General features: G+C 69.3%; 49 protein-coding genes, 1 tRNA gene and 2 pseudogenes (2 of these 52 only partly in view). 28 read left to right on the top strand and 24 right to left on the bottom strand.

The genetic code is table 11. The features are described from left to right. On the bottom strand, nucleotides 1-456 hold the start of the coding sequence (locus tag ACWCXX_RS20880) for an STM4015 family protein (protein ID WP_451129272.1). It extends 495 nt beyond the left edge of the window; the window shows 456 of its 951 coding nt (coding positions 1-456); it begins with the start codon at nucleotides 454-456; the stop codon falls past the left edge of the window. 200 nt (nucleotides 457-656) lie between these two features. Here ACWCXX_RS20880 and ACWCXX_RS20875 point away from each other — a divergent pair, with 200 nt between their 5' ends. Then, nucleotides 657-983, top strand: a complete 327-nt coding sequence (locus ACWCXX_RS20875) for a hypothetical protein (protein WP_451129271.1) — start codon at nucleotides 657-659, stop codon at nucleotides 981-983. Nucleotides 984-1228: 245 nt separating this feature from the next. Further along, complete coding sequence (locus tag ACWCXX_RS20870) at nucleotides 1229-2230, top strand: DUF6745 domain-containing protein (RefSeq protein WP_451129270.1); 1002 nt, start codon at nucleotides 1229-1231, stop codon at nucleotides 2228-2230. Between the two features lie 196 nt (nucleotides 2231-2426). On the opposite strand, the gene ACWCXX_RS20865 is transcribed toward ACWCXX_RS20870, so the two are convergent. Together ACWCXX_RS20865 and ACWCXX_RS20860 are read right to left on the bottom strand one after the other, a co-directional pair. Beyond that, nucleotides 2427-3017: a TetR/AcrR family transcriptional regulator gene (locus ACWCXX_RS20865; protein ID WP_451129268.1), complete on the bottom strand. Its 591-nt coding sequence runs from the start codon at nucleotides 3015-3017 to the stop codon at nucleotides 2427-2429. Between the two features lie 94 nt (nucleotides 3018-3111). After that, nucleotides 3112-3675 (bottom strand): carboxymuconolactone decarboxylase family protein, encoded by a 564-nt coding sequence (locus tag ACWCXX_RS20860; RefSeq protein WP_451129267.1) that lies wholly within the window; start codon nucleotides 3673-3675, stop codon nucleotides 3112-3114. A gap of 160 nt (nucleotides 3676-3835) precedes the next feature. Between ACWCXX_RS20860 and ACWCXX_RS20855 the strand changes: the two genes are divergently transcribed. From ACWCXX_RS20855 to ACWCXX_RS20825, 7 genes are all read left to right on the top strand, one after another. Further along, nucleotides 3836-4276 carry a PPOX class F420-dependent oxidoreductase gene (locus ACWCXX_RS20855; protein ID WP_451129266.1) on the top strand — a complete coding sequence of 147 codons (441 nt, stop codon included), beginning with the start codon at nucleotides 3836-3838 and terminating at the stop codon, nucleotides 4274-4276. A 111-nt stretch (nucleotides 4277-4387) separates the two neighbouring features. Then, a complete protein-coding gene (locus tag ACWCXX_RS20850) occupies nucleotides 4388-5635 on the top strand; it encodes an MBL fold metallo-hydrolase (protein WP_451129265.1) in 1248 nt (415 codons plus the stop codon). Between the two features lie 504 nt (nucleotides 5636-6139). Next, complete coding sequence (locus tag ACWCXX_RS20845; RefSeq protein WP_451129264.1) at nucleotides 6140-8074, top strand: ATP-binding protein; 1935 nt, start codon at nucleotides 6140-6142, stop codon at nucleotides 8072-8074. Between the two features lie 7 nt (nucleotides 8075-8081). Further along, a complete protein-coding gene (locus tag ACWCXX_RS20840; protein ID WP_451129262.1) occupies nucleotides 8082-8516 on the top strand; it encodes a roadblock/LC7 domain-containing protein in 435 nt (144 codons plus the stop codon). Between the two features lie 2 nt (nucleotides 8517-8518). Beyond that, on the top strand, nucleotides 8519-8890 hold the full coding sequence (locus ACWCXX_RS20835; protein WP_356932511.1) for a DUF742 domain-containing protein: 372 nt from the start codon (nucleotides 8519-8521) through the stop codon (nucleotides 8888-8890). A 535-nt stretch (nucleotides 8891-9425) separates the two neighbouring features. Further along, on the top strand, nucleotides 9426-9986 hold the full coding sequence (locus tag ACWCXX_RS20830; protein ID WP_451129309.1) for a GTP-binding protein: 561 nt from the start codon (nucleotides 9426-9428) through the stop codon (nucleotides 9984-9986). After that, on the top strand, nucleotides 9983-10570 hold the full coding sequence (locus ACWCXX_RS20825) for a GAF domain-containing protein (protein WP_451129260.1): 588 nt from the start codon (nucleotides 9983-9985) through the stop codon (nucleotides 10568-10570). The genes ACWCXX_RS20830 and ACWCXX_RS20825 overlap by 4 nt, the downstream gene beginning before the upstream one ends. A 72-nt stretch (nucleotides 10571-10642) precedes the next feature. Here ACWCXX_RS20825 and ACWCXX_RS20820 read toward each other — a convergent pair whose 3' ends face one another. The 5 genes from ACWCXX_RS20820 to ACWCXX_RS20800 form a co-directional block, all read right to left on the bottom strand. Then, nucleotides 10643-12553 (bottom strand): DUF2264 domain-containing protein, encoded by a 1911-nt coding sequence (locus ACWCXX_RS20820; RefSeq protein ID WP_451129259.1) that lies wholly within the window; start codon nucleotides 12551-12553, stop codon nucleotides 10643-10645. A gap of 39 nt (nucleotides 12554-12592) precedes the next feature. Beyond that, nucleotides 12593-15010, bottom strand: coding sequence for a polysaccharide lyase 8 family protein (locus ACWCXX_RS20815; protein WP_451129258.1), 2418 nt, complete (start codon nucleotides 15008-15010; stop codon nucleotides 12593-12595). Nucleotides 15011-15032: 22 nt separating this feature from the next. Next, nucleotides 15033-16421: a M60 family metallopeptidase gene (locus ACWCXX_RS20810; RefSeq protein WP_451129257.1), complete on the bottom strand. Its 1389-nt coding sequence runs from the start codon at nucleotides 16419-16421 to the stop codon at nucleotides 15033-15035. A gap of 161 nt (nucleotides 16422-16582) precedes the next feature. After that, entirely contained in the window at nucleotides 16583-17677 is a 1095-nt protein-coding gene (locus ACWCXX_RS20805) for a LacI family DNA-binding transcriptional regulator (protein ID WP_451129307.1), read from the bottom strand. Nucleotides 17678-17739: 62 nt separating this feature from the next. Next, entirely contained in the window at nucleotides 17740-18726 is a 987-nt protein-coding gene (locus tag ACWCXX_RS20800) for a hydroxyacid dehydrogenase (RefSeq protein WP_451129255.1), read from the bottom strand. A 342-nt stretch (nucleotides 18727-19068) separates the two neighbouring features. On the opposite strand from ACWCXX_RS20800, the gene ACWCXX_RS20795 reads away from it, so the two are divergent. The 4 genes from ACWCXX_RS20795 to ACWCXX_RS20780 all read left to right on the top strand — a co-directional run bounded on the left by ACWCXX_RS20795 (nucleotide 19069) and on the right by ACWCXX_RS20780 (nucleotide 24239). Further along, entirely contained in the window at nucleotides 19069-20082 is a 1014-nt protein-coding gene (locus ACWCXX_RS20795) for an ABC transporter permease (RefSeq protein ID WP_451129254.1), read from the top strand. 82 nt (nucleotides 20083-20164) lie between these two features. Then, nucleotides 20165-21025: a carbohydrate ABC transporter permease gene (locus ACWCXX_RS20790; protein WP_451129305.1), complete on the top strand. Its 861-nt coding sequence runs from the start codon at nucleotides 20165-20167 to the stop codon at nucleotides 21023-21025. Nucleotides 21026-21099: 74 nt separating this feature from the next. Continuing rightward, nucleotides 21100-22773: an extracellular solute-binding protein gene (locus tag ACWCXX_RS20785; protein ID WP_451129253.1), complete on the top strand. Its 1674-nt coding sequence runs from the start codon at nucleotides 21100-21102 to the stop codon at nucleotides 22771-22773. Then, the gene (locus tag ACWCXX_RS20780) at nucleotides 22770-24239 is read left to right on the top strand and encodes a M1 family metallopeptidase (protein WP_451129251.1); all 1470 of its coding nucleotides are present in this window, start codon (nucleotides 22770-22772) and stop codon (nucleotides 24237-24239) included. The genes ACWCXX_RS20785 and ACWCXX_RS20780 overlap by 4 nt, the downstream gene beginning before the upstream one ends. 58 nt (nucleotides 24240-24297) lie before the next feature. Here the strand turns inward: ACWCXX_RS20780 and ACWCXX_RS20775 are convergent, their stop codons facing one another. Then, complete coding sequence (locus ACWCXX_RS20775) at nucleotides 24298-25200, bottom strand: transketolase family protein (RefSeq protein WP_451129249.1); 903 nt, start codon at nucleotides 25198-25200, stop codon at nucleotides 24298-24300. Between the two features lie 47 nt (nucleotides 25201-25247). Beyond that, the gene (locus ACWCXX_RS20770; protein ID WP_451129247.1) at nucleotides 25248-25949 is read right to left on the bottom strand and encodes a transketolase; all 702 of its coding nucleotides are present in this window, start codon (nucleotides 25947-25949) and stop codon (nucleotides 25248-25250) included. A 125-nt stretch (nucleotides 25950-26074) separates the two neighbouring features. On the opposite strand from ACWCXX_RS20770, the gene ACWCXX_RS20765 reads away from it, so the two are divergent. The 8 genes from ACWCXX_RS20765 (at nucleotide 26075) to ACWCXX_RS20730 (ending at nucleotide 34776) form a co-directional block, all read left to right on the top strand. After that, nucleotides 26075-26148, top strand: a tRNA-Pro gene (locus tag ACWCXX_RS20765). Between the two features lie 821 nt (nucleotides 26149-26969). Further along, nucleotides 26970-27806, top strand: a complete 837-nt coding sequence (locus ACWCXX_RS20760) for an alpha/beta fold hydrolase (protein WP_451129245.1) — start codon at nucleotides 26970-26972, stop codon at nucleotides 27804-27806. A gap of 222 nt (nucleotides 27807-28028) precedes the next feature. Continuing rightward, nucleotides 28029-29114: an LLM class flavin-dependent oxidoreductase gene (locus ACWCXX_RS20755; protein WP_451129243.1), complete on the top strand. Its 1086-nt coding sequence runs from the start codon at nucleotides 28029-28031 to the stop codon at nucleotides 29112-29114. Then, nucleotides 29111-29725 carry an FMN reductase gene (locus ACWCXX_RS20750; protein WP_451129241.1) on the top strand — a complete coding sequence of 205 codons (615 nt, stop codon included), beginning with the start codon at nucleotides 29111-29113 and terminating at the stop codon, nucleotides 29723-29725. Before ACWCXX_RS20755 ends, ACWCXX_RS20750 begins: the two co-directional genes overlap by 4 nt. Nucleotides 29726-29856: 131 nt before the next feature. Further along, on the top strand, nucleotides 29857-30525 hold the full coding sequence (locus ACWCXX_RS20745; RefSeq protein ID WP_451129304.1) for a DUF4232 domain-containing protein: 669 nt from the start codon (nucleotides 29857-29859) through the stop codon (nucleotides 30523-30525). Nucleotides 30526-31110: 585 nt separating this feature from the next. After that, the gene (locus tag ACWCXX_RS20740) at nucleotides 31111-32292 is read left to right on the top strand and encodes an MFS transporter (RefSeq protein WP_451129302.1); all 1182 of its coding nucleotides are present in this window, start codon (nucleotides 31111-31113) and stop codon (nucleotides 32290-32292) included. Between the two features lie 457 nt (nucleotides 32293-32749). Continuing rightward, nucleotides 32750-33601 (top strand): helix-turn-helix domain-containing protein, encoded by an 852-nt coding sequence (locus tag ACWCXX_RS20735; protein WP_451129239.1) that lies wholly within the window; start codon nucleotides 32750-32752, stop codon nucleotides 33599-33601. Between the two features lie 191 nt (nucleotides 33602-33792). Continuing rightward, nucleotides 33793-34776, top strand: coding sequence for an alpha/beta hydrolase (locus tag ACWCXX_RS20730; RefSeq protein WP_451129237.1), 984 nt, complete (start codon nucleotides 33793-33795; stop codon nucleotides 34774-34776). Between the two features lie 98 nt (nucleotides 34777-34874). Here ACWCXX_RS20730 and ACWCXX_RS20725 read toward each other — a convergent pair whose 3' ends face one another. From ACWCXX_RS20725 to ACWCXX_RS20705, 5 genes are all read right to left on the bottom strand, one after another. After that, complete coding sequence (locus tag ACWCXX_RS20725) at nucleotides 34875-37613, bottom strand: helix-turn-helix transcriptional regulator (protein WP_451129235.1); 2739 nt, start codon at nucleotides 37611-37613, stop codon at nucleotides 34875-34877. A 234-nt stretch (nucleotides 37614-37847) separates the two neighbouring features. Next, the gene (locus ACWCXX_RS20720; RefSeq protein ID WP_451129233.1) at nucleotides 37848-38717 is read right to left on the bottom strand and encodes a LysR family transcriptional regulator; all 870 of its coding nucleotides are present in this window, start codon (nucleotides 38715-38717) and stop codon (nucleotides 37848-37850) included. Nucleotides 38718-38850: 133 nt separating this feature from the next. After that, nucleotides 38851-39660, bottom strand: a complete 810-nt coding sequence (locus ACWCXX_RS20715) for an alpha/beta hydrolase (RefSeq protein WP_451129231.1) — start codon at nucleotides 39658-39660, stop codon at nucleotides 38851-38853. After that, a complete protein-coding gene (locus ACWCXX_RS20710) occupies nucleotides 39563-40669 on the bottom strand; it encodes a helix-turn-helix domain-containing protein (RefSeq protein ID WP_451129300.1) in 1107 nt (368 codons plus the stop codon). Before ACWCXX_RS20710 ends, ACWCXX_RS20715 begins: the two co-directional genes overlap by 98 nt. A gap of 104 nt (nucleotides 40670-40773) precedes the next feature. Then, a complete protein-coding gene (locus ACWCXX_RS20705; RefSeq protein WP_451129229.1) occupies nucleotides 40774-43677 on the bottom strand; it encodes a helix-turn-helix transcriptional regulator in 2904 nt (967 codons plus the stop codon). Between the two features lie 223 nt (nucleotides 43678-43900). Between ACWCXX_RS20705 and ACWCXX_RS20700 the strand changes: the two genes are divergently transcribed. Then, the gene (locus ACWCXX_RS20700) at nucleotides 43901-46159 is read left to right on the top strand and encodes an ATP-binding protein (RefSeq protein ID WP_451129227.1); all 2259 of its coding nucleotides are present in this window, start codon (nucleotides 43901-43903) and stop codon (nucleotides 46157-46159) included. Between the two features lie 70 nt (nucleotides 46160-46229). On the opposite strand, the gene ACWCXX_RS20695 is transcribed toward ACWCXX_RS20700, so the two are convergent. The 5 genes from ACWCXX_RS20695 to ACWCXX_RS20675 all read right to left on the bottom strand — a co-directional run bounded on the left by ACWCXX_RS20695 (nucleotide 46230) and on the right by ACWCXX_RS20675 (nucleotide 49955). Continuing rightward, the gene (locus ACWCXX_RS20695) at nucleotides 46230-46997 is read right to left on the bottom strand and encodes an alpha/beta hydrolase (RefSeq protein ID WP_451129225.1); all 768 of its coding nucleotides are present in this window, start codon (nucleotides 46995-46997) and stop codon (nucleotides 46230-46232) included. A 233-nt stretch (nucleotides 46998-47230) separates the two neighbouring features. Further along, nucleotides 47231-48274: an AraC-like ligand-binding domain-containing protein gene (locus ACWCXX_RS20690; RefSeq protein WP_451129223.1), complete on the bottom strand. Its 1044-nt coding sequence runs from the start codon at nucleotides 48272-48274 to the stop codon at nucleotides 47231-47233. A gap of 403 nt (nucleotides 48275-48677) precedes the next feature. After that, the gene (locus tag ACWCXX_RS20685; RefSeq protein WP_451129221.1) at nucleotides 48678-49085 is read right to left on the bottom strand and encodes an SsgA family sporulation/cell division regulator; all 408 of its coding nucleotides are present in this window, start codon (nucleotides 49083-49085) and stop codon (nucleotides 48678-48680) included. Nucleotides 49086-49132: 47 nt separating this feature from the next. Next, complete coding sequence (locus tag ACWCXX_RS20680; RefSeq protein WP_451129219.1) at nucleotides 49133-49420, bottom strand: WhiB family transcriptional regulator; 288 nt, start codon at nucleotides 49418-49420, stop codon at nucleotides 49133-49135. 103 nt (nucleotides 49421-49523) lie between these two features. Next, nucleotides 49524-49955 carry an SsgA family sporulation/cell division regulator gene (locus ACWCXX_RS20675; RefSeq protein WP_451129217.1) on the bottom strand — a complete coding sequence of 144 codons (432 nt, stop codon included), beginning with the start codon at nucleotides 49953-49955 and terminating at the stop codon, nucleotides 49524-49526. Nucleotides 49956-50434: 479 nt separating this feature from the next. Here ACWCXX_RS20675 and ACWCXX_RS20670 point away from each other — a divergent pair, with 479 nt between their 5' ends. From ACWCXX_RS20670 to ACWCXX_RS20660, 3 genes and pseudogenes are all read left to right on the top strand, one after another. Continuing rightward, nucleotides 50435-51184, top strand: coding sequence for an alpha/beta fold hydrolase (locus ACWCXX_RS20670; RefSeq protein ID WP_451129215.1), 750 nt, complete (start codon nucleotides 50435-50437; stop codon nucleotides 51182-51184). 127 nt (nucleotides 51185-51311) lie between these two features. Continuing rightward, nucleotides 51312-51704 (top strand): annotated as a pseudogene (locus ACWCXX_RS20665) (alpha/beta hydrolase); the annotation flags it as partial. Nucleotides 51705-52463: 759 nt separating this feature from the next. After that, on the top strand, nucleotides 52464-52967 hold the full coding sequence (locus tag ACWCXX_RS20660; protein WP_451129213.1) for an ATP-binding protein: 504 nt from the start codon (nucleotides 52464-52466) through the stop codon (nucleotides 52965-52967). Nucleotides 52968-53267: 300 nt separating this feature from the next. On the opposite strand, the gene ACWCXX_RS20655 is transcribed toward ACWCXX_RS20660, so the two are convergent. Beyond that, nucleotides 53268-54182 carry an IS982 family transposase gene (locus ACWCXX_RS20655; RefSeq protein WP_451129211.1) on the bottom strand — a complete coding sequence of 305 codons (915 nt, stop codon included), beginning with the start codon at nucleotides 54180-54182 and terminating at the stop codon, nucleotides 53268-53270. Nucleotides 54183-54254: 72 nt separating this feature from the next. Between ACWCXX_RS20655 and ACWCXX_RS20650 the strand changes: the two genes are divergently transcribed. From ACWCXX_RS20650 to ACWCXX_RS20640, 3 genes are read left to right on the top strand one after another with little or no spacing between them, the layout of a single operon-like run. After that, complete coding sequence (locus tag ACWCXX_RS20650; protein WP_451129209.1) at nucleotides 54255-54911, top strand: hypothetical protein; 657 nt, start codon at nucleotides 54255-54257, stop codon at nucleotides 54909-54911. Beyond that, nucleotides 54823-55527: an AraC-like ligand-binding domain-containing protein gene (locus ACWCXX_RS20645; protein ID WP_451129207.1), complete on the top strand. Its 705-nt coding sequence runs from the start codon at nucleotides 54823-54825 to the stop codon at nucleotides 55525-55527. Before ACWCXX_RS20650 ends, ACWCXX_RS20645 begins: the two co-directional genes overlap by 89 nt. Further along, complete coding sequence (locus tag ACWCXX_RS20640; RefSeq protein WP_451129298.1) at nucleotides 55528-55743, top strand: helix-turn-helix domain-containing protein; 216 nt, start codon at nucleotides 55528-55530, stop codon at nucleotides 55741-55743. Nucleotides 55744-55954: 211 nt separating this feature from the next. On the opposite strand, the gene ACWCXX_RS20635 is transcribed toward ACWCXX_RS20640, so the two are convergent. The 3 genes and pseudogenes from ACWCXX_RS20635 to ACWCXX_RS20625 form a co-directional block, all read right to left on the bottom strand. Beyond that, entirely contained in the window at nucleotides 55955-56311 is a 357-nt protein-coding gene (locus ACWCXX_RS20635; RefSeq protein WP_451129205.1) for a GNAT family N-acetyltransferase, read from the bottom strand. 34 nt (nucleotides 56312-56345) lie between these two features. Beyond that, nucleotides 56346-57241: pseudogene (locus ACWCXX_RS20630) on the bottom strand (pirin family protein); the annotation flags it as partial. A gap of 117 nt (nucleotides 57242-57358) precedes the next feature. Beyond that, nucleotides 57359-57541, bottom strand: partial view of an MFS transporter gene (locus tag ACWCXX_RS20625; protein WP_451129203.1) — the 3' portion only. The gene runs 1500 nt beyond the window's last position; only the last 183 of its 1683 coding nucleotides appear in the window; the start codon falls outside the window, past its right edge; the stop codon is at nucleotides 57359-57361.

Genomic DNA, 57541 nt, shown 5'->3' with positions numbered 1-57541 from the left:
GCGCAGCCGCTCGTGCTTCGAGGGCGGGAAGACCAGCTCCGAGCCGCCGCGCACCCCCAGTTCGACCAGCTCGGGGAAGGTGTTGAGCAGCGCGGTGACGTCCGACTGCTCGATCCAGGAGATCTCGCTCTCCTCCATGATCAGGTCGCCGACGAAGACGGCCTGCAGCGAGGTGAACCGGTCGGCGGCGGCGATGACCAGATCGATCGGGTAGGACGAGGTCTCCTCGTACGACTCGCCCCACTGGCCGATGATCAGAGCCCGCACCCCGGCCGGGTCGACGGCCCGCAGGAACGCCTGGAACGCCTCTTCCCAGGTGGTGTCGTCCTCGTACGGCTCGATCGAGATGCGCCAGGCTGCCGCGTCGGCGGCCTGCACGGGCGCTTCCTCCGCCGTGTGCTGGAACTGGACGACGGGAAGGCCGAAGAACTCGTGCAGATGGTCCACACCGGACATGACCCTGGGCTCCTGGTACTGGGGGACGACTGATGTCCCAAGGTTTATCAAGCCGCACTGACAACGGCACGACCGGGACCGCCCGCGGAGGGGTGGCGGGGCTGCCCGTGAGGACTGCGCCGCGGTCGATTGTCAGACCCCCGTCGTAGCGTTTTCTGCGTGGCCGGCACAGCGGGTGCGGCCGTCGAGGGGAGACGTCTGTGTACCGGCAGGGCGATGTACTGATCATGTCGTTGGAGGAGTCGGGGGTGCCCGCGCATCTCCTGGAGGCGCCGGGCGAGCCGAGGGACGCCCGGGGCCGCATGGTCCTCGCGCTGGGCGAGGTCACCGGCCACGCCCACGCCATCCAGGGGCCGGGCCGACTGATGCGCGAGGCGGGGGCGTTCGGGCCGATGCTGCTCCACCTCCCCGAGGGCGGACGGGTGGTGCACGAGGAGCACGCGACGATACCGCTGCCGAAGGGCTGGTACCGAGTGGTGCGCCAGCGGGAGTATGCGCCGGGAGCGGTCCGCATCGTCGCGGACTGACGCGCCGGGGCCGCCCGGCGGCACGCCGAGGAGCGGTTCGGTGCACGGCGGCGCGCCGGATTGTTGAAGCGCGCCGGAGGACGCGGCGCACGAGAGCACCGGAACACGCGCACACGCACGCACCTCCCCGCGGAAGACGGGGACGGGGCGCGCCGCGCACCACGCACAGGACACTCCGTGCGCAGAGGCTGCGCACGGACGCACGGACATACGAAACACACGGAATCAGGGGACGGGGAAGACCGATGCAGTACGTGGACTCATGGCGGACCGTGGCGGCGGCGACGGGCCCGGCGGACCGGACAGCGGCCGAGGACGGGCTGCGGCTCGCCTACCGCAGCGCGGGACTCGCCGAGCCGGAGCGGATCGTCTGGGTCGAATCGCCCCGGGCCGCGGTGGAGGCCGTCAAGAAGCTGGTGGACGCCGGCCGCTCGGTGCGAGACGAGGTACGGACCCGGCCCTGGGCCCAGGAGCGCCGCCGGATGTACGACGAACTGGGCCCGGCGGGCTGGTCGGCCCTGTGGTCCGCGACGGGGGCACAGCTGTGGGAGACCACGGCGGCGCTCGCCGACCGGATCAGGGCCGGGGTCGTCGCGGACCTCGCGAAGCGCCCGGAGGACGAGTCCGATGTCCGGCTGGTGCTGCTCGACGCCGTCCTCGGTCAGCACGACGCGGCCTGGCTCGCGGCCTTCGACGGCCGGGGCGACCGGCTGAACGGTCTGGCCGAGGTCGCCAGGAACGCGGGCTGGTGGTGGCCCTACGAGCGCGTCGTGGTGATCAGCGAGCGACCGCAGGCGCTGTACCGGGACGAGGCGGGGCGGCTCGACCGGGGGGACGGCCCCGCGCTCGCCTACTCCGACGGCTTCGCCCTCCACGCCTGGCGCGGCATGCCGGTGCCCGCCGAGTTCCTCGACGAGCTCAACGCGCTGACCCCGAAGCGGATACGCGAGGAGGAGAACGCCGAACTGCGCCGCGTGATGCTGGAGTTCTACGGTTACGACCGCTATCTGAGCGAGTCGGGCGCCGAGCCGGTGCACCGGGACGAGACCGGTGTCCTCTGGCGGATCGCGCTGGACGGCGACGAGGACGTGGTGATGGTCGAGGTGGTCAACTCCACTCCGGAGCCGGACGGAACGCACCGGGTCTACTGGCTCCGGGTGCCGCCGGGCACGCGGACCGCGAAGGCGGGGGTGGCCTGGACCTTCGGGGTCGGGAGCGAGGAGTACGCCCCCCTGCAGCAGACCTGACCCCCGTCGGCCGGACGGCGTGCCGCCCCGTACACGACGGGGCGGACGAATCCCAACCCTCGGCCTCCGGCGGAGGGGCCCGACCGGTGTCCCGCCGACCCGGCCCGGTCCGCCGATCCGACCCGACCTGGTCAGGTCCGTCGCCCCGGCCCGTTGTTCCGGTCCGTCGGCCGGGTATGCGGGTCAGCTCGTCGGGTCAGGCCGTCAGCGTCGTGTGGTCGATGCCGAGTTCGCGGGCGAGCGCCTCGTCGGTCCAGGCCAGCAACGTGGTGCGGGAGAGCGGGCCCGCGTACGACATCATCTGCACGGCCAGGCCGTCCAGCAGGGCGGTCAGCCGCCAGGCCGCCGACATCGGGTCGTCGCAGTGGAACTCACCGGCGGCGGCGCCCTCCTCGATGACCTCGGCCAGTTCCGCCTTCCACTGCTGGTCGAGGTCGGCGGCCACGTTGCGCAGCGCCGGATCGCGCAGCGAGCCGGCCCAGCCCTCGATCCACAGCCGCCAGCCCTTGGCCTGCCCCGTCGGCGCGTACCAGCGGACGGCGGCACGCAGTCGGCGCACCGCGCTCGTGCGACGGCCCAACAATTTGCGCAGATGGGCGAGATCGGCCTCGGCGGCATGGGCGAAGGCCGCCGCTACCAGCTTCTCCTTGGTCGAGAAGTGGTAGAGCACGAGTGCGTTGCTCACGCCGAGCACGGAGGCCACATCGGCGATCCGCACCGCCGCGACCCCTCGTACCTCGATCTGCTCGACGGCAGCGCACAGGAGCTCTTCGCGTCTTTCCGCCACGCTCAACCGCACTCTTGCCACGGCGTCACCCTAACGAATATGCCTCTGGCGGAAAGACCGGGGGCGGGACAGTGCCCGGCCCCGCCCCCGTCCGTCAGCGCTGCGCGGGGCGTTCGAGCTCGCACCGGTCCTTGAAGCCCTGGCTGGTCAGGCCGAGTGCGGAGTTGGTCCGAGAACGCATGTTCTCCAACGCCACCATGGCCGTGAGCTCGACGAACGCCTTCTCGCCCAGTGCGGTCCGCAACCGCTCCACCAACGCGTCCCCGGTCTCGGGCGGGGTGACGCTCATGCCCTCCGCGTACTCCATGACGTCGCGCTCCAGCGGGGTGTACGCCTCGCTCTCCCGCCACACCGGCACATCGCGCAGCTTGCGCGGGTCCATGCCGTGACGGTGGTTCTCCCAGTAGCCGAAGTCCATGCACCAGTTGCAGCCGACCGTGGCCGCGGACGCCATCACGGCCAGCGCCTTGAGCTGCGGGTCGAGCTTCTTCCAGCGGCCCGCCGCCAGTTCGAGACGGAGCAGGGACCGCAACACCCCGGGGTGGTGGGCGTAGGCCCGTACGGGATCGATGACCTTGCCGTACGTGCGGTTCGAGTACCACGACACGGCGCGGAACAGCAGGGTGCGGGGCGGGTCGAGCGAGATGCGGGCAGTCATGTCCATTCTCCTTCGGTACGACGTGGATGCCGTCCGCCGACGCCGTGGGACGCCGTCGGCGGGCCGTTCACACCGATGCGACGGACGGCGGCCCCACGGATGTGACACGGGACGTCGGCGGAAACGGAATCCTGCGACGGGCACGGACGTTGATTCCTGCATGACGGGATTCGACGTACGACAGGAAACACTGCTCGGGCTGCTCGCCGGGGAGAACGGCGGAGTGCTCGTGACACTCGGGCGGGACGGCAGGCCCCAGCTGTCCAATGTCAATCACTTCTACTATCCGCAGGAGCGCATCGTCCGCGTCTCGATCACCGACGGCCGGGTGAAGGCCAGGAACCTCCGTCGCGACCCGCGGGCGAGTTACCACGTCACCAGCGCGGACCGCTGGGCGTGGACGGTGGTGGACGCCGCCGCCGAACTGTCCCCGGTCGCCGCCGAGCCGCACGACGCGACGGTGGAGGAGCTGATCACGCTCTACCGCGACGTCCAGGGCGAACACCCCGACTGGGACGACTACCGCGCCGCGATGGTCCGGGACCGGCGCGTCGTACTGCGTCTGCACATCGAACACGTATACGGACAGTTGCGTGGCTGACGTGGCCCGCCCGGACGGCCGCGCCGTGGGGCGCTCCGCCGATCGTTCCGCTCCTGCACCCTCGTACCCCCCACCCACAATGGGACAGGGCCGACCCCCTCAGGAGATGCCGTGACCGGCGCCGATCCCTTGCCTCCACTGCGCGCCCGGCTGCGTGCGCTGCGTCCCCTCGCCTTCGGCGCGGACCCGGACGGCGCCCGGATGGAACGCATCCGCCGCTCGCCCAACTTCGCCGACGGCGTCTTCCGGAACCCGGTGGGGGCGCGGACCAGGCCGTCCGGTTCCACCCTCGAATTCGCCAAGGTCTACTTCCGCAAGGAGGAGCGGGCGCGCCGGGCGCCGACCGGCACCGTGCCCGTCCACGCCACCACCTACGCCGATCTCGCCGAGCCGCCCGCCACGGGGCTGCGGCTCACCTGGATGGGGCACTCCAGCGTGCTCGCCGAGATCGACGGCCGACGAGTGCTCTTCGACCCGGTGTGGGGCGAGCGCTGTTCGCCCTTCCCCTTCGCCGGGCCCAGACGGCTGCACCCCGTGCCGCTGCCGCTCGCCGCGCTCGGGCCGGTGGACGCGGTGGTGATCTCCCACGACCACTACGACCACCTCGACCTGCCGACGATCCGGGCCCTCGCCGGTACGGGCACGGCCTTCGTCGTCCCGCTCGGGGTCGGCGCCCACCTGGAGCGGTGGGGCGTGTCCCCCGACCGGATGCGCGAGCTGGACTGGAACGAGACCACGAAGGTCGCCGGGATCGACCTCACCGCCACCCCGGCCCGGCACTTCTGCGGCCGCGGCCTGCGCAACCAGCAGCACACGCTCTGGGCCTCCTGGGTCGTCGCGGGGCCCGAGCACCGGATCTACCACAGCGGGGACACGGGCTATTTCCCCGGCTTCGAGGACATCGGCGCCGAGCACGGGCCGTTCGACGCGACGATGATCCAGATCGGCGCGTACTCCGAGTACTGGCCCGACATCCACATGACACCGGCCGAGGGCATGCGAGCCCATCTGGACCTCCAGGGCGGCAAGCCGCTCGGCGTGATGCTCCCCATCCACTGGGCCACCTTCAACCTCGCCCCGCACCCGTGGGCCGAGCCGGGCGAGGGCACCCTCGCCGCGGCGGAGGACGAGGGCGCCGGAATCGCGCTGCCGCGCCCCGGCGAACCCTTCGAGCCCACGGCGCACACCGTCCCCCGCGAGCCGTGGTGGCGGGAGGTGGCCCCGCAGCCGGTCGAGCGCCGCCCCGCGGGAGCGGCCAGGACCCCGGGGCTCCCGGCCGGCGCGGCGGACGGCTCGAAGACGGCGGCCCGGGACACGGCCGCGGAGTCCGGCCACGCCGAGGTGGCGCCCACGGTGTGACGCGATCGCCGGAGCGGCACGGGCAGGCTCGGTACGGGCGCCGGAGCGGTGCCAGTGGTGCGACCGCCGGTGCGGCGACGGCGTGGCGCGACCGTGGGGGCGACCTCGGCCCCGCAGTGCGTCCGGGACGGCACCCGGGCGCGCCGCGCGGACCGCGTGTGACACGGCAGACGGATCGGCCCGTCCGGAGGAACGGACGGGCCGATCCGTTTCATGTGCTCATGGGCCTGCTCCGCTCCGCCATTCGGGTGGTTGTCGAGCGGGCGGCGATGCGGAGTAATCGGTCTTTCGTGCGAGCTCTCATACCAGAGCGGGACGGATGGCGGGCAAGTTCGACAACTGCCCGCCACGCCCGCGTGATGGACGACTACCGTGTGTGTCCGGTGATCAACGGTGGGCTCACAATTTTCGGGCCTGCCCGACCGATGAACCGAGCCTGACCGACCACCGTAGGTGCCACCGCATGGATGCCGATTCCTGGTGCCCCACGTACCGAGGACACTGATGTCTCAACTTCGCGCACCCGCAGCGCGACCGGAACGCCGAGAGGGCGGACGGCACGGCCGACCCGGTGCCCGTTCCCATTCGGCCGCGGCCAGACCCCGTGCCGCCCAGCCGTCCCCCGAGGCGCGTATACGACCCCAACTGCTGCGCACCGCGGTACTGCCGGCCGTCGCCGCGGTGCTGAGCGGAGCCGCAGCGGTCATCTTCACCGTCCGCTCCACGGGAGCCCGGCCCTCCACCGCACTCTGGATCGCCCTGGGCGCGGCCGGTGCGCTCGCGATCGCCGCGGTGCTGGCCGCGTTCCTCGCCGCCAACCGGGTCGCCACCACCGTCTTCGGGCGGTGCCTGGCACTCCGCCGAACCAGCGTCCAGGGGCAGGCGGAACTGCAGCGCGTGGTGGAACAACTGCGCAACGGCGAGCCGGTGCCCGTACGGAAACCCGCCCCGCCCGTCGCTCCGGGAAGCGACGCCTTCGAACTGCTCGCCCAGGAACTCGGCCGTCAGCAGGAGGCCGCGGTGGCCTCGGTCGTCGAGGCGTCCCGGCTCGCCGACCACTCCGGCGAGGACCAGAAGGTCGAGGTCTTCGTCAATCTCGCCCGACGGCTGCAGTCGCTCGTGCACCGCGAGATCCAGCTGCTCGACGAGCTGGAGCACGAGGTCGAGGACCCCGACCTGCTCAAGGGCCTCTTCCACGTCGATCACCTCGCCACCCGCATCCGCAGGCACGCCGAGAACCTCGCCGTGCTCGGCGGCGCGGTCTCCCGGCGGCAGTGGAGCAACCCGGTCAGCATGACCGAGGTCCTGCGCTCGGCGATCGCGGAGGTCGAGCAGTACCCGAGGGTCAAGCTCGTGCCGCCGATCCCCGGCACGCTGCGCGGCCACGCCGTGGCGGACGTGATCCACCTGCTGGCCGAACTGGTGGAGAACGCGACCGTCTTCTCCGCCCCGCACACCCAGGTGCTCCTGCGCGCCCAGCAGGTCACCGCCGGGCTCGCGCTGGAGGTGGAGGACCGGGGGCTCGGCCTGCCGGGCAACGAGCAGAAGCGGATGAACGCCCTGCTCGCCGACCCCGACCAGGTCAACGTGGCCCGTCTGCTGCAGGACGGCCGGATCGGGCTGTTCGTCGTCGCGTCCCTGGCCCGCCGGCACGGCATCGCCGTCCGGCTGCAGAGCAACATCTACGGAGGCACCCAGGCCGTACTCGTCCTTCCGCAGACCCTGCTGGGCGCGGACGGGGACACCCAGGACGGGAGCGGGGCGGTCCCGGCTCCCCAGCCGGAGGACGCGCACCGCCCGCCGGCCGACCCCGGTGGCCGCCACCGGCCGGACCAGGGCCCCGGCCCGGCCCCGGACCCCGTGCCGGAGCCGCAGACGAACACCGCCCGCCGGCCGTACGTCCCAGGCCAGCCGCTGCGACTGCACCAGGCGCCCGAGCGGACACCGGACCAGGGCGAGGCCCCGCCGCTCCCGCTGCGCGCGGACCGGCCCGCCCCCGCCGAGCTCCGCCCCGAGAACGACGCCGGGACTTCCCGGCCCGAACCCGGAGTGGTGCGCGGCACCATGGGCCGGCCCCAACTGCCCAGACGCGCCAACCAGGAGAACCTGGTCCCGCAGCTCAGGGAAGCGCCCGCGCCGCGCATTGAGGACGAACAGGCCCTGCACGACCCGGGACTCATGGCGGCCTTCCGCAGGGGCATCGAACTCGCCGAGGCCCGCACCGAATCCGAGGCGGACACCGCCCGGGAGCCGGACCCGGGCCCCGAGGCACGGACGGCCCCGCAGGCGTGGCAGCCCCAGGCCCCGCTCGAACCGCTGCCGGTACGGGGACGGACCACGACCGTCACCCCGTACCAGGTCCCCGGCACGACCCCGGCCCCGGGAGCGGGCGCGGCCCCGGCCGACGACCCCCTCGAAACGAACACCTCCAAGGAGTAGATGCACCATGGCGACCGATATGCCGTCCGGTCAGGTCCCGGACCTCGACTGGCTGCTGAGCGGACTGGTCCAGCGCGTCCCGTACACACGCAGCGCGGTTCTCCTCTCCGCCGACGGGCTGGTGAAATCCCTCCATGGCATGGACGCCGACAGCGCCGACCACATGGCGGCGCTGGCGGCCGGCCTGTACTCGCTCGGCCGCAGCGCCGGCGCACGCTTCGGCGACAGCGGCGAGGTGCGCCAGGTGGTGGTCGAGCTCGACTCGACCCTGCTGTTCGTCTCCACCGCCGGGTCCGGCACCTGCCTCGCCGTCCTCGCCGGGCGCGAGGCGGACGCGGCGGTGCTCGGCTACGAGATGACGATGCTGGTCAAGAGCGTCCGGCCCTATCTGATGACGCCGGCGAGACAAGCGGCCGGCGCACCGAGCCCCACGGGGCTGTGAGGGTGTCGGTCCAGCAGGACGGGCCGCTGCTCGACGACGCGGCGGGCCGGCTCATCCGCCCGTACACCGTGAGCAACGGCCGCACCCGTCCGACGGCCGTGCTCGATCTGCTCTCCCTGGTGATGGCCACGGGAACCGAGCCGCAGATCCACCTCGGACCCGAGCACTCCGTCGCGCTGGGGCTGTGCGGCGGCCCCACGTCGGTGGCAGAGATCGCCGCCCATCTGCGGCTGCCCGCAGTCGTCACCAAGGTGCTCGTCTCCGACCTGGTCGACTGCGGAGCAGTCACCGCGCACCCGCCCGCCTTCCAAGACATGCCCACCGACCGATCCCTGCTGGAGGCAGTGCTCGATGGTTTACGACGACAGCTCTGACAGCTTCGGCAGCCCCGCCGCGTACGAGAACAACGCGGGCTCCGAAGGCTACGGAGGCCGGGGGAGTCATGGCGACGACGGAAACCACGGCATCCCGCAGACCTACGGGCAGGCGCAGGACTACGGCAGCCCACAGAGGTACCCGACGCCCCAGGACTACGGGACCCCGCAGAACTACGGGGAAGCCCAGAACTACGGGACCCCGCAGAACTACGGAACGCCCCAGGGTTACGGAAGCCCGCAGGGCTACGGAGAGGCGCAGAGCTCCGGGGGCCCGCAGGACTACGGGAGCGGGCAGTACTACGGCGACGCGCACCACTACGGGGACGCACCGGGCCGGGGAACCACCGGGGCGCAGCTCGGCGCAGTGCCCTCGCAGGGCTCACCGGACCACGGCGCCGGACCGGGCTTCGGCGACCCGCAGAACCACGGCATCGGACCGGCCCACGGCGGCCCCGGCGGCGCCCAGGACCCCGCGGGCTTCGGAGGGCCCGCCGACCCCACCTCCGCCGAAGGCTTTCCCGTCGCGCTCAAGGTGCTGGTGGCGGGCGGATTCGGCGTCGGCAAGACCACGTTCGTCGGCGCGGTCAGCGAAATCGCACCGCTGAGCACGGAAGAGCTGCTGACCCAGGTCAGCGCCGCGACCGACAGCCTCGACGGCATCGAGTCCAAGACCTCCACCACCGTGGCCATGGACTTCGGCCGGATCACCCTCGACGAGCAGCACGTGCTCTATCTGTTCGGCACCCCCGGCCAGGAACGTTTCTGGTTCATGTGGGACGAGCTCTCCCAGGGGGCGCTGGGAGCGGTCGTGATCGCGGACACCCGAAGGCTCGCGGACTGCTTCGCCGCCGTCGACTTCTTCGAACGGCGCGGCATCGGATTCATCGTCGCGGTGAACGAGTTCGACGGCGCCTTCCGCTACGCGCCCGAGGAGGTACGGGCCGCGCTCGACCTGGGGCCGGACGTGCCGGTGGTGCTCTGCGACGCCCGGATCGCCAGCTCGGGAACCGGCGCCCTGGTCACCCTGGTCCAGCACCTGATCAACGCCACTTCGGAACAGGCCCCGTTGACCGGCTTCGGGGCCCACCCGTGACCCGGAGCGCCACCGGACGGATGCTGCTCACGCCCGTCGACCGCGACGCCCCCGTCCGCACCCGGCGGCTGCGGACCCTGGGGCTCGGGGAGCGTGCCGACGCATCGTTCGACAACTTCGACGCCTTTGCCGACCGGGTGGCCGAGGTGACCGACGTGCCCTTCTCGATGGTCAACTTCATCGACGGGAACCGGCAGTTCTTCGCGGGACTGCACACCCCGACCGGCACGCACCGCGGCTCCGACCTCGGAGCCGCGGCCGCGGGCAGCAGCCGCAGCGGCCGGTACGTGGCGCTCGACCGCGGCTACTGCCCCCACGTCGTCGTACGGCGCAAGGCGCTCGTCCTGGAGGACGTCTGCGACTACCCCCGGTTCGCGGGCAATCCGGTGGTCGACGAGATAGGCATCCGTTCCTACCTCGGCGCCCCCCTCATCGATCGCACGGGCGTCGCCCTGGGCGCCGTCTGCGCGGTCGACACGGTGCCCCGCCCCTGGGGCAGGGCCGGGCTCGACACCATCAAGTTCCTGGCGCGGGAACTCGTCGGACACATCCACCGGCGGGAGGAGAACGGCATCGGCGTCTGAACCGCACCGTCCTCTCCGGCCCGCGGCCGGACCCGTGAACCGGCCCCGCCCCGCCCCGGGCGCCGCGCCGTATCAGACCTCGACCGTCGTACCGTCCAGGAAGGTCAGCACCACCGAGTCCGCCCCCGCGTGCACCCGCACCGCCTCGCGCAGCGCCTCCGGATGCACGGTGTCCCGGGACAGGGCGACCAGCGAGACATGGACGCTGCGACCGCCCGGATGCGGGCGGCTGCGCAGATACGGGATCGCGGAATGCGGACCGTACGCGTTGGACTGGACGTCACGCGCCACGGCGGCCCCTTCGGCGCCACCGTCCCAGCCGTGCAGCGCGATCAGGGCGCTGCTCAGCCCGTCGGCCGTCCGGGCGAGCGCCCAGTCGGGGCCCGACACGGCGAACGGGCTCCGCGCGTGCGCGACCGCGTGACCGCCCTCCCGCACCACCGCGCCCTCGGGCGCCTCGACCCGGTGCACCCGGATCTCCCACGGGCCGTGCAGCACGCTCGTCGTATCGATCCGGTACGAACGCTCGTCATCGGGCAGCCGGGCCGCGTACCAGGAAGCGGCGACCCGGTCCGCGCAGCGCAGCGGATGGATGCGGCGGCGCCGGGACGGAGTGCCGTCCGGGGCCACCAGCGCCAGGTGCCCGTCGATCGAGCGGGCCACCGCGTGCGGGGCGGCCTCCGGCGCAGTCGCCGTCGAACAGGCGAAAGCGGAGTAGTGCGGATCGGCCGTGCCCTCGGACGGGTCGGCCACCTCGTCGTACGGCGGGTTGTGGTCGCTGCCGTGGTTGATCAGCCGGACGATGCCGTCGTCGCGGGTGCCGTGCAGCAGCCAGCCGGGGGCGGGCAGCGCCGTGTACCGGTCGGACTCCTCGACGGGCAGCGGGAGTTCGCGCGCCGTCCACACCGCGTGGTCCGCCGGGAGCAGCAGCCCGAGGAAGCCCTTGCTCGCCCAGTACGGCGAGGCGGGACCGGAGTAGGGCTGGGTGGTCGGCAGGAACGTGTCGTACCAGCCCAGCGTCAGCAGCCCTCGCTCGTCCGGCACCCCGCGCTCCACGAAGTGCCGCATCGTGCCCGAGGCGAGCCGGCGGGTGAGCCCCGGCGCGAGCGGGGTGCAGTCGGCCAGCGCCCCCATCCACACCGGCGCCAGGGCGGCGAACCGGTAGGTCAGCGAACGGCCCTGGTGCACCGGAGCGCCGTCGGAGCCGAAGAAGTGCTGGTAGTCCTCCAGGAACCGGCCGAGCCGCTGTCGGTAGACCTCCGTCCGGCCCCCGTCGTCGGCGCCCGCCATCCGCGACCACAGCAGCGGGTACAGGTGCATCGCCCAGCCGATGTAGTAGTCGAAGTTCCGACCGTCGCCATCGGTGTACCAGCCGTCGCCGACGTACCAGTCCTCGATCCTGTCCAGGTTACTCTCGATGTCCGACCGGCTGTACGGGGCGCCGACCGAGGCGAGGAACTGCTCGGACACCACCTGGAAGAGCCGCCAGTTGTTGTCCCAGGTGCGCCCGCCGACGAACCCGGAGAACCAGTCGACGACCCGCTCCTGCACCCGGGCGTCCAGCCGGTCCCAGATCCATGGCCGGGTCTCGTGCAGCGCCACCGCGACCGACGCGGCCTCGACCATCTGCTGCGAGCAGTTCGTCAGCTCCGGCCATGCCTCCCCGCTGCCGGGGTCCGTGCCGGCGGCCAGCCCCGCCGCGTACCGCTCGACGAGCGCCGGGTCGACCGCCCCGCCCGCGCCCGCGATGCGGCAGGCGGCGAGCAGGAACGACCGGGCGAACCCTTCGAGACCGTCCGAGACGACCCCCGACCAACTGCCCCGGCCGGGCAGCCGGTACTGGGCGAAGCCGGGGGTCGCGTACGGCACCAGCGCGTCCAGCATCCGGTCGGCCGTCGCCTCCCAGTGGGCCCTGGTCCATCCGGTGCGGGAGGACAGGAGCCGGTCGGGCGGCGGCAGGTGCAGATGCGGTGCGACGGACACGGTGGTGCTCCTCGGAGGGGTTGCGCGGGTACGGATCGGTCAGGAAAGCACGGCTCGGTGGGTGTGGCCGCGGGAGCCGCCGACGGCGACGGTGAGCACGGGCCTGCGGCCCGGGGCGACGCTCACCGAACCGTCGGCTTCCACCACCGACCGCACGGGGAACGGCAGCTCGACCGAGAGCGTGGTGAGCATCCGCCCCGGGTCGGCGACCGCGACGCGGACCCGCCCGGCGTGGTGCTGCACGAGCACCGAGGCCGGGCCCGACGCGGTGATCCCGGCGGCCGTCCCGGGGCCCCAGAAGTTCACGGCGGTCAGTCCCGCCCGGCGCACCTCCACGGCCTGCGCGGTCGCGTCGTTGGCGACGATCCGCACCGGCCGGGACCGCGACCAGGCGGCGGTCGCCACCGCCGAGGCGCCGGGCAGCAGCACATAGGAGTAGCGGGCGTCGGTGGGGGAGGAGCCGTGGTCCACCCACAGCGTCAGATAGCGGCGGGTGACGGGATCGACGGTGCCGCCGGTGTCCGCACCGGAGTTGATGTCCCGCCAGGCGCCGGTGCGCTGTTCGCGCAGGGCGTGCAGGGCGGTCCCGTCGGGGAACACATAGCCGCCCACCCCGTCCAGGTGCGCCCACCGGGCCCCGTCGAACTCATGGGCCCAGCCCTGCTCGGCGGGCTGCCGGACGCCGTCGACCAGCAGCCGGTGGCCGCCGTCGGCGCCCAGGTTGCGGTTCTCCACGACCGTCTCGATCCGGCGGCCGTCACCCGCCGTGATGCCGGCCCCGAGCGCGACCACCGCGTTGTCCAGCAGGAACCACGACTTCCTGGCCCGCAGAGTGGTGTCCGGGGCGCCGAGCACCTCCATCGCGGCCGCCACATACCTGCCGTCCAGCACGGCTCCACCTGCGACGGCGTTGGACGGACGACGGGTGGACGTGCCCGCGCCCGTGCCGAGATCGGCGCGCGGCCGGGTGTCGACCGTGGTGCCGGGGAGCCGGTACGGATCGACGGTCGGCCAGAAGCCGTCGTTGTACTGCCGCAGGTCGTCGCCGTCGTACAGGTACGTCATGCCGTCGCCGGTGTACCAGCCGTGCAGGTTCTCGCCGTTGCCCGCCTCGTACGCCGAGATCCGCTTCGACGACAGCGACAGCGCACAGGCCCAGCCGGGGCGGCGGTGCACCACGCGGTCCATGTCGGCGAAGACGGAACTGCCGGTCGTACGGGGCCCGACGGGGACGGCGTCGTCGTTCAGGACGGCCTTGGCCAGGGCGAGTTGGGGCAGGGGCGCGAGGGTCTCGAAGGGAGTGGCGCGGTTGCGGACCAGCCAGCCCTTGACCAGTGCACGCCAGCGTTCCGCGTACGCGGCGGGGGCGCCGGACGCCAGGAGCAGGATCGCCGCGAGGGCCGCCGCACCGTCGCGATGGTCACCGGCGCGCTCCCGGGAGACCGCCCGGCCGCGCACCGAATCCATCATCAGCCCGTCGAAGACCACCGGGGCGAAGGTCCGCTCGACGGCCTCGTACACCACCGAGACCTTCGGATCGGCCACCGCCCACTCGGAGCCGGCCAGCAGCGCCAGCAGATGGGCCGTGCCACCGAGCAGCACGACGCCGTACGTTCCGGTGTAGGCGACCACGTCGTGCTGGACGAACGACCCGTCCTCGTAGAACCCGTCCCCCGAAGCGACGTACCGGAAGAGGCTGTTGCGGCCCGAGTCGCGCACGTCGGACAGGGCGTCGCGGGCCGAGACCAGCTTGCCGGGCTCCCGCCCCAGCAGCCCGCGCAGTGCCACGACGACCGCCTTGTCGGTGCGGTTCGCACCGGTCTCGGCGAGTGTGGGGTAGTTGGTGCGGCGGTCCGCGTCCGGGCAGAACCGGTCGACGACCGCGAGGTAGTCCGCCAGATCGGCGGCGGGGAGCCGGTCGCGCAGGAGGACGGCGCAGTCCATCAGGGCGCGCGGGGCGCCGATCTCCCAGAACCACCAGTTGCCGGTCTCGCGCCGGGCCGGGTTGTACGCGGTGTCGTGGGTGAGGCGCAGCGCCGCCACGAGGGCGTCCGCCACCTCGGCGCTGCCCGTGAGGGAGGTGCCCCCGGTGGCCCAGGCGGTCGCGAGGGTACGAAGCCGGGTGTAGCTCTGGCCGAAGTTGCCCGGGTCGGTGAGCGGCGCGAGGTCGGACCAGAGCGCGGTGCGCCCCGCGCCGCGGTCGAGGGTGTCCCACAGGCCCCGGGCGGTGGTGTCCAGGGCCGTGAGGGCGGCGGCGAAGTCGGGGTCGGCGGGGTCGAAACCGCCGCCGGTGAGCAGCGTCTCGGCCCGCTGGAGCAGGGTGTCGAAACCGATGGCCGTCGCCTCGCCGACCGCCCCCGCGCCGGGGGCGGCCAGGGCGGTGCCGGGCGGTGCCAGCAGCACGGCGGCGGTGGTGGCACCGCCCGCCACCAGGAGGGTTCTTCTGCCGATGTCCACGGTGGACTCCTTGTCGCGGCGGTCAGTCGGCCAGGGTGGACGGGTCGACGGGGGGCTTCGGGAGGTTCAGCGCGGCCAGCTCGGCCCGGCCCGTGGCATCGATCGGGAACGCCCAGGTGTTCACGAAGAAATCCGTCAGGTCGTAGCCGGCGACCCGGCTGGAGCAGGTGGCCAGGGTCCGGTAGCGCTTCTCGTTCTCCGTGTAGTGGGACTGCGGGTTCTCCTCGCGGACCAGCTTGTGCATCCGGGGCCAGAAGTCCTCGCCGAAGGCCAGCTCCAGCTGGCGCAGCGGGACGAGCTTCTCGTACGCGCCGAAGGACTTCTCGTACGTCAGCCCCGGTGTGCCGAACTTCTGCCGGGCGGACTGGAAGTAGGTGAGGCCCGTCTTCGGGTCGACGGTCAGGAGGTTGGACGGCTGCCCGAGGGTGCGCTGCGCGGCCAGCGAGTAGATGTTGACCGTGACCTCGGTCAGGCCACCGGGCTTGTAGGCGAACTGCTGGTGCAGGTGGCCGAGTTCGTGGTAGAGACCCCAGCCGCGGGTCCGCAGCCCCTCCACGGTCGTGGCCCGGTCGAGGTAGGCCCGCGGGAAGCCGTTGTAGCCGTGCGTGGCATAGGCGCCGACGCCGCTGGGCACCTTGCTGACCTCGGTGAAGTGGTACGGGCCCGCCTTGCGCCGGTGCACCGGCTTCGAACCGTCCAGACCGCTGATCCGGGCGTGCGACTCGATGATCGTCTCGACCAGTTCGAGCAGCGCCGCGTGGTCCTGGTCCCGGTACAGCAGTGCGCCCTCGCGGGTGAGCGTCATGATCGTGCGCGGCGCGTGGAGTTCGACGTACGGCGACGCGGTGAGCGTGTCCAGCTGCTGCTGGTAGTCGGCCTCCGTGGTGCGGCCCAGGGCGAAGACCGGCATGGGCACGGCACCGGAGCGGAACAGCACGCCCGCCTTCTCGCCGTTCCCCGTCAGGGTGAGGTAGACCGGCCCGCCGTGCGGGTCCGTCACCGTGTTCGCGCCCTCGACGAGCGGATGGCTGCGGGGCTCGGTGATCTCGCCGTAGTAGTCCCAGGCACCGATCCAGAGGGTGGGCACCAGACCGTCGTACGCCTGGACCGTGAGGGAGAGGGGCGTGCCGCCGGGGACGTACAGGCCGGTGGGCTGGAATTCCGAGCCGCGCAGGGCCTGTCCGAGCCGCAGCCGCTCGGCCTCGGCGGCCGGCCGGGCGGTCACGGTGAGCCTGACCGGACGCGACCCCCGGGGCCCGGCGGTGGTGTCGGCCGTGGCGGCTCGGGCCGTTCCGGCGCCGAGCGCGAGCGCCGCGCCCGCTCCGGCCGCCGCGGCGAGAACGGAACGGCGGCCGACGGGGGAGGAGGCGGAGAAGGACGTGGTGGTGGAGCCGGCGGATTCGGCGGACATGCGCATGCAGAACTCTCCCTGCGAACGAGTGAGGGGCAGAAGCGTGCGGAACGGGTGCTGCTCGGCGCCAGCATGTAAGCGGTTGCTACAAAGAGGCAAGAGGGGGTGGAGAGTTACTGTTATTTTCTATGGCCGACCGCGGACGGGCGGGAAGTAACCGGTCACATGCCGGTGGGCCGTCCGGAGCGCGGCGCGACGGAATCGCGTACCACGATGTGGGTGCCGAGCCGCAACGCGCCCGTGGTGGGCTCGCGCCAGTCGTCCTCGTCCCCGCCGGTCACGGCGAGCCGCACCGCCTGGCGGCCCATCTCCTCCAGCGGCACATGGACGGTGGTGAGGCGCGGACGCAGCTCCTGGGCCACCGGAATGTCGTCGTACCCCACCAAGGACACGTCCTCGGGGACCCGCACCCCGGCCTCCTCCAGCGCCTGCGCCGCGCCTGCCGCCACCATGTCGTTGGCGGCGAACACCGCGGTGAAGTCCGGTCCGCCCCGCAGCAGTTCGGCCATCCGCCGGTGACCGAAGCCGCGGCTGAAGGCGCCGGGGTGCACCAGGTCCGGATCCGGCGCGACCCCGCGCAGCTCCAGGGCCCGCCGGTGGCCGGCCAGCCGGTCGCGGGTGGTGGAGAGCTTCGGCGGACCGCCGAGGTAGAGGATCCGTTCGTGCCCCTGCATCAGCAGATGGTCGGTGATGGCGAAGGCGCCGCCCTCGTTGTCGTACTCGACCGCGACGGTCGGGGCCTGCTCGCCCAGCGGCGGCCTGCCGCACAGCACCAGCTTCGATCCGCCCGCGTCCAGCTCGCGCGCTCGGCGGGCCAGTTCGGTGGTGTAGCCGCGGTCCGCGATGGAGCCGCCGACCACGACCACCGCGTCCGCCCTGCGCTCGTGCATCAGGTCGATGAAGGCCAGCTCGCGCTGTGGATCGCCCTGGGTGCAGCAGACCAGGCAGAGCCGCCCGCCCCGTGCCGCCTCCCGCTCCACCCCGCGTGCGATGTACGCGTAGAACGGGTCGACGACCTCGTTGACGATGATGCCGACGGTGCGGTTGGAGACGCCGGCCAGTGCGCGGGCGTGGGCGTTGACCACGTAGCCGAGCTCGCGCATCGCGGACTCGACCCGCTCCCGGGTCGCCTCCGCGACCGGATAGTTGCGGTTCAGCACACGGGAGACCGTGGCCGTCGATACGCCCGCGCGCCGCGCGACGTCGGTGACCGTCGCACGCCGTTGTCCGTCCGCGGCTGTGCTCTGCCGGCGCATCCGGCTCACCCCCTGGAGGCTGTTGTGTGACGCCGAGCCTAGAGCCTGCGGGGGGACGGGACTCATGCGATCCTCCCCAGGTCGGCCCGGTGCACCGGGTGTTCCAGTGCCGTGCCCCGCGCGTACCGTGCCAGTTCGTCGACGGCCAGTGCCCCGAGCCGCCCCACCTCGTTGCCCTGGGCGCCCGCCAGATGCGGGGTGAGGAAGACGTTGGGCAGGTCCCACAGCGGGTGGTCCTCGGGCAGCGGCTCGGGATGCGTCACGTCGAGGACCGCGTCCAGCCGCCCGCTGACCAGGTGCCCGGTCAGCGCCTCGGTGTCCACCAGCGGTCCGCGTGCGGTGTTGACGAACAGGGTGCCGGGGCGCATCAGGGCGATCCGGCGGGCGTCGATGATCCCGCGCGTCTCGGGTGTGTCGGGGGCGTGGACGGTCACCACGTCGCTGGTCGCGACCAGGGTGTCCAGGTCGGTCGGGGTGACGCCCAGCAACTCCGCCTCGGCCGCGTCGACATAGGGGTCGTGGAGCAGCACTTCCGCGTCCAGGACCCGCAGCAGTTCGATGACCCGGCGGCCGATGCGGGACGCCCCGACGACGCCGACGGTCAGCCCGTGCGTGCCCAGCCAGTGCTGGCGGTCGAGGTCGGCGTGGGTGCGGTGGGTGCGCCGGGTGCGGAAGAGGTCGGCCAGCGGGAACACCCGCTTGGCGCCCATGACGATCGCCGCCAGGGTGAACTCGGCGACCGGCACGGCATTGGCGGCGGCGGCCGATGAGACGACGAGCCCGCGGTCGAACGCGACCGGGGACAGGAAGGTCTTCACCGTGCCCGCCGCGTGGATCACGGCCCGCAGTTCGGGTGCCCGGTCCAGCAGGGCGGCATCGACGGGCGGGCAGCCCCAGCCGGTGAGCAGGACCTCGGCGCGGCGCAGCGCAGCCGCGGCCTCCGGGGAGTCGAACTCGCTGATCACGGACGGCGTGAGAAGGTCGGCAGTTTCCTCGAGACGGGCCCGTACCGGTGGCGGAAAGACGTCGTCGAGCAGGCCGGGGCTCATGACCAGGACCGTGCGCGGTCGTCGCGGGGACGCTGCCGCAGCATCGCTACCGGAATGAGCCGGTGCCCCTTCGGTGGTTCGCACCCTGCCTCCGGATAGTAATCGTGTTCTATGGAATGACCGGCACGCTAAGGAGCGTGATGGTCGACCGTCAAGCTCTCGCACGTCGAAACTGCCCGTTTCGCTCCTATATTTGTGGACTGTCGGCGCTGAATTCGGTCCTACAAGAGTGATGTGGATCGATGGTGTTCGCTCTGATCCCTTGACGTTGAGGTTAACCGCTTACTAACTTGCGGCCCCAGAAGGCCCACTACGCGCCACCCGGCCGAACAGGACGCACCAATGGCTGAAACAGCACCCCCGTTGTCGCGGGAGAAACGGCGACAGAAGGCCGAGACACCCTCCCCGCCCGCTGCCCGGACCGCCGTCGCACAGCACCGGCTCACGCTCCGACAGCGGCTCAAGCGGGACCGGGTGATGCTGCTGCTCACCCTGCCCGGTCTGCTGTACTTCGTCGTCTTCCACTACGTCCCGCTGCTCGGGTACGTCGTGGCGTTCCAGGACTACCAGCCGTACCTCGGCTACATGCACAGCGTCTGGGTGGGGTTCGCCAACTTCTCCGCCGCGTTCGGCGAGCCGGCCTTCTGGTCCGCGACGTTCAACACCCTGGAGATCGCCCTCGTCCAGCTGGTGTTCTTCTTCCCGATCCCGATCGCGCTGGCCCTGCTGCTCAACAGCATCGCCAGCGACCGCATCAGACGCTTCGTGCAGAGCGTCGTCTACCTGCCGCACTTCATCGGCTGGGTCATCATCGTCTCGATCTTCCAGCAGATCCTGGGCGGCGCGGGCCTCCTGCCCGACGTCCTCGGCGGAATGGGGCTGCCGCGCTACGACATGATGAGCGACCCCGACGCCTTCCCCTGGCTGCTGACCCTCCAGGTGGCCTGGAAGGACGCCGGCTGGGGCACGATCATCATCCTCGCCGCGCTGCTCAACATCGACAAACAGCAGTACGAGGCCGCCGCGATCGACGGCGCCGGACCGCGACGACGCCTGTGGCACGTGACGCTGCCGGGCATCGCCCCCGTCCTCATCCTGCTGCTGATCCTCAACCTCGGGCAGATCCTCTCCGTCGGCTTCGAGCAGATCCTGCTCCAGCGCGACGCGGTCGGCCCGGACGCCGGTGAGGTCCTCGACACCTACGTCTACTACCACGGCATCAAGGACAACGACTGGGGCGTCGCCGCCGCCGTCGGACTCGTCAAGGCGGTCATCGGCACCGCACTCGTCCTGGGCGCGAACAAGTTCGCCCACCGACTCGGCCACGAAGGGGTGTACCGCGGTGCTGACCGCTGAGAAGACGCGCGCCACCACGAAGTCCACCGCACCGGCGCCCCGCCCCGCTCCCGCCCGCAAGTCCGACGGCCGGCCCCCGTGGATGGAACGGCCGACCCGCATCGGGCGGACCGCCAAGGCGATCGCCGTCGTCGTGGTCGTCCTCGCCGTCGCCTACCCGCTGGTCGGCGTCATCGGCACGAGCTTCGCCTCGCAGACCGACATCATCAAGAGCTCCGGCCTCGTCCTGTGGCCCGACCACCCCACCCTGGACGCCTACCGCACCATCTTCACCGGCGGAGTCGTCACCCGTGCGCTGATCGTCTCCATCGGCATCACCGTCCTCGGCACCCTCGCCAGCCTCCTCGTCACCGTCGGCATGGCCTACGGCCTCTCCCGCCGCGACGTCACCGGCTCCCGCTTCATCCTGATGACCGCCCTGTTCACGATGCTCTTCAACGCGGGCATCATCCCGAACTTCCTGCTGGTCAAGGGACTCGGCCTGTACGACACCTACGCGGCGCTCGTCATGCCCACCCTGGTCAGCGCCTTCAACCTGGTCGTCCTGCGGTCCTTCTTCATGAACCTGCCGGACGAGCTGTACGACGCCGCGAAGGTCGACGGAGCCGGCGACTTCCGCATCCTGGTCCGGATCGTCCTGCCGCTGTCCAAGGCCGTCCTCGCCGTGATCAGCCTCTTCTACGCGGTGACGTACTGGAACGCCTTCTTCAACGCGCTCCTGTACCTCAACGACTCCGACAAGTGGCCGCTGCCGATGGTGCTGCGCACCTACGTCCTCCAGGGCCAGAGCCTGAACGCCGCCTCGGCGGGCGAGGCGCTCGCCCCGCAGCAGGCCGTGCAGATGGCCGTCCTGGTGATCGCCGTCGTACCGATCCTCTGCGTCTACCCGTTCCTCCAGCGCTACTTCACCAAGGGTGTGCTCACCGGCGCCATCAAGGGCTGAGAGGCCACCCGACAGCCTCCGAGCGCAACCGGCCACCCCCCACTCCTTCCCTCCCTCATCCCAAGGAGATTCAGGTGTCGAGCTCCACCCCCATCAACCGCAGAGCGCTGTTCCGCATGGGCGCGGGCATCGGTCTGGGACTGGCCGCCGCCCCGCTGCTCACCGCCTGCGGCGACGGCGGCACGACCGCGAAGGCCGAGGCCAAGAGCGCCTCGCTGCTGCCCAACACCGCGGTCCGCAACATCGGCCTCGAACCCGACCTGGCGGGCACCGCGACCGGTGTCCCGCAGGGCTTCTTCAAGTACCCGGCCAAGCCCCTGCGCGCCACGAAGGGCACCCCGCTCAAGGGCGCGAAGCCGATCAGCGCCACGCTGGAGACGTTCTCCCCGCCGCCGCCCTCGCGCGGTTCCAATGCCGCCTGGCAGGAGATCGAGAAGCTCCTCGGCGGCCAGGTGGACATCACCGCCGTCCCCGCCGACGACTACGGCACCAAGTTCTCCACCATGGTCGCCAGCGACAGCCTGCCCGACCTCTTCATGTACCCGGAGAGCGGCGGCGTCGACAACAAGGCCGCCTTCCTCCAGGCCAAGTGCGCCGACCTGACCCCGCACCTCGCCGGGGACAAGATCAAGGACTACCCGAACCTGGCCGCGATCCCGAAGGGCGCCTGGCAGGCCGCGATCTTCGGCGGGAAGCTGTACGGCATCCCGATCGCCCGCACCGGCACCGGCGGCGCCGGTTTCTACCGCCACGACCTGTTCGAGGAGGCCGGCGTCACCGGCCTCGACCAGATCACCGACCTCGACCGGTTCGTCGAGCTCTGCAAGGAACTGACCCGGCCCAAGAAGGACCAGTACGCCATCATCGCGGGCGCCACCACCATGCTCGCCATGTCCGCGGGCGCGCCCTCGGCCTGGCGGCTGGACGAGAAGACCGGGAAGTTCACCCTCGACCTGGAGACGCCGGAGTACCGCAAGGCGGTGGAAACCGCCCGGCTGCTGTACAAGGCCGGCTGTTTCTACCCCGGCACCCTCCAGATGTCCGGGGCCCAGAAGGCCCAGTACACGGACATGTTCAAGAACGGCAAGGGCGCGTACGTCTACGACGGCATGCCCACCTACCTGGCGCCCGGCGTCGGCTACATCGCCGCGATGAAGGCGATCGACGAGAAGTACGACCCGCGCCCGTTCGTCCCGTTCGGCAAGGACGCCGTCACCTGGATGGACAACGTCAAGCTGGAGAACACCCACGTCAAGAAGGCGGACGGGGAGCGCGTCAAGCAGATCCTGGCCCTCGCCGACTTCGCCGCCTCGCCGTTCGGCAGCCAGGAGTACACGCTCATCAACTACGGCGTCGAGGGCAAGGACTTCACCCGCGACGCCAAGGGCAACCCGGCCCTCACCAAGCAGGGCACCCAGGACGTCACCGTGCCCTGGAAGTTCATGGCCTCGGCGGTCCCCGCGATCTTCAGCGCCGACTCCGAGCAGGGCGTCCGGCACGTGCACGACGCGTTCACCAGGATGATTCCGATGATGGTGCCCGACCCGACGCTCCAGTACTCCTCGCCCACCTGGGACTCGAAGGGCACCGGCAGCCTCTACACGCTGAAGCAGGACGCGCTCAAGGACATCGTCGCGGGCCGCAAGCCCATGTCCGCCTACGACCAGCTCGTCAAGGACTACCTGGCCAAGGGCGGCGAGAAGGCCCGCGGCGAATTCGAGGAAGCCTTCCAGAAGGGGAAGAAGTGACCACGACACGACGCACGGTGCTCCGGCTCGGCGGCGCGACGGTGGCCGCGGCCGTTGCCGTACCCGCCCTGGGCTCGCCCGCCGCCGCCCAGCCGCACGGCTTCGACCCGAAGCCCGGCTCGGACGGTGTCGGCGACCCGCTCTTCCCGACCCTCGGCAACGGCGGCTACCAGGTCGTCCACTACGACCTGACCTTCGACTTCACCCCGGTCACCTACGACTTCACCGCCGCCGTGAGGATCAGCGCCAGGGCCACCCAGGACCTCTCCGCGTTCAACCTGGACACCGACGGCCACACCATCGACGCCATCACCGTCGCCGGCCGCCCCGCCCGCTGGGAGATCTCACCCGGCAAGAGCGGCCAGGAACTCACCGTCACACCGGCCCGGCCGCTGCACGACGGCCAGGCGTTCACCACCGAGGTGCGCTACCGGGGCAACGGCAAGGCGCCCCGACTCGGCCTGACCGGCTGGAAGTTCGGCACCGACGGCGGCTTCGCCTCCGCCGCCCAGTCCTCCCGCGCCGACACCTTCCTGCCCTGCAACGACACCCCGTCCGACAAGGCGACCTGGACCTTCCACATCAGCGCCCCCGAGGGCTACGTCGCCGCCGCCAACGGCGAACTGCTCCACAAGACCCCGCGCGCCGACGGCTCCACGGTCTGGCACTTCGCCCTGCGCGAGCGCATGGCGACCGAACTCATCGGCATCGCCGTCGTCAAGGGCACCTACCTGTACGGCACCGGCCACCAGGGACTCCCGCTGCGGCACATCGTCCCGCAGGGCCAGGAGGACAAGTACGCCCCTATCGTCGCCCGCACCGCGGACCATCTCGCCTGGCTGGAGGCGAAGTTCGGCCGCTACCCGTTCTCCGTCTACGGCGTCCACATCTACGACGGCTACACCGACGCCCTGGAGAACCAGACCCTCTCGCTCTTCTCCACCAACTGGTTCAAGCTCAACGCCAACGGTCAGCCCGGCTACGAGACCACCATGGTCCACGAGCTGGTCCACCAGTGGTTCGGCGACTCCGTCACCCCGAACGACTGGCAACAGGCCTGGCTCAACGAGGGCCCCGCCGTGTACTACGCCGGGATGTACGGCGAGGAGCGCGGCTGGTCGGTCCTGGAGGACAAGATGAAGGCCACCTACGCCAAGCTCGACGCCGTCCGCGCCGCCGACGGCCCGCCCGGACTGCCCAAGGCGCTCGGCGGCACCAACATCTACGACGGCGGCGCACTCGTCCTGTACGCCCTCAACCGCCAGGTCGGCCAACGGAAGTTCGACCGGATCATGCGCGAGTGGGTGCAGCGGTTCAAGGACTCCACGTACACCAGCGAGGACTTCATCCGGCACGCCGTCGACGTCACCGGCGACAAGTCCCTCGACCCGTTCCTGCGCGACTGGCTCTTCGGGGCCGTGAACCCGCCCATGCCCGGCCACCCCGACTGGAAGGCCACCGCGTGAACCGTCCGGTGCCGCCGGTCGTCCCACCGGCGGCACCGGACGGCCGTCGTTGCCCGGCTCAGCGGCGGAGGAACGTGCCGATCCGCTCGCGCAGCCCCCGCGGGTCCAGACCGTGGGCGGCGAGGTGCTCGTCCATCCGGCCGTACCTGCGCAGCTCCGCCCTCCCCACGCCGAGCCCCAGCACCCGGTGCGCCACCTCGGCGAGGGCGTCGTTGGCCGCGGTCGTGGACGTGCCCGCCAGGTACGGCTCCACGACCACCACGTCGGCGGCCCCCTGCCCGCCGACCGCCCGGCGCAGCCCGGCCCCGTCGAACGGGCGCACCGTGGCCGCGTACAGCACGGTCACGTCCAGCCCCTCGGTCGCCGCGAGCACGTTGTCGAGCATCGGCCCGACCGCGACCACCACCCCGCCCGTCCCCTCCCGCACCGCGGTGAACCCGGTCCCCGCGCCGACCGGTCGCGCCGCGGCGTTCGACTGCAGCGACAGCCGCACGTACACCCGGTCGTCCCCGGCCGCGGCCTCCCGCAGCAGCGCCTCGGCCTCGTCGGGGTGGCCCGGCACCTGGACCGTCCAGCCGTCCAGGGTGTCCATGAGGGCGACGTCGCCCGGCGCCATGTGGGTGAAACCGCCGGCCGGCCAGTCGTACGAGGCCCCCGCGCTCACCAGCACCCCGCCCACCCCCTGGTGGCCGAAGTCCAGCTTGACCTGCTCGAACGGCCGCTCCACCAGGAAACTGGCGAAGGTGTGCACGATCGGCCGCAGACCGGTGAGCGCCATTCCGGCACCCGCCCCGATCAGCAGCTGTTCCCGGATGCCGACGTTGACGACCCGGTCCGGATGGGCCCGCTCGGCCCGTGCGAAGCCGTCGCGGCTGATCTCGGCCAGCACCAGGGCCAGACGCGGGTCCTCGTCCAGCAACTGTGACGTGGTCGAGATGAAGCGGTCACGCATCGTGTCCATGTGAAGTGTCCCTCTCCTGCATCGCTGTTCCGGTGGGGCCGGTGCCGTCAGTTCTTCGGGTCGACGCGGGCGACCACGGCCCGCGGCCGACCGGGGTGCGGCGCGGTGAAGGCCGTGTACAGCGCCTCGTGGTCCCGGCCGTCCACGGAGTCGACCGACCAGCCCGCGGCCTCGAATCGGGCCGCGATCCCGCCCGGCCTGCCGTGGGACGAGGACGCGTTGTCGATCACCACGGTGTGCAGCTGCTCCAGCCCGGCCGGGCCGGCGTAGGCGATCGCCTCGTGGTTGCTGCCCTCGTCCAGCTCGGCGTCGCCGATCAGCACCCACACCCGGGGATCGGCGAGCCCCTGGGCCCGCAGCCCGAGCACACTCCCCACGGCCAGCGGCAGCCCGTGCCCCAGCGACCCGCTGCCGATCTCCGCCCCCGGCACCAGCATCCGGTCCGGGTGGTGCCCGAGCGGGGAGTCGTACGCCCCGAACCCCGCCAGCAGCTCCTCGCCGAAGAAGCCGTGCGCGGCCAGGACGGCGTAGTACGCCATCGGCCCGTGCCCCTTCGACAGCAGGAACCGGTCGCGGCCGGGGGCGTCGACGCTGTCGGGCGTCACCCGCAGTACCCGGTCGTACAGCACCCACAGCACGTCCAGCGTGGACGTCGCGGCGGGTCCGTGCTTCTCGTCCCCGGTCATCAGCCCCATCAGGCGGTTCAAGTCGCGGTGGTCGGGTGCCGGTGCAGCGGTCGTGTTCGTCATGGGACCAGCGTTGAACATCAAGCTTGGTTGAGGTCAAGCGGTAAAGGCGTTCGTGACCACCCGCCCGAGTGCGGTATTGTTCTCATGCGCGTTCAGCCAGGGGAAACCCCAGGTCAGACGGGCATCGGGACGTGGCGCAGCTTGGTAGCGCACTTGACTGGGGGTCAAGGGGTCGCAGGTTCAAATCCTGTCGTCCCGACTTGCGAATACGCAGGTCAGAGGCCGTATCGGAAGCATCCGATACGGCCTCAAGATCGTTTTTGGGGACCGGTTGGGGACCAAAAGGCTGGCGCGGGCCGGATGGCGGCTGATGCCGGGACGGGCAGCGAACGAGGTGCACTGAGCACCATGAGGTGTGCGGAGAGTGCGGCACCGCCCCCGGTCTTGTCGGCGCGGAACCTCGAGGGACTCCTGCTGACGTGCCGGAGATCCGCACGTGCTTGTCCCGTAGGGCTTTGGGGAGTGCCGCGAAGAACCCTTTGTCCTTGGTCGCGGATGTGTTGGACGTTCCTGGGTGCTCATGGCCGGCAGAGACTCCGGGCGATCGGCGCCCTGGGGCCGGTCATGCCCGGGTTGACAGGTGCGGACAGTACGAGGGGCCGGATGGGTCGGGTGGCCGAGGCAGGTGGTGAGGGCTTCGGTGTGTTGCTGCGGTTGCGCCTGGGTGCGTCGCTGACGCTGGAGGTGCCGGCGGGAATGTCCGGGGAGAGTGTCCGCGGGATCGGAGATCTGTAGCGGGGGTGGCGGGCGGTGCCCCAGCATCGGACGGTGGCCGCGCTCGTGAACACGCCGAGGCTGCACGAGGCGGAGCAGGGCTGCTCGCCGGCCGTCCTTGAGGCATTCGACCGCATCGTCTCTGCGCCCCCCAGGCCTGTCTTCGATGTCCTTCTCCATCCCGACACGCCGCAGCCGCTGCACCCGTGGGCAAGAAGGGGTGCGCTGCGCGGCAAACGGCGGAGTCATGTCCGGCATAGCGTGACGGAGTTAGCTGAGAGACATTCCGAAACGAGGTACCAGCAGATGCCGTTCATCACCGTGGGCCAGGAGAACACCACCGCCGTCGACCTCTACTACGAGGACCACGGCACCGGGCAGCCGGTCGTCCTTATCCACGGTTTCCCGCTCGACGGCCGTTCCTGGGAGCGGCAGGCCGCCGCCCTCCTGGAGGCCGGTTACCGCGTGATCACGTACGACCGCCGCGGCTTCGGGCAGTCCTCCCAGCCGACCACCGGCTACGACTACGACACCTTCGCTGCCGACCTGAACACGGTGATGGAGACCCTCGACCTGAACGACGCCGTCCTCGTCGGCTTCTCCATGGGCACCGGCGAGGTCGCCCGCTACGTCGCCACGTACGGCTCCGCCCGCGTCGCCAAGGTCGCCTTCCTCGCCTCGCTGGAGCCCTGCCTGCTCAAGACCGACGACAACCCGGACGGCGTCGCCCCGAAGGAGTTCTTCGACGGAGTCGTCGCCGCCGTCAAGGCCGACCGCTACGCCTACTACACCGCCTTCTTCAACGACTTCTACAACCTCGACGAGAACCTGGGCACCCGCATCAGCGAGGAGGCCGTCCGCAACAGCTGGGACACCGCGGCCCGCGGCGGCTCCTTCGCCGCCTCCGCCGCGCCGGCGACCTGGTACACCGACTTCCGCGCCGACATCCCCGCCGTCGACGTGCCGGCCCTGATCCTGCACGGCACCGCCGACCGCATCCTGCCCGCCGAGGGCACCGCGCGCCCCTTCCACAAGGCCCTTCCGTCCGCCGACTACGTCGAGATCGAGGGCGCCCCGCACGGCCTGCTGTGGACCCACGCCGAAGAGGTCAACACGGCCCTCCTCGCCTTCCTGCGGAAGTAATTCGTACGGGCCCTCGCCTGCTCGAAGGAGAGGCGAGGGCCCGTACACGACCACTGCCCGTCCGGTCATCCCGGCGGGCAGTTCGCTTTGCCGTCGCAGGCTCCGGCCACGGTGGCGCCGGGCGCTGAGAGGCAATACCTCCTGCGCTCAGGAGCACGAGGGCCAACCAGAGGGCGCCTACATTTCGGGGAACAGTAAATATTCACTTACAAAGAGGCATATATGCAGTTCGGAGTCTTTTCTGTGGGGGACGTGACCCCCGACCCGACGACCGGGCGCACCCCTTCCGAGCGGGAGCGCATCAAGGCGATGATCGCGATCGCTCTGAAGGCGGAGGAAGTCGGCCTGGACGTGTTCGCGACCGGCGAGCACCACAATCCCCCGTTCGTTCCCTCCTCGCCCACCACGATGCTCGGCTACATCGCCGCGCGCACCGAGAAGCTGATCCTTTCCACCGCCACGACGCTCATCACCACCAACGACCCGGTGAAGATCGCCGAGGACTACGCGATGCTCCAGCACGTGGCCGACGGCCGTGTGGACCTGATGATGGGGCGCGGCAACACCGGACCGGTCTACCCGTGGTTCGGCCAGGACATCCGCCAGGGCATCGACCTCGCCAAGGAGAACTACGCTCTGCTGCGCCGACTGTGGCGCGAGGACGTCGTGGACTGGGAGGGCACGTTCCGCACCCCGCTGCAGGGTTTCACGTCCACCCCGCGTCCGCTCGACGGCGTCCCGCCGTTCGTCTGGCACGGCTCCATCCGTTCCCCCGAGATCGCCGAACAGGCCGCTTTCTACGGTGACGGGTTCTTCCACAACAACATCTTCTGGCCGGCCGATCACACGCGGCGGATGGTCCAGCTGTACCGCCGGAGGTACGCCGTCCACGGCCACGGCCGACCGGAGGACGCGATCGTCGGCCTGGGAGGACAGGTCTTCATGCGGAGGAACTCCCAGGACGCCGTACGGGAGTTCCGGCCCTACTTCGACAACGCCCCGGTGTACGGGCACGGCCCGTCGCTGGAGGAGTTCACCGAGCAGACGCCGCTGACGGTCGGTTCTCCCCAGCAGGTGATCGAGCGGACCCTGTCCTTCCGGGAGACGGTCGGCGACTACCAGCGACAGCTCTTCCTGATGGACCACGCCGGCCTGCCTTTGAAGACCGTCCTGGAGCAGCTCGACATCCTTGGCGAGGAAGTGGTGCCCGTGCTGCGCAAGGAGTTCGCCGTCGGCCGTCCGGCCGATGTCCCCGACGCCCCCACCCACGCGTCCCTGCGCGCCGCGAAGGAAGGGGTTGGAGCGTGAAGCTGGTCGCCGTTTCCGCGGGGCTGAGCACTCCGTCCTCCACGCGCCTGCTCGCCGACCGTCTCGCCGAGTCCGTACGAGAGGACTTTGTTGCTCAGGGCCTCGCGGTGGAGGTGCAGGTCATCGAGCTCCGCGAGCTCGCCGTCGCCGTCGCCAACAACCTCGTGACCGGCTTTCCCGCTCCGTCACTTGCCGCGGCCATCGACGCGGTCACGGGAGCGGACGGCCTGATCGCCGTGACCCCCGTCTTCACCGCCTCCTACAGCGGACTGTTCAAGTCCTTCTTCGACCTGATCGACCCCGAAGCCCTGACGGGCAAACCGGTCGTCATCGCGGCGACCGGAGGGACGGCCCGTCATTCCCTGGTCCTGGACCACGCCCTGCGCCCGCTCTTCGCCTACCTGAGGGCGGCCGTGGTGCCCACCGCGGTCTACGCGGCCTCGGAGGACTGGGGATCCGGCGGCGACGAGTACACCGACGGTCTGCCCGGCCGCATACGCAGGGCGGCCGCTGAGCTCGCCGTGCTGATGGCCGCCCGCCCGGCGAGGGAGGCGCCTGAGGACGACGTCACCGCGCTCGAGCGTCAGCTGTCCGACCTTCGCTTCGACTGACGCCCCCGCAGGCCACCGGCTCTGGACAGATCACTGATGTGGCGACCCAAGCTCCGGCAGGAGCTTGGGAAGCACCTGATTGCCGGACAGCACGGTTGCCTGCTGCGGCATCACCGATTTCGGAAGGCAAAATGACACACCGACTTCTCCTCTGCGGCGTTCTCCTCGGAGGCGCCTTGGCGGCCGGCTGCACAAGCCAGAACACGGATGACACGGCGGGAGACAGCCCACCCCCGGCCAGCACCTCGCCGCATACGGTGAGCCCTTCCGTTCCGGCGTCCGTTCACGATGGCGGGGCCAGCCCCTCCACCGAACCATCCCCGGCCCCGGCCGATGGTGCCGGTACGGCGACAGCGGGGCCCGCCTCATCCCCTGCAAGCAGCCGTTGCCACACCTCCGAGCTGAGGGCGTCCATCGGCCCCAACCACCCTGGGGCCGGTCAGTCGAATTTCGCCGTCGTCCTGACCAACGCCTCCCGCCGATCCTGCACGATCCACGGCTTCCCCGGACTGGCGTTCGTCAACGGCAAAGGCGAAGCGGTCACACCGGATCCTGAACGGGGGACCGGCAAGGAGCGGAGCACCGTGATCCTCACTCCCGGTGCCAGTGCCTGGGCGACGATGACGCACGCCAACCCTGCCCTCACCGGTGTCACCACCGTGACCCCAGAAGCCCTGCGCATCACACCGCCCGACGAAACGGAATGGATCTCAGTCCGCTGGACTGGTGGCGAAGTCTCCAACACGGGCAAGGCGTCGGTGCCCCAGGTGAGTCCCTTCAGAGCAGGAAACGGCGAGTGACCCCACGGCTACGGTGAAGCAGAGCGATCGCCTGACCGAACCGGCCTCAAGTCCGAGGCTGCGGACCTTCCCTCCCGGACGGGTCCGGCCTCGAGCCGACGGTCTCCTCGATCAGCACCCTTGGTTCGCCCCGATGTGAGCTGCAGAACCCGATCCCGAGCCGGCCCGGCGACGCCGCCTGCGCACAGCAGGCGGCGTCGCCGCGTACCAGGGTCGGTTCGTCCAGCCGATCGGCGAAGTCAGACTTCGGGGTCGGCGCCACTTCATCGCGACGCGCCCGTGACCCGTGCGCATGCACCCTCAAGCCTTGTGCGGAGACCGCCAGGCTGTCCGGGCGCCGGATGAGGACGGCATACGGTCATCTCTCCTCGAGATGACTGATGTCACGGATCATCGTCACCGATGGGGAAGACCGAGGCGCGGGCCGGCGCTGACGCCTGCGTGACGGCACCGAAGAAGCTGCCGACCACTGCACTGAGCTTCCGCCCGAGCCGGTCTCGGCTCTTTCCCCAGAAGGTGCACATGTCCGCATCCAGCGACGCCCGGTATCCGATCCCGCCCCAGGCCACCGAAGCACCTCAGACCGTGCCAGGCTGGCTGGTCGCACTCCTTGCCGTCGCCTCCGGCATGACGGTCGCCAACCTCTACTACGCCCAGCCGTTGCTGTCCACGCTGACTGACGTGTTCGGCACCAGCACGGCGACGGTAGGCTCCCTGATCACCCTCACGCAGGTCGGCTACGTGATAGGCATGCTCTTCCTGGTCCCGCTCGGTGACCGGCTGGAGAAGCGCAACCTGATCACCATTCTGCTGATCGTCACGACTCTCTCCCTCCTGGCGGCAGGGCTGGCCACCTCCTTCCCCATGCTTCTGATCGCATCGCTCGTCAGCGGCGCCACGTCGGTCGTAGCGCAGGTGCTCGTGCCCTTCGCCGCCGGCCTGGCTCCCGACCATGCCCGAGGCCGAGTCGTCGGCCGAGTGATGAGCGGCTTGCTCACGGGCATCCTGCTCTCCCGCACGCTGAGCAGTCTCGTCTCGGACCTCGCCGGTTGGCGCGTCGTCTTCCTGGGATCCGCGGCCTTGATGGCTGTGCTTGCCATGGCTCTGCGTGCGGCCCTGCCGCAGCACGCGCCCACCACGACGCTTCCCTACCACCACGTGCTGCGTTCCACCTTCCAGCTGGTGCGCAGGCACCCGGCGCTCGTGCGCCGTGGTCTCTACCAGGCCGCCATGTTCGGCGCCTTCAGCGCGTTCTGGACCACGGTCTCCTTCGTCCTGACAGGCCCCCGTTTCCACTACTCCCCGGTGGGAGTCGGTGTGTTCGCCCTCGTCGGCGCGGCCGGCGCGGCCGTCGCCCCGTTCGCCGGCCACTGGGCCGACCGGGGGCTCGTACGCCCGATGACAGGCGCCGCCTTCGTGGTGGCCGCCGCAGCCTTCGCCCTCGCAGGCTTCGGTGGACACAGCGTCGTCCTGCTCGCTCTGGCAGCGATCCTTGTCGACGTCGCCGTCCAAGCCACTCTGATTCTCGGCCAGCACACCGTCTATCAGCTGGACCCTGCCGCCCGCGCACGCCTCAACAGCGCCTTCATCGCCATGTTCTTCATCGGCGGCGCGGTCGGGTCCCAGTTCGGCTCCCTCGTCTACCACGCCGGCGGTTGGACCGCCTTGACCGTCCTCGGCGCCGCGCTTCCGGTTGCGGCTCTCCTCTACTGGAGTACCGAGCGCAGGGAGCCGACAACTGCGGCACGGGCCACCACGACCCCGTAACGTCGTGTGTGCGAGCGCAGGATCACGTGTCGCGGGGGCGGCTGGAATCGGGAGGTGAGTCGTCCCCGAGCGCCCACGGCTCACCGGAGGCCCGAGACAAAGGCGCCCATCACCAAAGACGGTGACAGTGACGAGAGGCGACCGTCCTCCGACGGCAGTCCAGGAGGGGCGGTCGGTCCGCTGGGGCTCCGGCCAGCAGGTTTCCGAAAGCCTGCCGGGCATGCGTAGTCATATCGACGGTCAAGTGACGCATGCCCGGGAGACCGGTCGCCTGCCACATTGAAGGGCATGAGGCCGCTTGTGGCGGCTTGTCCTGACCCTGGGAATCACCGCAAACCCGTCCCCATTGTCCCTCCGGTTCGTGAAGGGCTTCCTCAAGAGCCTGGCATGGCTACATCAGCAATTGACGGATGGGTAAGCCCGCTGGGCCGCGGTCCCGAACGAGCGGAGATGTTCCATGACCACGCTGTCCGGGCGGATCCACACCGTCTCTCCCCTGCCCACCCTCAGGGACGAAGAATTCTTCCTCTTGGCGCTGGCGGCGGCCGACTCGGTGCTGATCACCCGGAACGGGGACGAAGTTCCCCTGCGGGCCGGCGACCTCGTCTTCTGTGAACCAGGCCGGGAACGCTCCCCACGATTCGCCGAAGATTGCCAGATGACCTTCTTCCGCTTGCCCCGTCGCCACCTGGCACTGTCGGAAGCGGACTGGGACCGCGTCACGGGAATGACCGTGCAAGGCGGTGAGGGTTTGGGCGCGCTGGTGTCGGACTTCTTGGCCGCGCTGGCCGTCGGCGTGGAGGGGCATGGGGCAAAGGTCGTCCACCAGCTCACCCGCACCGCCGTGGATCTCCTCGTCGTCCTCGTCATGGAACTTCTCCAGGTGGAACCGCAGGGGGGTGCTCCGGGGGCGACGCAGGCACGTGTCGAGATGCTCGCGCAGGTCCGGAAGTACATCGAGAAACATCTCGCGGATCCGGATCTCTCCCCACGATCGATCGCGCGTGCCAACCACATCTCGGTCCGCTACCTGCACAAGCTTTTCCAGTACGACGGCACCACGGTGGGTCAGTGGGTGCTGCAGCGCAGGCTGGACTCCTGCAGGCACGACCTGAGCCGGACGCCCAACCGGCGCATCACGGTTGCAGCGGTGGCGCACCGCTGGGGTTTCGCCAGCTCGGCGCACTTCAGCCGCACCTTCCGGGCCGCCTACGGCATGACACCCAGCAAATGGCAGGCTCTGTCGTCCCCTGACCTGCTGTTGCCACGGAGTGTCTTGGGCGCCGGAGAGTGCGGTGATCCCTGCTGACCCGGATCGTCTCAGCAGAGTCTCGCAGGCGCGCGCCTTTGCACTGTGAGAACAACGGTGTGCACTCCTGGGCAAGTGTTCCGTGTCCGGCGGCATAGCGTGACGAAGAGTGCCTTCTGGCGCCCTTCTGGTGTCCGGCGCCGCGTTGCCGGAGCGACCGGCAGTTCGCATTCATCAAGGGAGAAACCCGCATGTCTGGTGCCGTCGAGCCGGTCCAGCCGGTGCTCGAACCGGCGGCAGCCGCTTTCGCGGAAGCCACGGCCGATCCGCCCTACCTGTCCGACCTGCCTCCGGTGGAAGGGCGTAAGGCTCTCGACGAGATGCAGAACAGCAAGATCGCCAAGGCCGTGATCGACGAGGAGTGGATCACTGTGCCCGGGGGGCCGACGGGCAGCGTCCGCGCACGAATAGTGAAGCCTTCCTACGCCGAGAACCCCCTCCCCGTGATCCTCTACATCCACGGCGCGGGATGGGTGTTCGGCAATGCCCACACGCATGACCGCCTGGTACGTGAACTGGCCGTCGGCGTCGAGGCCGCCGTGGTCTTCCCCGAGTACTCCCTCTCGCCCGAGGCCGGCTATCCGATCGCGATCGAGCAGAATTACGCGGTCGCCCAGTGGGTGGTCCAACAGGGCGCGACGAAGGGACTGGACGGCACCCGCATCGCTGTCGCCGGCGACTCGGTCGGCGGCAACATGGCCATTGCGCTGACGCTGATGGCCAACGAGCGCGGCGACGTCCCTCTGGTGCATCAACTGCTGTTCTACCCGGTGACCGACGCCTCCTTCGACACCGGCTCCTACCACCAGTTCGCCACCGGCTACTTCCTGCGTCGTGACGGCATGCAGTGGTTCTGGGACCAATACACCACCGACGAAGCCGAGCGCGCCCAGATCACCGCCTCCCCCCTGCGCGCTGCTACGGAACAGCTCACCGGGCTGCCCCCGGCCCTGATCATCACCGCTGAGGCCGATGTCCTGCGTGACGAGGGCGAGGCCTATGCAGGCAAGCTGCGCAAGGCCGGTGTCCCCGTCGTCGCCGTGCGATTCACAGGCGTCATCCACGACTTCGTGATGCTTGACGCCCTTCGCGAGACCCACGCGGCCGAGACGGCCGTCACGCTGGCCGCCGACACTCTGCGTGCCGCTCTTTACGCCGCTGGGCGGGACTACTGATCCGCGCCTGGACAGACGTGACCTCACGGTGCCCGGGCCGTGTGGGCACGAGAGAGCGAGGGGCACACCCAAGGTGCCGCCGGGTGGGAGCGACGGGTCTATTCACCGCCGAGATCGGCCAGGTGAAGCTGCCCACGGGAGGTGATGTCGAGCTTCTGGAAGATGCGGCGCAGGTGCTGGCCCACGGTCCTGTGAGAGATGAACAGACGGGTTCCGATCTCGCGGTTGGTCATCCCTGTCGCCGTCATTCTGGCGATCTGCAGTTCCTGTGGGGTGAGGTTGTCGGCCGTGGACGGTGTCGGTCTGCGGACGGCTTCGCCGGCCGCGCGCAACTCGGACCGTGCATCCTGGGCGAACGCGGTGACGCCCAGGGCGTCAAAGCTCTCCACAGCCGCCCGCAGCGGTCGTCGGGCCTCCAGGATGCGGCGTTGGCGGCGCAGCCACCGGCCGTAGGCCAGCAGCAACTGCGCTCGGTGAAAAGGCCAGTTGATCAGCAGACGGTCGTCGAGGGCCTGCCGGTAGAGAAGCTCCGCCTGATCATCGCCGACAACCAGGGGGTGTGTGCAGATGGCCATGGCCCTCAGGAACGGGGCGGTCGTCTTCTCGGCCAACGCGCTGAGCTGTGCGTGGTGGTGTCTTGCTTCGTCAATGCGGTCGGTACGGACCGCCGCCTCAATGAGGTCCGCGATGCCCCAGTACCCCACAAACGGGTGATAAGTGATGTCGCCCGGATCCAGTACCCGCGCCAACTGTTCGTACGCGTCGTTGTACTGCTTCTTCACCATGGCGTAGCGCCCTCTGGCGACCTGGGCGAAACCGAGGATCGACTGTGCTCCCACGGAGAGCAGTTCCGCCTCGGTTGTCCGGATGAGCTCGTCCGCCCTGTCGAACTCTCCGCGCTCGCTCTCCAGCGTGGCAAGAGCCAGATCGGAGACGTATGCCCAGCGAGGCCGGCCGGTGTCTCGGGACAAGCGCCGGGACTCGTCTGCTGCGGCTCGTGCCAGACGGTGCTTGCCGAGCGGGATGGCCGCCCATGCCTGGGACGCCAGGGCCTCGCCGAGCAGCCCCAGACGTCCCTGCTGCCGCAGGCCGTCGATGGCGGCACTCAGGTAGGGCCAGGAAAGGTCGAATCCCCAGATCGCGGTGAGTGAAGCTCCCAGCGCGTGTTGCTCGGCAGGGTCGTTCACGACCCCTGGAGCGATCCCGGCCGTCCTGTCGATGACCCAGGCCGCTTCCCCGACCGGGTCGGCACAGGCGGCGACGGCGAGGGCCATCGGCTCCCTGTCGTGCCGCTGCAGCCGCCGCGCCGCCTTGACGAAGAGACCACGAGTCTCCTCCGCAGGGTTGCCGTACCAGCACCCGATGGACAGGGGCCACAGCGCCTTGAGCGCGAGAGCGGCCCCCTCGGTGTCGGCGGCGGCCAACTGGTCCGCGACGTCGGCGAAGGCCCGTACCCGCTCGGGGCTGAACCAGCTCTCCTCGTTGAGTGCCTCGGTCCACAGGGTGAGGCGAAGTCTTTCCTCGGGTTGGAGTTCGGCAGCCCTCGCCTCGGTCAGCTGTTGACGCGCCGCGGTGACCTCGCCGAGCTCGAAATTGATCTCTGCCGAGCGCAGCAGGAGCCGGCCCTTGAGAGTCTCAGGGCGACTGCGGAGAGCCGCCTGCCGTAGTGCTTCGGCCGCGGCGCGCGGGGCACCTCGGGTCAGCGCCCTGAGGGCGGCTTGTTCGAGGTCGAGCGCCACGTCGTCGTCCAGCCCGGGAGTGGCGGCCGCACGGTGCCAGGCCCTGCGTTCGTGGTGTCCGGCCAGTGCCTTCGCCAGTGCGGCGTGCGCGCTCAGTCGTGCGGAGGCATTGGCGGCGTGGTAGACGGCGGAGCGGACCAGGGGGTGCCGGAAGTTCACATGGTGCCCATGGATCTGGAGCAGCCCCGCCTCGACAGCGGGTTCCAGGGAATCGACCGAGAGGCCGGTGCCGGTCAGGATCGACGCGGCTTCGAGGATTTCGGCGAGGTCGCCGCCATCATCTGCGGCGGCGGTCAGCAGAACGGTCTGAGTGAGGTCGGGAAGTTCCGAGGAGCGTGAGAGGAAGGACCGCTCCAAGCGGCGGGTGGTCGGAAGCCAGGGCAGCGGCGACGCCGGGATGCTTCCGTCCGCGTGCAGCGCTGCTGGCAGCTCGACCAGCGCCAGCGGATTGCCGGCGGCCTCGTCCAGGACCCGCCGGCGGACGGACTGGTCGAGGTCCGGCGTACGTGCCTGGAGAAGTGCCGACGCCGCATCGTCGTCCAGCTGGTGGAGCTGCATCTCGGCCATGCCGGCGTCGTTCAACACCGTATCGTGGCCCTCACGCACGGCCATGAGCAGGGCGGTCCGGTCCCCTTCGAGCCGGCGGGCGACGAAGGCGAGCACCTCGCTGCTCGGCCGGTCGACCCACTGTGCGTCATCTATCAGCAGAAGGACGGGGGTGCTGTCAGCGAGGCTGCTGAGCAGCTCCAGCGCGGCCAGCCCGACGGAGAACATCTGAGGCGCGGTGCCGTCGTTCATACCGAAGGCCGCAAACAGCGCCTGCCGCTGGGCCGGCAGCAGAGACGGAGCATGGTCGAGCAGGACCGGGTTGAGCAACTGATGAAGGCCGGCGTAGGGAACGGAGGCCTCGGACTGCACGCCGACCGCCGACAGGACACGTCCGCCGCCCGCGACGGCGGCTTCCCGCGCGGCGCCGAGAAAGGCGGTTTTTCCGATGCCGGCCTCGCCACGCAGCAGCAGGGCGCTTCCTGCGCCGTCGAAGCAGCGGGAGAGGAAGTCGGACAGGAACCGCAGCTCGTCATCACGCCCGTACAACATGTTCCCGTCCAAAGTCGCCCCGCGAAACCGTCCGCGGCTCGGGCGCGGACGATTGAACCGCCCCGGCCTCGCTCAGGTTCGCCTTCGCGGAGCGAGAACAAGCCCTCACTAATGGCTAAAAAATAACATAATCCCAGGTCAGGGCTGGAGGTCGAAGGGCCGGCCCGAGTGGGGAGGCCGGCCGGCGGTCCGTCCGGAGAGCGTGGCGCTGAGCGACTCGCCGCTCTGTGGTTCTCAGGTGATGTGCTTCAGCAGGGCCGCGACTGCTGGAGGCGCCTCGCCGGGAGGCCGTGCCACCATGACCTTCCAGCTCGGGGCGTGCCGGTGGAACGGGTACTGGCGCAGGTCGCCGAAGCGATCGGCGATCGACCTGGGCATGATGCAGACGCCCAGATCGTTCCGGACCAGCTCGGCTGCCGCGACGATGTCGTTCACCTCGAACGTCGTGGCGCGTTCGACGCCTGCGGCCCGGAAGGCCCGGTCCACCGCGTATCGGATGGCCCAGCCCGGTGAGAAGTCGACCAGGGGCAACCGGGCGATGTCGTCGAGGTCGACTTCACCGCTCGCCGTCGCCTCCGGAAGATCCCGGCGGGATGATGCCACCAGCACCATGTCCTCCCGGGACAACAAGTGCGTCGTCAGACCGCGCTGCTGCTGCCGGTCGAGCGCCACGACCGCTAGGTCGACTGTGCCGTCGCGCAGCGCCTGACGGATGTCGGCGACCGCTGCCTGCCGTAGTTGGACCACTACCCCCGGGTGCTCCGCTCGCAGCGCCGACAGAGCATGGTGCAGCCCCGCCCATACACCTTGCATTGTGCCGACGATGACGCGCCCGCGGAGCTGTCCCTTGACGGCGTCGACCGCTTCCCGGGCCTGCTCGGCGGCCCGGAGGGCAGCCTTGGCCGCTGGGACGAAAGCTTCGCCCGCCGCCGTCAGGGTCACGCGGTGGGTGGTGCGGTCGAAGAGCGGAGTGCCCAATTCGCGTTCGAGGGACCGCACCGTGCCGGACACCGCGGACTGCACCACGTGCAGTCGCCGCGCCGCTGCCGTGAAGCCACCCGCGTCGGCCACCGCGACGATGACTTCCATCTGCCGCAGATCCATCACTCGCTCCTGCTCACACAGCGCTCCGCTTGCTGTGAAGACGACCACCCCGCTGCATCGTAAGGGGACAGGAGAAGGGATGAGTTCGTCGTCGACGGGCTCCTGAACGCATCTGCCACGGCATTCGGCGACATCAGGTGGTGGCGCGTACGGCATCGCGGATGAACTCGGCGACTTCCACAGGTCGGGAGAGGAGCACGGCGTGAGAAGCGTCGTCGACCTCGATGACCACGGCTCCGGCGCGTTCGGCACCGAAGCACTCCACTTCCGGGTTGATCGCTGCGTCCGCGCCGGCCACGAGCGCCCAGGAAGGCTTGCTCTTCCATGCCACAGCGGAAGCCCTCTGGGTGAACGAGGAGGCGGCCAAGGGACGTTGCGTCGTAGCGAGGACCTTGGTGGTCGAAAGCGGTACGTCTGCGGCGTAGACGACCGGGAACGCCTCCGCCTCGATGGTGACCTCTACGGCAGTCTGCCCGTCGTCGACCGGGTACGTCTTCCCCTGAAGACTGCTCGCCAGGGGCGGCAGCGGGAAACGGCCTTGCAGTTCATCGAGGCTCTCACCCTCTTCGGGGACATAGGCGGCTATGCAGACGAGTCCGACGACGTTGTCCGCGGTGCCCGCCATGGAAATGACCGCTCCGCCGTAGGAGTGGCCGACCAGGACGACCCGGTCATCGATCTGCACTGCCTGGGAGGCGATGAAGCGGCGTCGGACTCCAGGCCCCGCAGCGGATTCGGAGGTGCCACCACCGGGATGCCGTGGTTCTGCAGCTCCGTGATGACGCCGGACCAACTGGTGGCATCCGTGAAGGCACCATGGACGAGCATGGCGGTCGGCGGAGTGATCAAGGGGTGCTCCTCGAGGAGGACGAACAGGGGCTGTCGCCGGATGGGACGGCCTGCTTGACGGCCGTGACTCCAGCGCGGGTCTCGCGGAGCTCACGGTGTCGAGGTAGCGCGGGCCCGGGGGCTTGCTGAGACGCGCGCCATTCGCTGGGGGACATGCCGTAGACGGTTCGGAATGTCCTGCTGAAGTGAGCGGCACTGGCGAAACCGCGCTGATGCGCCACCGCGGCGATCGTGAGGTCCCTCGTCTGGTGGTGCAGCAGGTCGCGTCGGCAGGCCTCCAGACGCCGCTGCAGGATCCATCGACTCACGGTGATGCCCTCGGCCTGGAACATCTTGTACAGATAGCGCAGGGAGACGTGGTGGGCCTGCGCGATGCGTGCAGGGGAGAGTGCTGGATCCGAGAGGTGCTCCTCGATGAATGCCTGGATCCTCGGCATCAGGGTCCAGTCCTTCCCCTGCGCCTGTTCGTCGGCCCTGCCGAGTGACTCGTCGACCAGCGCCCCGAGCAGGTTCACCATGTTGCGGGCCATCAGCTCGCCCGTGGTCGGGAGAAAGGTCTCCGCACTGTCCACGAGCCTGGTGATGAACGGAGAGAGCAGTCGCCCAAGCGAGGTGTCGGGACCGAAGGGTGCCGCCGTGATCCGGGCCACTGCGGACCCACGTCGCCGAAGCTCTTCGTGGGGCAGCACCAAGGATTTCACGCGGAAGAAACGAGAAAAATCAACCCGAACGGGACGAGTAGTCTCGTAAATGAAGATGTCACTGGGGTGAACCTGCGCTTCCCTCCCGTCCTGTTCGACCCGGGCGACTCCGGTGTCCAGGAGATTGAGGATGACGAACCCGTCCCCGTCTCCTCCTGCCGTACGGCGATGCGTTCGCCGTACGGTCATGCCGTCACCTTCGACGGTCACCACCCGAAGCCGACCGAGTGGGACAGTGCGAACGCTGTCGATGTGTGTGTCGGTGGGCACGGAGACGTCCACCGCCCCCCACGCCTGGGACATGGTTCGACGCCAGTGGGTCCGTCCTTGCTGATCAGGAACCGATGCGGCGGATCGGGCAGCCCCGCGGACGCCGCTGTGGGGCGTAGCGCCAGAGGTCATGAGTGTCGTTCCCCTTCCTTCCTTGAGATCCTGATCGGGAACCGTGCGTCGGCGCATCACACGATGACGGGAGATCTCGAAGGAAGGCGTGGGATGTGGAGCGATTACTCTCTGTGGTGGCGCGCTCGAGCCAGGTCTGTCAGTTCGACCCGGGAGGTGATGCCGAGCTTGGCGAACGCATGCCGCAGATGCGAGCTGATCGTGTGCGGTGACAGTCCCAGCCGCCCGGCGGCATCCCGATTGGTCATTCCTTGCGCCACCAGATCGATGACCGCGACCTCCGAAGCGGTCAGTTCCGGCCAGACCGTAGCGGACTTCTTGGACGAGGTGCGTCGGCGCGGTGCTCCCATGGCGCGCAGCTGTCGGCGTACACGCGAGGCGTCCCGCTCGGCGCCGGCTTCGACGTACAGGTTGAGTGCGGCATCCAGGTGTGGCACGGCTTCGGGCGTCCGGCGTAGGGCCAGCTTCCGGCCCGCGTCTTCGAGCGCGGAGGCCCGCGGAAGCAGTCGAGGGATGCCTTCGTACAGGTCGACGGCGCGCAGGAACTGCCCGAGGTCGTTGTCGAGCAGTCCTCGTGCATGGGCGGCGGCGGCTTCGAGAATCGGGAAATCGGGATTGCCGGCCGCCCGGCATTCAGCGATCGACACCGCCGCGGCGGCCCGTTCCACCGCGCCGGCCCGAAGCGCCATGCGAACGAAGACAGGTGCGTCGGCCGGATCATCCGGGCTGGCCAGAGAGGGTCCCTCCAGACCGAACGTGCTGAACGACTCGTCGAGAAGTTCCATGGCTTGTTCGGGGCGGCCCTCGTCATCCGCGATCAGGGCGAGAAGCCAGGATCCGACGTTGCGGATGAGGACAGCCGGGTCGCCGAGCATGCGCTTCACTTCGGCGGCGTAGGTCTTGACGGCTTCTCGGTCGTTCGTGTGCAGGGCGACCCGCAACAGGGTGTACAGGGCCGTCGCGTCGGCAAAATTGCCCATGCCCATCTCATCCGCCAGCGCCGCGGTGGCCTCGGCCTCCGCCCGTGCGTCCATGAGGAGGCCGGCGTCCAATAGCGCCCGGGACCGGTTGCTCATCCACAGACCCATGGCGGCGGCCTGTCCGTGTTTCTGGGTCTCGCGGATGCCCGCTTCGGACTCGGCGAGCGCCTCGGCGGTGTTTCCCGCCGCGATGAACAGGAAGGCCTTCCAAAGGGCCTCGGGGACCCACAAGGAATGGGCGAACCCCACCCCGGCCGCCAGGGACGCGGCCTGGTCGGCCAGCTCGAACGCCTGCCGCCAGTCCCATCGGTAGAACCGCACGACGGAGTCGACGGCGAGCGCGGTGGCCTGGGCCGCCTTGTCGTCGGCCTGGGTGGCGGCCTCCAGCGCGACGGCGACGGCCCGTGCGGTCGCCTGGATGTCACCGATCATGGACAGGTTGAGGCACCACAGCCCCAGGAGCTGCGCCCGCAGACCAGGGGAGATACCAGGAAGAGCGGCCCCGACGCGTGCCTGGTCGGCGGCTTCGGTGAAGTCGTACTGGCTGGAGACCCGCGCCAGGCCGAGCCGCACCTGTGCCTCGACCTCCGGCTGCATGCCCCCGGGCAGTACGGTGGCGGCAAGCGCTCGGGCCTGTGACGCCTGGCCCGTCTGCCACAGCAGGAGCATCGTCTCGGCGACGACCGCCGGACGTTCGGGTGCGGAGTCACCGGTCAGCTCCAGCGCCCGGCGGCTGAGTCGCTGAGCCGAAGACGGTGCGGAGGCGGACAGCTCCGCCGCGGCGGCCCTCAGCAGTTCCACCGCCCGATGGTCACCGGCTTCCGCAGTGTCCACCAGCAGAGCGGCTGCCTCCGTCACCGGAGCTCCTCGTTCCAGCAGGACATCGGCGGCATGACGCCGCAGGGCCCGGCGTACAGCCACTGGAAGGCCGCTTTCGACGGCCTCACGGATCAGGTCGTGCCGGAACAGCAGTCGATCGTCGCGTTCGACGAAGAGATGGGAGTCGAGCGCCTCCTGCACCGGCGTTATCAGCGCTGCCGTCGGCTTGCCCAGCAGCTCGGCCAGGAGACCGATGGTGACGGTTCGGCCGACCGCCGATGCGGTCTGCACGACTTCACGCGTGGACGGCGCGAGTCGGTCGAGGCCGAGCCGTACGGATGCCTGGAACCGGGCGGGCAGATCCTCGCCCGACAACCGAGCGATGTCGCCGTCTATGGCCACGGTGTGCTCGTCACGCATGCTGCGCAGCAATTCGACCAGGAGCAGGGGTACCCCCTCAGCCCTCCCGGCAGCCTTCAGTGTCCCGGAGTCGGGGGCGGCACCCAGGATGTCCCGGGTGATCTCCGCGACTGCGGTGTCCGCGAGGGGACCCAGTTCCAGCCGGTGGGCGCCGAGCTGCGAGAGCCGGTCCAGGGTCGCGTGAACACCTGGGGCTCCGGAATTGCTGCGTACCGCCAGAAGCCACAGGATCGCGTGGGACGACAGGCGTACCGACAGCGTGCGCAGGGCGAGGAGCGTGACGTCGTCCAGCCACTGGATGTCGTCCAGCGCGACGACCAAGGGGGTGTCGAGCGCTGCCTGCTCCAACCGGTCCTGCAGTTCCTGCAGCAGCCAGAACCGCTGCTCGGGAGCAGACGCGAGATTCCGCAACCTGTCCACGTCGAACAGGGTGCCCGGCCCCATGAGCAGTCCGTCCAGCAGCGGGCCCAAGGGGACGAACTGCCCGTCGGGATCCGCGCCTCCCTGGAACAGCTTCAGCCCGCGGCGCATGGCCATGCTCTGTGCCTCCGCCAAGAGGCGGCTCTTCCCGCTGCCAGGAGGCCCTTCCACGCACACGATGCCGCCGTGTCCTCGTGTCAGTGCGGTGAAACGCCCATCGAGGAAGGCCAACTCCTCGTCCCGACCTCGTATCGGTGACCGGACACCACCGATCCGGGACGACACCGATGGCTGCTGGAAGCGGTCCACATAGTCCTCTGCGGCTGAAAAGGCAATGCACAGGAGTGCACAATTCGACAGACACAGCATGCCATGCTCGAAAGATGCTGGTCAGAACGGTCGGACTGCTGTTCCTCGGCACCGCCACCGACAGCGACGCGTTCGCCGTCTCGGCTACGCGCCGGATCCGCTCTCACTCAGGAGCCCGCCCGTGGACCTCTCGGCCTGTCGTGCCGGTGGCCACCGGCAGTGGCGCCCGCACCACACGGGACGTGGGCATACCCTCTGGTCCAAGACGAACAGCGAGGGAGAGATGTCCGAAGAGAAGCCCTTTGGGGGGGTCCTGCGGGCTCTGCGTCAGCAGGCTCATTTGACGATAGAGAACTTGTCCGAGGCATCGGGTGTGAGCGTCCGGGCGATCAGCAATATGGAGCGGGGGCAAAGCCTCGTACCCCAACGGCGCACGGTGATGGCGCTGGCAGAGGGGCTGGGGCTCGGAGAGGCGGAACGGGGGCGCCTCCTGGCTGCGAGCCGAGCGGGTCGTACCACGCGTGCGGTGGCGATCGCGGGTACGGCGGTACCGCTGCGGTCGATGAGGGACTTCACCGGTCGTACGCCTCAGCTGGCCTGGTTGAAGGAGGCGGCAGAACGGACCGGTGCCAGTGAGGGTGCATCGGTGGCGGTGATCTCAGGGCCGCCGGGGTGCGGGAAGACGACATTGGCGTTCAAAGCAGCGTCGGACCTGGCAGAAAGGTTTCCCGACGGGCGCTTCGTGGTGGACCTCAACGGCGTCGACGGGGCCGTGGACCCGGGCGATGCGCTGGTGAAGCTGCTGAAGGCCCTGGGGGTGACGGATCGTCGGCTGAGACAGGAGGACGCGGCCGGGCACGCCGGCTTGCTGCGCGCGTTGCTGGGTGAGCGGCGTTGTCTCGTGGTGCTGGACAACGCCCGCGACGAGGGACAGGTCCGTCCCTTGCTGCCGGCGGCCGGGCGCAGTCTGGTCCTTGTCACCAGCCGCCGCCCGCTGTCCGGGCTGGAAGACGTCGACCGGCTGGCACTGGCGGAGATGGAACAGAGCGAAGCCGTTGAGCTGCTTCGCCGGATCCTGGGCGGGGATCGGGCGAACGCGGAGCCCGACGCGTTGGCCCGGGTGGCAGAGATGTGCGGACGGCTACCGCTGGCCCTTCGAGTGGCAGGCAACTGGCTCGCGGTCAGGTCGGCCTGGAGCGTCGAACGGCTGGTGTGTCGCCTGTCCGACGAGGAACGCCGGTTGAAAGCCCTGTCGGCGGGCGACGTACGGGTAGAGGCGGCGTTCGAGCTGTCCTACCGGCAGCTGTCGGCCGAGGCCGCTCGGATGATGCGCTTGCTGAGTCTGGTCCCGGGGCTGGACATGACCGCCGCGTACGGAGCCTCACTTGCCGGAGTCGATGTCTTCGAGGCTGAGGACGTCATGGAGGAACTGGTCGAGTCCGGGCTGCTTCAGGCCACCTCTGACGGCCGCTACCAACTGCATGACCTGTTGAGGTTGTTCGCTCGCGCTCGTCTGTCCCATGAGGAAGCGTCCGGCGAGCGGGAAGCGGCAGAGGACCGCCTTCGGACCTGGCTGCTGGAGACGGCCGTCATCGCCGGCCGCTGGTACAAACCCAAGTACGGCGCCCCGCCGTCCTCCTGGCGGGGACTCGTTCCTCTGGAGAACGCGGAGGAAGCCAGGGACTGGCTGCAGAGTGAGGCTCCCGCCTGGCTCGCGTCGTTGCGCGCCGCCGCGCAGAAGAACGAACACGTACGCGTCGTGGAGGTCGGCGACGCCATGGAGTGGTTCTGCGACCTGTGGGTGTTCTGGGGGCACTGGTCGGAGGTCTACGAACTGTCCAGCCGTTCCGCCGAGGCGCTCGACGACCCCGACATACGAGCCTTCCACCTCAACATGCATGCCTGGGCCCTGATCGAATGCGATCACCGGTATCGCGAGGCCGTCGAACGGGCCGACGCGGGCCTGCACCACGCACGTCTCGTCGGCGACGTCTCCCAACAGGCGTCCGCGCTCTCGCACGCGGCGGTCGCACACCGGAAACTGGGGGAAGGGGAGGAGGCCGCCGACAAGGCGCGAGCCTCCGTGGAGCTCTACGAAGACATCGACGACCGGGAGGGCTGGCTGGGAGCCATGGTGACGTTGGGGTCCTGCCTGCGCTCCCTGGGGCGGGTCAGGGACGCGCACACACAGCACCGGCGCATCATCTCCTTCCTCGATGCCCCCGACAGAGAGGTCGACGGGCACCTGGCCGGCATGGTGCGTGCCCACACGACGTATGCCCTCGGCCTCGACCACGCCCTTCTGGGCCGATGGGGCGACGCCGCGGACTGTCACCGCGACGCGCTGGCCCAGTTCCGGAGCATCGGCATGCCCCACATGCAGGCGAGCGCATTGCTGGGCATGGGGGAGGCCCTGGTCGAGCTGGGAGAGAGGGAAGAAGCCCGCGGCTTCCTCGACGAGGTCATCAAACTCGGCGACGCGGCCGACGGTACGGTCGTGAGTGGCGCGCGGAAGCTGCTGGACTCACTGCTCGCCCGGTGAACACCGCCACCCCGGGCAGCGCGACTGGGGCGGCTCCCTCGGGAAGCCGCCCCGGTCGCCGTGGTGTGTGTCACGATCCGTCGCTCCGGTCGCGACGGCTGTGTAGAGCGACGTGCACGATGTCGAGCGTCTGGACGAGCGCCGCGCGGGCGGAGGCCGTGTCACGGAGCCGGTCGAGCACCATGAAGCCGTGGATCGTGCCGTGGTACCGCACAGACACCACCTCCACGCCGGCCACACGAAGCCTGGCCGAGTACGCCTCTCCCTCGTCACGGACGACATCGGCCTCACTGGTGACCACCAGAGCGGGCGGAAGACCGGTGAGCTGCTCCAGCGTCGCTCGTAGAGGCGATGCGGTGGGCCGATCGCGCAGCCACACGTCGGGTACGTACTGATCCCAGAACCGGCGCATGGTGTCGCGGCCGACGAAGTACCCCTCCGCGAACTGCCGGTAGGAAGGCGTGTCGAAAACGGCGTCCGTGACGGGACACAGCAGCACTTGTTGCACCAACCGTACCCCGCCCCGTTCCTTCGCGAGCAGGGTCAGCGCCGCCACCAGGTTCCCGCCCGCCGAATCACCGACGGCGGCCATCCGGCTTCCGTCCAGCCCGATCTCACGACCCCTCTCACAAAGCCATCTGGCAACGGCGTAGCACTGCTCGACGGCGACCGGGTACGGAGCCGCGGGCGGGAGCGCATAGTCGATGAGCACGACGGCCGCGTCCGTACCGAGAGCGAACATGCGAGCCAGGTGCCCGACATGAATCTGAGATGATGTATCGGTGCCACCTTCCCCCAGGACGTAGTCCAAGCCGTGTAGGAACAGGACGACAGGCATCACCCCAGCCCTGTTGTCGGCGGGCCTGACCACCTCCACCCGTACGTGCCCGGTGGGCCCGCCAGGCAGCGTGAACCACTGAGCGGATGTAGCGCCTTCGTCGAGAACGGGGTCCGCTTGCCCGGAACGCGGCTCAGGCCGACATGGTGCTGAAGAGACGGAGTTCCGGTTCACGAATTCCTGGGTGGGACGGTCGAGAACGGCGTGGGGGCGCGGCGGGGGAGGAAGGGCGCTCATGTGCTCTCCGCCTGGGATGTCCTGGGGCGTCGCATGCCGTCGGCCATCGGGGTCGACGTGCCGACGGGTACTGGGAGGATCTGGCCCCGGGCGGTGTGCAGCGCGCGCCACTCACGAGGGGGGACACCATAGGCGGCGCGGAAGACCCGACTGAAGTGGGCGGGGCTGTTGAAGCCCCATCGATTGGCGACAGCCGACACACTGGGAGTTGCCCTGCCGCGACGAGCCAGCTCCCGGCTGCATTCCTCCAAGCGCCGTCGTTGGATGAGCCGACAGACGGTGGTTTCCTCGCCTTCGAACAGCTTGTGGAGGTAGCGCACCGACATGCCGTGCGCTCGGGCGATGCTCTCCGGCGACAGATCCGGGTCACCCAGGTTGCGGTCGATGTGCTCATGGACGCGCAGTAGCAGGGCTCCGGAAGCGGTGTCCGGTTCTGCGCCGCTCGGATGTGTCCGCTCGGCGATCAGAGTGCTGAGCAGATCGACGAAATCATCGGCCAGCCTGTGCGCGATGACCGGGGGATGACTGCCGGTCAAGGAGGCCAACGCGGACAGGAAGAGGAAGAGTATCGCTTCGATGCCGCCGCTCGTGTGGATGGCGTTGCCCGAGATCCGGCGGATGTCGCTGTCCGGCACGGTCAAGGTGCGGCGGGGCAACTGGAAGACGTGCGTGGTGAACCGCTGCGGGTAGTCGAAGGAGTACGGTCGTCCCGTCTCGTACACCACCAGGTCCCCTTCGCTCACCTCCGTCGTCCGGCCGCCCTGCACGAAGGTGGCCGTGCCCGATATCTGGACTCCCACTGCCACCAGCGCCTCAGAAGACCGGGTGATGAGCGTGGGTGTACGGCTGACTCGCTTGGCGTCGGCCTCCACGGTCGAGACCTGGAGATATCCGATGCGGCGGGTGGCGATCCTGCCGTCGAACGAGCCGGAACTCTGGGGGGACACCGTCATCGGCCCCAACGTTCTGCTCATCACCTCGTTCCAGTACGCCACCTTCTCGTGTTCCGGCACGGAGTCGGTCGTCAATACCACGTTCAAGCTGGCCTCCACTCAGAGATAGGTCTCAAGGACTGAGGCGAGGCGGCGGAGTGGCAGTGTCTCTTCAGCAGGCAGGGCCGAAGCCGGCAGTACCGTTCCGTCGCTCGGGCAGGCGGCATCTCGTGAGGACAGGTCGGTCTACCGGCGCTGACCTGCAGGTTCTCGCTCTCTGGGAACAGCCAAACACTCGGCAGGCGTCGGTCCCAGGCACAACAGAGGCAGAAATTTCTGCCGGTCGGCTGCGAGGCACGTGACTCTTGTCCTGCGGCTGGCAGAGGAGGCGCAGGCCGGCGCTATGAAGCACGAAGGCCCCGCCCCCGCGGGCGCAGTGACGCACCGGCGAGAGCGGGACCGTGGTTGATCGAGGGGAGCCGCCGGCAGGGGCTGCCTGCCGGCGGGAGACTCAGCAGCCGTAGAGGAGGTTCTCCAGGATCACGTTCCAGTTGATCCACATGTTCTCCTTCCCGGCCGGAACCGCCTCCCATGTGCATCCCAACCACTCCTGCAGTGGTTGAACGGGAACATCCAGGAGAACCGTGCCGATGCCTCCTCCTAGGAGGATCCGTACGTCGGGCCTGTTGTCGCAGTGGCACGGTGGCCAGATGCGCACGTCGCCCTCTCCGGACCGTCGGTGAAGGCCCGCCTGGAGAAGTTCTCGGGCGAAGGCCCATCGGGCGGTGCCCGAGCCTGCGGGTTCAGGCATGTCCAGAAGTACGGTGAAAGGCTGTCGGCGGTCGTAGGAAAAGCGGAGGACAACAGGCTCCGTTTCGGTCCGGCTGATCACCGAGTTGGCTGTGACGGTTACGGTCATGACGCTGCTCGGCTCTTGTGAGCCTTCTTCCGGGAGCGGGCGTGTGTTCATTGCGGAACTGCCTCTCGAAAGAGGGAAGCGATGTCCCCTCGACGTTCAGCTTCGGTGCTGCCGCCCCAGACGCCATAGCGTTGCCGGGATGCCAGAGCGAAGCGACCGCAAGGGTCACTCACCGGGCAGCTCTCACAGATCGCTCGTGCTTCGTCCTCGCGTCGTCGACGAGCTCGGCCTCGTTCGCCGGGGGGTGAGAAGAAGACCGAACTGTCCATCCCTCGGCACGTAGCTTCGGCTTGCCATTCCCACACCTGCAGAAGCGGCTTCGTCCGAGTCTTCATCGTCCTCTCCTTCTGTGCTCCGAAAAGTGGTTGTGGCTCTGGTTGGTTGGGTCTCGGCGTCGTGGAAGTTCTTATTGCTGGTGAATCCTTCAAGGGTCCTGGTCTATGGGAGATGGCCCCTTTCGGCGAGCTCAGTGATGGCCGCATCGATATCCAGATGGCTGCTCTCGGTTCCGAGGGGAACCAAGGTGAACGCCTGTTGAAGGAAATCGGACACCCTCGCGGTATCCAGATCGATCAGTGCGGTTCCGGTCGAGTTGCTCAGGATGATGCGCAGAGAGTGCGAATTCCGGAAATTCCTGGGAGCCGCCAGAACATCGCCGAGCCCAGTGGGGCGCCTCGTTCCCTCTATGAGTAGCTCACGGGAAAAAGTCCATATGATGGGCGGCCCCAGAGATGATCTAAGGGTAAGTCGGACGGCGTAGGGTTCGGAGGTCCCGTAATGCAACTCTGCCGGCAACGGCAATCGCGGCCCCTCCAGGGCGCTGACGTGCGCCGTCACCGAGCATGCGATCGTGCTCGGACTCTGTTCCATGTTGGCCCTCGAAATAGTGCAGACGCATAATTCCTTTTGGCGACGCTAAGCTGCGGCAGCTGGGGAGTTTGCCGAAGGGTGCATGGAGCTTTGCTCAGGAAAGCACTTCTGTGCGGCAGGGGCCGAATCCGCTCCCTTGCCCCTGCAACTCGCTCCCGACGAGAACACGTGGTGCTGCAGGAAGGCCGGCTGCTGGACGGACCTCCTGCGAACGGCTGATCCGTATAGCGTCGGCAAGCACGGACAGGCCACAACCAGGGCGCTGAGAGACAAATGAGCCTCGCTGGCCGTCGCTACTGTCACGTACCTGCGGCATCCCGATCCACGTGCTCAGTGAACGGTACTGAACAGTGCTGCACCCTCAATGGGGTTGTTATGACGCAGCCGTGCCCGCTGAGCGGTGCCTCGATGCTCGCGTGGAAAACCGAAGCAGACGATCTGTCGCCGTCCCAATTGGCGGGCAGTCCCGCACACCAGCCATGACAGGAAGAGGGAGTTCTTCCACGTCCCGTTCCCTCAAGCCGACCGCCGTTCTCGTCCACGGCGCGTTCGCCGACGCCTCCAGCTACGCACAGGTGATCCCGCGGCTCATCGCTCGCGGCCTGGACGTGGTCGCGCCGGCTGTCCCCAACCGGAGCCTGATCGGCGACGCCGCCTACGTCGCCTCGATCGTCCGACAGATCCCCGGTCCCGTCGTCCTGGTGGGCCATTCGTACGGAGGCGCCGTCATCACGGTCGCCGGTACCGAAGACAACGTCGAGGCCCTGGTCTACCTCGCCGGTTACGCCCTGGAGAAGGGCGAGAGCCTCGGCGAACTGCAGGGCCGTTTCCCGGACTCAGACCTTGCCGCCGCCCTGGTCCACACCCCCTTCCCCATCGAAGGCTCGACCGAGACCGGCACCGACGTGTCGGTCCGGTCCGACAAGTTCCCGGCCGTCTTCGCCGCCGACGTCGACCCCCGCCTCGCCGAGGTCCTCGCCGTCTCCCAGCGCCCCCTCGCGGCCCAGGCGTTCGCCGACGCGGCCCCGGCCGCCGCCTGGAAGACCAAGCCTTCCTGGGGCCTGGTCGCCTCCTCCGGCCACACCATCAACCCGGACGTCGTGCGCTACGGCTACCAGCGGGCCGGCATGACCACCGCCGAGGTCGACTCCTCGCACCTGGTGATGCTCTCCAACCCCCAGCGCGTCGTTGAGCTGATCGAGGAAGCCGTCCGGGCCACCTGCGCCTGACCGCCCTTGTCGCTCGTACCCGCCAGTCCGGCCGTCCCGAGGCGGTTTTTCCCCTCACCAGAAAGCGAGCAATGAACTCACCCGTCTCACGCCGCACCGTGACGGCGTCCCTCCTGGCCGGCGTCGCGGCGCTGGGCACCGCAGGCGTCGCGCATTCCGTGCCGTTCACGGCGGCGGACAGGGGGAGGAGCTGATCATCAGAAAGGACTTGTTCCGCAAACAGTTCGCGGCTGGCGTTCCCGTCCGGACCGCCCAGGTCATGGCCGCGGGACAGCGCCCGATCGCCCTTGCCGCACTGCAGGAACCGGCTACCGCCGCCGCGTGGAAGGAGATCCCCAGCTGGTACCTCGTCGCGAGCGAGGACCGCAACATTCCCCCGGCCGCCGAGCAGTGGATGGCCAAGCGCGCCCACGCTCACACCGTCACCGTCCGCGCGCCGCATGCCGTGTCCGTGAGTGATCCCGGAGCAGTCACCGACCTGATCCTGCGCGCCACCCGCTCCGTTCGCTACGGTTGCTGACTGGGCGGCCGCTTCCTCCCCCTCCGACGTCACCGCTCACCGGCGGACAGGCCCCGCGGCAAGATCACCCAGCCGCGGGGCCTGCCGCGTTCTCCCGCTCCGTCCTCTGCGCTCCTCTCTCGCCCCGTCTTCCGCTTCGGGTGCGCGGCGAGAGGCAGTGCCTCCGAGCCGGCGCGCATCATCTCCCAAGGCGACGCGACAGCGCAGAGTGATCGCTTCACATCCCACGTATAGGCACAGCCATGGGCCGGTTCATGTGATGTGCGCGTACCAGGTCGTCGTGACGATGGGGATATGGGTCGGGGAGGAGATGGCATCAAGCGGGGCGCACCGACATCGCGTGAGAGCGTTTCATCGGTCCCGCACGGATGTGTCGTACCAGCGGCGTCGAGGCGCAGGCGCCGCTGCTGGGATCGGGTCCTCTGGTCACCTCTGCCCGGTTTTGGGCACGGCGTGACGCACCAGGCAATGGGTGACCGCATCCTGTGGATCGGCCGTCGCCCGCCGAGCGGCAAGCGGCGTATGGGCTGTTCTGGTCGAATGTGCTGACCAGTCGATCATGCAGTTCGCAGGACTGTAAGAACATAAGAAGGGAGTCGTCGTGGCCGAACCGTCCAGGGTCCAGCATGGGAGTTAGCCGGAGTACTGTGGACCGCTCCATGGCCGGTACAGGGCTGATAGGTCGGCAGGCCGAGATCACGCAAGTACTCGACATCATCGACGAGGGATGGAACCAGCCGCGGACACTCCTGCTGCTCGGTGAGGCGGGGGGCGGGCAAGTCGAGACTGCTCTCGATCGCCGCCGACCACGCGCGAGACAGCGGGGCGCTCGTCCTGGCTGCCCAGGGAGTCGAGGCTGAATCCCGGCGTTCCTTCGCGTCTCTGCACCTGCTCCTCCTCCCCGTCCTGTCCGACCTCCCAAGACTGCCGGACCACCTGCGCAACGCCCTGGAGGCGTCGTTCGGAATGGCTCCTGCCGACGGACCGGTCGATCCGATGCCTTTGCGCATGGCGGTCCTGACACTGCTGACGGAGGTATCCCATGGACAACGCCTCCTGATCGCCATCGACGACATCCAGCACGTCGACAGGGATTCCCTCGACGTTTTGGACTTCGTGATGCGCCGCATCACCGCCAAGGGTGTTCCGGTCCTGTCGGCAGCTCGTGGGCAGACGCCCCCCGACGGGGTTCCGGCAGATGTGCGCGCCCTGTCGCTTGCCCCGCTGCCGCCACAGGCCGCGGCCGAACTCCTGGACGCGTAACCGCATCCCCCATCGGCCAGACACGCATCGAGGTGCTGAGGCAGGCCGAAGGAAACCCGCTTGCCGTCATCGAACTGTGCCGCGCGACCGACTTGCTCACGAGGTGCAGTGGACTCCCGGCTGTCCCGCCGTCGCGCGACAGGGCCGCAGGGCACTCGACGGCACGCCGCGTTCACTGCCCTCGCTCCTCGAGTGGAGAAGCTCCGATGACCATGCCTTCGGGTCACATCCAGATCGTTTCCGAGCCGCCGGTCGCGGAAGACGGCGGATTCCTCCACCTAGATGATCAATTCCAAGGGGTCAGTGGTCATATGAGGTGAGCGAGCGGAGGGAGTTGCGTCCGGTGTGGTCGTTGTGCCAGATCGCGGCAGTCAGCGCGAGGATTCGTTGCATGACGCGTGCGATGACCCCACCGGGAGTGCGTCCTCGGTGCTGTTCGAGGTCGAGCTGTCCCTTGAGCGTCTCGTTGATCGACTCGATGACTTGCCGCAGGGGCTTGAAGAGGTGCGTGCCGGGTCGCTGCCGTTCACCTTTGCGGGTCGGCCGCAGCAACTGGATTCCGTGCTCGGCGAGTTCGTGTTCGAAGGCGCGGCCGAAGTAGTTCTTGTCGCCGATCAGTGTCTGTCCGGGTCTGCTTTGAAGGAAGTCCGGTTCGGCGGCGAGGAGGTCGAGGAGGGTTTCGCGTTCGTCGGCTTTGGCTCCGGTCAGGGCGAAGGCGACGGGCAGTCCCTGGAGGGTGCATATCAGGTGCAGGCGCAGTCCCCAGAAGAAGCGGCTGTGGCTGGCGCAGTAGCCATACTGAGCCCATCCGGCGAGGTCGGAGCGTTTGACGGTCTCGCGTGAGCGGCCGCATTCCACAGGTGTGGAGTCCACGATCCATACGTCGTCGCTCCACACCGAGGTGTTGGTGGCCAGGATCCGGGTGATCCCGCGGAGCAGGCGGGCGACCTTGCGCAGCCGCTTGTTGTAGCCAGGTTGCTGGGGCAGGTAGGGGAAGAGGTGCCGCAGGTGGGCGCGGGCGTGGCGGAGCCACTTGGCCTCGGAGGTGAAGCCGAGCATGGCCTGCATCATCGCGAGGGTGACCAGTTCGGCATCGCTCAGGCGCGGTGCGATGCCGACCGGTGGTCGCCACGGTGCCAAGTCCGGATGCTCCTTCAGCAGGTCGTCGGCCGTCGCATAGAGTGCTGTCGCGAGGGTGTCCAGGTTGTTCGTCACAAAGCAATTTTGGACGCCCTCGTTCTCGTCTCCGCAGGCGCCCCTTGGGATTGATCACCTACATTGGGCAGCATGTCCGCGAGTCTGTTGCCACCACAACGAATCCTCGACGCCGAACAGGCCGAAAGGAGGTTCGCGGTGTCGGCCGACGTCGGGTATCCGTACCGTGATTTCGCTCGCGAGCAGGAGATTCGCCTGTACGCCACCGGTCTGACCGTTGACGGAGACCTTGCCTTAGAACCACCACCCGGCATTGACTGGAATCCCTGCAACATGATCGTGGCGGGGGATCTGACCGTCGATGGGGACCTGTCGATGTCGTCCTATGGTGGCGGCTGCTTTCTGCTGGTGACTGGAGACCTGCGGGCACGTAACGTCTTCGTCTACGGAGAGCCGAACGTGGTGGTGCGCGGTGACCTGACCGCATCGAACGGCGTCTTTGGTCAAGACAACTACGGCATCCTCGTCGTCTGCGGACGCACCACCGCCCGCATAGTCATCAACACCTCCGGCTTCAACATGGTGTTCGCCGAAGATCCCCAGGCGTTCGTCATGGGTCATCCGAACCGCCAGAACTTCGCGAGCGATATCGACGACGAGCTGGAGCTCGAAGACGTCTTGGCCACCGACCTACTCGACCATGGCGGCGCCAACTTCGCAGCGATCCGCGCGGCGTTGGCGGCCGGACGGTCGATCCTGCGGCCAGGCATCTCCAGCGACGCATCTTGACGGCCACCCGGAGGCCAGTGACGCCAAATTGCTTCGCCGGCCATGGCCTGGTGGCTGCGTTGCGGCAACGACGAGCGCTCGTACGCGCAGACGATCCCTTGGAATCAATCATCTAGTGCTCGGCGACCCGACCGCGACCACCAGCGACGGGGAGAAGGTCCGACTGGGGCCGGGCGACCTTGTCTTCTGCGATCCTGCCCGGCCCCGCTCCCTACGGTTCACCGACGGCTGCCGGATGACGGTCCTCCGCCTGCCTCGCCGACACCTGGCGCTTTCGGAAACGGATCTGGACCGCGTCACGGGCATGACCGTACGAGGCGGCGAGGGCCTGGGAGCGCTCGTGTCCGACTTGCTGATCACACTGGCCACCGAGGCAGAGACCCACGGGACCAGAGTGATCGGCCAGCTGACGCGCAGTGCCGCGGACCTGCTCGTTGCCCTCGTCATGGAGGTTCTCCAGACCGAGGCGGAGGCGGACGCCTCGACCGCTGAGTCCCCGGGCAGCGAGCTGCTGCACCGGATCAAGGCATACATCGAGGAGCACCTCACGGACACGGACCTGTCACCACAGTCCGTCGCGCGAGCCAATTGCATCTCCGTGCGCTACCTGCACTAACTGTTCCAACACGAGGGCATCACAATGGGCCAGTGGGTGAAGCAGCGGAGGCTCGACTCCTGCAAGCAGGATCTGAGCCGGCCCCCGAACCGGAGGACCACCGTAGCGGCGGTGGCACACCGCTGGGGCTTCAGCAGCCAGGCGCACTTCAGCCGTACCTTCAAGGACGCCTACGGAACGTCCCCCGGCCAGTGGCAAGCGCTGGCTTCCTCATAGCGGGTCGTCTACGGAACACCTGTCTCCCGAGGCCACGTCTCCCCGTTCCGCTTGGCCGAGGGCTATTCGTCTCACACGCCGGAGGGGCGGCGCCGAGCTGCGGCGCCGAGCTGCGGCGCCGCCCCTCCAACGTGTTTGTCGGCATGCCTGCCGCATGGGGTGCTTCATGCTCACGTGAGCCGGCTACGTGAGCCGATTCCAGAGCGCCGGCCTACGGCCGTCCAGGAGTGTGCTTCAGCTCGGTGTCCAGCCACTGAAGAACCTCGGGTGTCACGGGGTCGGTGAGATCTTCGTAGTCGTCATGCTTCGACAGGTAGGCGGCCACGAAGGGGCATACGGGCACGATGCGCTTGCCAGAGGAGCGCACATCGCTGAGCACGGCTCGGATCAGCTGCGAAGCCAGTCCCTGGCCGGCATACGCATGGTCGATCTCCGTATGGAAGAAGACCCGCTGCTCGCCGCGGTCGCGGTAGGCGGTCAGGCCGGCCCGCTGCCCGCCGACACGGATCTCGTAGCGGTGCCGGGCGTCGACGCGTTCGACGGTCGGAGGGGTGGAAGCGTCGGTCATGGTGATCCTTTCGGTTGCGCGGTTCAGCGGCGCGGGGGTTTCCGCGTGGTTCGATGACGGTGTTCGGGAGGGAGGGGGCCGGAAGCCGTTCGCCGTCGTATCCCTCGACCGTGCCGAATCGTGTCGATGCGTTCTGCCAGTCCTCTCGGGCCTGGGTGATCTCTTCGTGAGTACGGCCGATGAAGTTCCACCACATGACGACCTGTTCCTCGAACGGTGTTCCACCGAGCAGGATGGTCCGTGCCCTCTCCTCCGATGCGTTGGTCAGCGTCAAAGCGACGCTGCCCTCGGCGGCGTATCCCAACTCCGTGGGCTGCAGCAGGGTGTCTGCCAGGAGGACGGGGCCCGTGTCTACGAGAAGACCGTGCTCGAAGGAGGCGTCCACGGTGAGCGTGATGGTGGCCTGGGGCTCCAGGACGATTTCCGCCCCGAGAAGAGGAGTGAAGGACGGTACGGGGGAGACGACCCCGGCCAGGGAGCCAAGGAAGACCCGGATCTCGGCGCCGCCGACGCGCACCGGCTCGGGCACGTGGTGGCGGAAGTCGCGGTCCGTGTTTCTCTGCTGTTCCGGCAGCGCCACCCACAGCTGCACCCCGTGCAGGACCGTGGTCCGGGAAGTCGAGACCTCCGAGTGGCTGATGCCGTAGCCACCTGTCATGAGGCTCAGTTCGCCGGGTCTTACGAACGCGTGGCTGCCGAGACTGTCCCTGTGCTCGATCTCGCCGCTGAACAACCGGCTCGCCGTCTGCAGTCCGATGTGCGGGTGGGGAGGGACGTTCATGCCACCGGGGAGGGTGACGTCGTCGGGGCCGTAATGGTCGCGAAACACCAAGCCCCGATCATGGTTCGGGAACGCTGCGGCAGAGTGCGTCGCACTTTCATCGCACGCGGGCCGCCAAGAGGGACGTCTCGCGGGGTGAGTACGTCGATGCAGGGAGTCTTAGCGCTCCGTGCACCGTCGAGCGTCGTCTGGGCGTAGGGCTGCGTGGAGTCCTTTTCGGCAGTGCCCACCAGGCATGTCTCCTTTCTGGGAGGGATCTTCGTCCGTCAGTCCCGTGCTGCCTGGTTGTGACGAGGAGGCAGTGGGACCGCTTCGTCGTCTTCCGAGACGGCGGGGCCCGCGGACGTGTCGAAGGCATGGGTGACTTCCGGGCGAGTGCCGGGAACGAGAAGAAGACGGGCCTGGTCCTCGTGGTGCCGGTCGGTGAGAGTGAGCCTGACACTGTGCTG

Source organism: Streptomyces sp. NPDC001732 (assembly GCF_053596315.1).
Note: the sequence above shows the minus strand (reverse complement) of the source record. Positions and strands in the feature narration are given on the sequence as shown.

What these genes read in the sequence shown, in the direction of transcription:
- ACWCXX_RS20635 (WP_451129205.1), bottom strand. Translation starts at nt 56,311, where the DNA reads ATGACCGACGCTTCCACCCCTCCGACCGTCGAACGCGTCGACGCCCGG.
- ACWCXX_RS20720 (WP_451129233.1), bottom strand. Translation starts at nt 38,717, where the DNA reads ATGGATCTGCGGCAGATGGAAGTCATCGTCGCGGTGGCCGACGCGGGT.
- ACWCXX_RS20680 (WP_451129219.1), bottom strand. Translation starts at nt 49,420, where the DNA reads ATGAAGACTCGGACGAAGCCGCTTCTGCAGGTGTGGGAATGGCAAGCC.
- ACWCXX_RS20775 (WP_451129249.1), bottom strand. Translation starts at nt 25,200, where the DNA reads ATGGACACGATGCGTGACCGCTTCATCTCGACCACGTCACAGTTGCTG.
- ACWCXX_RS20735 (WP_451129239.1), top strand. Translation starts at nt 32,750, where the DNA reads ATGACCACGCTGTCCGGGCGGATCCACACCGTCTCTCCCCTGCCCACC.
- ACWCXX_RS20790 (WP_451129305.1), top strand. Translation starts at nt 20,165, where the DNA reads ATGGAACGGCCGACCCGCATCGGGCGGACCGCCAAGGCGATCGCCGTC.
- ACWCXX_RS20760 (WP_451129245.1), top strand. Translation starts at nt 26,970, where the DNA reads ATGCCGTTCATCACCGTGGGCCAGGAGAACACCACCGCCGTCGACCTC.
- ACWCXX_RS20645 (WP_451129207.1), top strand. Translation starts at nt 54,823, where the DNA reads ATGGCGGCGCCAACTTCGCAGCGATCCGCGCGGCGTTGGCGGCCGGAC.
- ACWCXX_RS20710 (WP_451129300.1), bottom strand. Translation starts at nt 40,669, where the DNA reads ATGACCTCTGGCGCTACGCCCCACAGCGGCGTCCGCGGGGCTGCCCGA.
- ACWCXX_RS20805 (WP_451129307.1), bottom strand. Translation starts at nt 17,677, where the DNA reads ATGCGCCGGCAGAGCACAGCCGCGGACGGACAACGGCGTGCGACGGTC.
- ACWCXX_RS20770 (WP_451129247.1), bottom strand. Translation starts at nt 25,949, where the DNA reads ATGACGAACACGACCGCTGCACCGGCACCCGACCACCGCGACTTGAAC.
- ACWCXX_RS20745 (WP_451129304.1), top strand. Translation starts at nt 29,857, where the DNA reads ATGACACACCGACTTCTCCTCTGCGGCGTTCTCCTCGGAGGCGCCTTG.
- ACWCXX_RS20845 (WP_451129264.1), top strand. Translation starts at nt 6,140, where the DNA reads ATGTCTCAACTTCGCGCACCCGCAGCGCGACCGGAACGCCGAGAGGGC.
- ACWCXX_RS20800 (WP_451129255.1), bottom strand. Translation starts at nt 18,726, where the DNA reads ATGAGCCCCGGCCTGCTCGACGACGTCTTTCCGCCACCGGTACGGGCC.
- ACWCXX_RS20870 (WP_451129270.1), top strand. Translation starts at nt 1,229, where the DNA reads ATGCAGTACGTGGACTCATGGCGGACCGTGGCGGCGGCGACGGGCCCG.
- ACWCXX_RS20685 (WP_451129221.1), bottom strand. Translation starts at nt 49,085, where the DNA reads ATGACCGTAACCGTCACAGCCAACTCGGTGATCAGCCGGACCGAAACG.
- ACWCXX_RS20725 (WP_451129235.1), bottom strand. Translation starts at nt 37,613, where the DNA reads ATGTTGTACGGGCGTGATGACGAGCTGCGGTTCCTGTCCGACTTCCTC.
- ACWCXX_RS20840 (WP_451129262.1), top strand. Translation starts at nt 8,082, where the DNA reads ATGGCGACCGATATGCCGTCCGGTCAGGTCCCGGACCTCGACTGGCTG.
- ACWCXX_RS20650 (WP_451129209.1), top strand. Translation starts at nt 54,255, where the DNA reads ATGTCCGCGAGTCTGTTGCCACCACAACGAATCCTCGACGCCGAACAG.
- ACWCXX_RS20855 (WP_451129266.1), top strand. Translation starts at nt 3,836, where the DNA reads ATGACGGGATTCGACGTACGACAGGAAACACTGCTCGGGCTGCTCGCC.
- ACWCXX_RS20700 (WP_451129227.1), top strand. Translation starts at nt 43,901, where the DNA reads ATGTCCGAAGAGAAGCCCTTTGGGGGGGTCCTGCGGGCTCTGCGTCAG.
- ACWCXX_RS20670 (WP_451129215.1), top strand. Translation starts at nt 50,435, where the DNA reads ATGACAGGAAGAGGGAGTTCTTCCACGTCCCGTTCCCTCAAGCCGACC.
- ACWCXX_RS20695 (WP_451129225.1), bottom strand. Translation starts at nt 46,997, where the DNA reads ATGCCTGTCGTCCTGTTCCTACACGGCTTGGACTACGTCCTGGGGGAA.
- ACWCXX_RS20705 (WP_451129229.1), bottom strand. Translation starts at nt 43,677, where the DNA reads ATGCTGTGTCTGTCGAATTGTGCACTCCTGTGCATTGCCTTTTCAGCC.
- ACWCXX_RS20755 (WP_451129243.1), top strand. Translation starts at nt 28,029, where the DNA reads ATGCAGTTCGGAGTCTTTTCTGTGGGGGACGTGACCCCCGACCCGACG.
- ACWCXX_RS20810 (WP_451129257.1), bottom strand. Translation starts at nt 16,421, where the DNA reads ATGTCCGCCGAATCCGCCGGCTCCACCACCACGTCCTTCTCCGCCTCC.
- ACWCXX_RS20795 (WP_451129254.1), top strand. Translation starts at nt 19,069, where the DNA reads ATGGCTGAAACAGCACCCCCGTTGTCGCGGGAGAAACGGCGACAGAAG.
- ACWCXX_RS20730 (WP_451129237.1), top strand. Translation starts at nt 33,793, where the DNA reads ATGTCTGGTGCCGTCGAGCCGGTCCAGCCGGTGCTCGAACCGGCGGCA.
- ACWCXX_RS20675 (WP_451129217.1), bottom strand. Translation starts at nt 49,955, where the DNA reads ATGGAACAGAGTCCGAGCACGATCGCATGCTCGGTGACGGCGCACGTC.
- ACWCXX_RS20860 (WP_451129267.1), bottom strand. Translation starts at nt 3,675, where the DNA reads ATGACTGCCCGCATCTCGCTCGACCCGCCCCGCACCCTGCTGTTCCGC.